This window comes from Nocardia sp. 2TAF39 (assembly GCF_052114905.1).
In the GTDB taxonomy this organism is placed as follows: domain Bacteria; phylum Actinomycetota; class Actinomycetes; order Mycobacteriales; family Mycobacteriaceae; genus Nocardia.
Map to the genome: position 1 here is coordinate 1 of NZ_JBFRFQ010000028.1, position 57,671 is coordinate 57,671.

At 67.9% G+C, this 57,671-nt stretch carries 47 protein-coding genes, 3 tRNA genes and 1 pseudogene; 16 read left to right on the forward strand and 35 right to left on the reverse strand.

Translation table 11 applies throughout. The annotated features are described in order from the left end of the window. Positions 1–142: 142 nt before the first annotated feature. From AB4Z47_RS18505 to AB4Z47_RS18515, 3 genes are read right to left on the reverse strand one after another with little or no spacing between them, the layout of a single operon-like run. Complete coding sequence (locus AB4Z47_RS18505) at positions 143–685, reverse strand: TerD family protein (protein ID WP_441952429.1); 543 nt, start codon at positions 683–685, stop codon at positions 143–145. A 27-nt stretch (positions 686–712) separates the two neighbouring features. After that, positions 713–2,002 (reverse strand): SLC13 family permease, encoded by a 1,290-nt coding sequence (locus AB4Z47_RS18510; protein ID WP_441952321.1) that lies wholly within the window; start codon positions 2,000–2,002, stop codon positions 713–715. A 28-nt stretch (positions 2,003–2,030) separates the two neighbouring features. Next, the gene (locus tag AB4Z47_RS18515; protein ID WP_441952323.1) at positions 2,031–2,483 is read right to left on the reverse strand and encodes a CBS domain-containing protein; all 453 of its coding nucleotides are present in this window, start codon (positions 2,481–2,483) and stop codon (positions 2,031–2,033) included. Between the two features lie 314 nt (positions 2,484–2,797). Here AB4Z47_RS18515 and AB4Z47_RS18520 point away from each other — a divergent pair. After that, a pseudogene (locus AB4Z47_RS18520) lies at positions 2,798–4,011 on the forward strand (FAD-dependent monooxygenase). A gap of 238 nt (positions 4,012–4,249) precedes the next feature. Here the strand turns inward: AB4Z47_RS18520 and AB4Z47_RS18525 are convergent. The 3 genes from AB4Z47_RS18525 to AB4Z47_RS18535 all read right to left on the reverse strand — a co-directional run bounded on the left by AB4Z47_RS18525 (position 4,250) and on the right by AB4Z47_RS18535 (position 7,665). After that, positions 4,250–5,332, reverse strand: a complete 1,083-nt coding sequence (locus AB4Z47_RS18525; protein ID WP_441952325.1) for a hypothetical protein — start codon at positions 5,330–5,332, stop codon at positions 4,250–4,252. 35 nt (positions 5,333–5,367) lie between these two features. Continuing rightward, a complete protein-coding gene (locus tag AB4Z47_RS18530; RefSeq protein ID WP_441952327.1) occupies positions 5,368–6,327 on the reverse strand; it encodes an RNA polymerase sigma-70 factor in 960 nt (319 codons plus the stop codon). A 147-nt stretch (positions 6,328–6,474) separates the two neighbouring features. Beyond that, positions 6,475–7,665 (reverse strand): NAD(P)/FAD-dependent oxidoreductase, encoded by a 1,191-nt coding sequence (locus AB4Z47_RS18535; protein WP_441952328.1) that lies wholly within the window; start codon positions 7,663–7,665, stop codon positions 6,475–6,477. A 268-nt stretch (positions 7,666–7,933) separates the two neighbouring features. On the opposite strand from AB4Z47_RS18535, the gene AB4Z47_RS18540 reads away from it, so the two are divergent. Then, positions 7,934–8,047: a hypothetical protein gene (locus AB4Z47_RS18540; protein WP_441952430.1), complete on the forward strand. Its 114-nt coding sequence runs from the start codon at positions 7,934–7,936 to the stop codon at positions 8,045–8,047. A gap of 34 nt (positions 8,048–8,081) precedes the next feature. Here AB4Z47_RS18540 and AB4Z47_RS18545 read toward each other — a convergent pair whose 3' ends face one another. From AB4Z47_RS18545 to AB4Z47_RS18575, 7 genes are all read right to left on the reverse strand, one after another. Next, positions 8,082–9,023, reverse strand: a complete 942-nt coding sequence (locus AB4Z47_RS18545; protein WP_441952330.1) for a sigma-70 family RNA polymerase sigma factor — start codon at positions 9,021–9,023, stop codon at positions 8,082–8,084. Between the two features lie 10 nt (positions 9,024–9,033). Further along, positions 9,034–10,224, reverse strand: a complete 1,191-nt coding sequence (locus AB4Z47_RS18550; RefSeq protein ID WP_441952331.1) for an NAD(P)/FAD-dependent oxidoreductase — start codon at positions 10,222–10,224, stop codon at positions 9,034–9,036. A 197-nt stretch (positions 10,225–10,421) separates the two neighbouring features. Further along, complete coding sequence (locus tag AB4Z47_RS18555; RefSeq protein WP_441952333.1) at positions 10,422–10,766, reverse strand: Tn3 family transposase; 345 nt, start codon at positions 10,764–10,766, stop codon at positions 10,422–10,424. Then, positions 10,754–11,449, reverse strand: coding sequence for a hypothetical protein (locus tag AB4Z47_RS18560; RefSeq protein ID WP_441952335.1), 696 nt, complete (start codon positions 11,447–11,449; stop codon positions 10,754–10,756). The genes AB4Z47_RS18555 and AB4Z47_RS18560 overlap by 13 nt, the downstream gene beginning before the upstream one ends. A 161-nt stretch (positions 11,450–11,610) precedes the next feature. Beyond that, positions 11,611–11,994, reverse strand: coding sequence for a RidA family protein (locus AB4Z47_RS18565; protein ID WP_441952336.1), 384 nt, complete (start codon positions 11,992–11,994; stop codon positions 11,611–11,613). A gap of 61 nt (positions 11,995–12,055) precedes the next feature. Continuing rightward, positions 12,056–13,549 (reverse strand): carboxylesterase/lipase family protein, encoded by a 1,494-nt coding sequence (locus tag AB4Z47_RS18570; RefSeq protein ID WP_441952338.1) that lies wholly within the window; start codon positions 13,547–13,549, stop codon positions 12,056–12,058. 22 nt (positions 13,550–13,571) lie between these two features. Further along, positions 13,572–14,486 carry an MBL fold metallo-hydrolase gene (locus tag AB4Z47_RS18575; protein ID WP_441952340.1) on the reverse strand — a complete coding sequence of 305 codons (915 nt, stop codon included), beginning with the start codon at positions 14,484–14,486 and terminating at the stop codon, positions 13,572–13,574. Positions 14,487–14,665: 179 nt separating this feature from the next. Here AB4Z47_RS18575 and AB4Z47_RS18580 point away from each other — a divergent pair, with 179 nt between their 5' ends. Continuing rightward, entirely contained in the window at positions 14,666–17,455 is a 2,790-nt protein-coding gene (locus AB4Z47_RS18580) for a helix-turn-helix transcriptional regulator (protein WP_441952342.1), read from the forward strand. A gap of 252 nt (positions 17,456–17,707) precedes the next feature. After that, a complete protein-coding gene (locus AB4Z47_RS18585) occupies positions 17,708–19,540 on the forward strand; it encodes an FUSC family protein (protein WP_441952344.1) in 1,833 nt (610 codons plus the stop codon). Here AB4Z47_RS18585 and AB4Z47_RS18590 read toward each other — a convergent pair. After that, a tRNA-Leu gene (locus AB4Z47_RS18590) sits at positions 19,522–19,603 on the reverse strand. The genes AB4Z47_RS18585 and AB4Z47_RS18590 overlap by 19 nt on opposite strands. A gap of 387 nt (positions 19,604–19,990) precedes the next feature. Between AB4Z47_RS18590 and AB4Z47_RS18595 the strand changes: the two genes are divergently transcribed. Further along, positions 19,991–29,311 carry a fatty acid synthase subunit beta domain-containing protein gene (locus AB4Z47_RS18595; RefSeq protein ID WP_441952346.1) on the forward strand — a complete coding sequence of 3,107 codons (9,321 nt, stop codon included), beginning with the start codon at positions 19,991–19,993 and terminating at the stop codon, positions 29,309–29,311. A 76-nt stretch (positions 29,312–29,387) separates the two neighbouring features. Continuing rightward, positions 29,388–29,810 (forward strand): holo-ACP synthase AcpS, encoded by a 423-nt coding sequence (gene acpS / locus AB4Z47_RS18600; protein ID WP_441952348.1) that lies wholly within the window; start codon positions 29,388–29,390, stop codon positions 29,808–29,810. Positions 29,811–29,862: 52 nt separating this feature from the next. Here acpS and AB4Z47_RS18605 read toward each other — a convergent pair whose 3' ends face one another. Next, positions 29,863–30,483 carry a TetR family transcriptional regulator gene (locus AB4Z47_RS18605; protein WP_441952431.1) on the reverse strand — a complete coding sequence of 207 codons (621 nt, stop codon included), beginning with the start codon at positions 30,481–30,483 and terminating at the stop codon, positions 29,863–29,865. 345 nt (positions 30,484–30,828) lie between these two features. Here AB4Z47_RS18605 and AB4Z47_RS18610 point away from each other — a divergent pair, with 345 nt between their 5' ends. Continuing rightward, positions 30,829–32,019, forward strand: coding sequence for a hypothetical protein (locus AB4Z47_RS18610; protein WP_441952349.1), 1,191 nt, complete (start codon positions 30,829–30,831; stop codon positions 32,017–32,019). A 66-nt stretch (positions 32,020–32,085) separates the two neighbouring features. Here the strand turns inward: AB4Z47_RS18610 and bcp are convergent, their stop codons facing one another. Beyond that, the gene (gene bcp / locus AB4Z47_RS18615) at positions 32,086–32,559 is read right to left on the reverse strand and encodes a thioredoxin-dependent thiol peroxidase (RefSeq protein WP_441952351.1); all 474 of its coding nucleotides are present in this window, start codon (positions 32,557–32,559) and stop codon (positions 32,086–32,088) included. A gap of 186 nt (positions 32,560–32,745) precedes the next feature. Here bcp and AB4Z47_RS18620 point away from each other — a divergent pair, with 186 nt between their 5' ends. Next, the gene (locus tag AB4Z47_RS18620) at positions 32,746–32,967 is read left to right on the forward strand and encodes a DUF3618 domain-containing protein (RefSeq protein ID WP_441952353.1); all 222 of its coding nucleotides are present in this window, start codon (positions 32,746–32,748) and stop codon (positions 32,965–32,967) included. Positions 32,968–33,031: 64 nt separating this feature from the next. On the opposite strand, the gene AB4Z47_RS18625 is transcribed toward AB4Z47_RS18620, so the two are convergent. Together AB4Z47_RS18625 and AB4Z47_RS18630 are read right to left on the reverse strand one after the other, a co-directional pair. Continuing rightward, positions 33,032–33,328 carry an excalibur calcium-binding domain-containing protein gene (locus AB4Z47_RS18625; RefSeq protein ID WP_357267831.1) on the reverse strand — a complete coding sequence of 99 codons (297 nt, stop codon included), beginning with the start codon at positions 33,326–33,328 and terminating at the stop codon, positions 33,032–33,034. A gap of 133 nt (positions 33,329–33,461) precedes the next feature. Then, positions 33,462–34,439, reverse strand: a complete 978-nt coding sequence (locus AB4Z47_RS18630; protein WP_441952355.1) for a pirin family protein — start codon at positions 34,437–34,439, stop codon at positions 33,462–33,464. 58 nt (positions 34,440–34,497) lie between these two features. On the opposite strand from AB4Z47_RS18630, the gene AB4Z47_RS18635 reads away from it, so the two are divergent. Beyond that, positions 34,498–34,962, forward strand: coding sequence for a MarR family winged helix-turn-helix transcriptional regulator (locus tag AB4Z47_RS18635; RefSeq protein WP_441952357.1), 465 nt, complete (start codon positions 34,498–34,500; stop codon positions 34,960–34,962). Between the two features lie 120 nt (positions 34,963–35,082). On the opposite strand, the gene AB4Z47_RS18640 is transcribed toward AB4Z47_RS18635, so the two are convergent. From AB4Z47_RS18640 to AB4Z47_RS18655, 4 genes are all read right to left on the reverse strand, one after another. Then, on the reverse strand, positions 35,083–35,607 hold the full coding sequence (locus AB4Z47_RS18640) for a J-domain-containing protein (protein ID WP_441952358.1): 525 nt from the start codon (positions 35,605–35,607) through the stop codon (positions 35,083–35,085). Positions 35,608–35,707: 100 nt separating this feature from the next. Then, entirely contained in the window at positions 35,708–36,022 is a 315-nt protein-coding gene (locus AB4Z47_RS18645; protein WP_441952433.1) for a hypothetical protein, read from the reverse strand. A 113-nt stretch (positions 36,023–36,135) separates the two neighbouring features. Further along, positions 36,136–36,762 carry a transglycosylase SLT domain-containing protein gene (locus AB4Z47_RS18650; protein WP_441952360.1) on the reverse strand — a complete coding sequence of 209 codons (627 nt, stop codon included), beginning with the start codon at positions 36,760–36,762 and terminating at the stop codon, positions 36,136–36,138. A 713-nt stretch (positions 36,763–37,475) separates the two neighbouring features. Beyond that, a tRNA-Lys gene (locus AB4Z47_RS18655) sits at positions 37,476–37,548 on the reverse strand. 302 nt (positions 37,549–37,850) lie between these two features. Here AB4Z47_RS18655 and AB4Z47_RS18660 point away from each other — a divergent pair. Then, entirely contained in the window at positions 37,851–39,083 is a 1,233-nt protein-coding gene (locus tag AB4Z47_RS18660) for a L,D-transpeptidase (RefSeq protein WP_441952362.1), read from the forward strand. Positions 39,084–39,102: 19 nt separating this feature from the next. On the opposite strand, the gene frdD is transcribed toward AB4Z47_RS18660, so the two are convergent. The 6 genes from frdD to AB4Z47_RS18690 all read right to left on the reverse strand — a co-directional run bounded on the left by frdD (position 39,103) and on the right by AB4Z47_RS18690 (position 43,621). Further along, positions 39,103–39,456 (reverse strand): fumarate reductase subunit FrdD, encoded by a 354-nt coding sequence (gene frdD, locus AB4Z47_RS18665; protein ID WP_441952364.1) that lies wholly within the window; start codon positions 39,454–39,456, stop codon positions 39,103–39,105. After that, complete coding sequence (locus AB4Z47_RS18670) at positions 39,453–39,845, reverse strand: fumarate reductase subunit C (RefSeq protein WP_441952365.1); 393 nt, start codon at positions 39,843–39,845, stop codon at positions 39,453–39,455. The genes frdD and AB4Z47_RS18670 overlap by 4 nt, the downstream gene beginning before the upstream one ends. Continuing rightward, positions 39,842–40,585, reverse strand: a complete 744-nt coding sequence (gene sdhB, locus AB4Z47_RS18675; RefSeq protein WP_441952366.1) for a succinate dehydrogenase iron-sulfur subunit — start codon at positions 40,583–40,585, stop codon at positions 39,842–39,844. The genes AB4Z47_RS18670 and sdhB overlap by 4 nt, the downstream gene beginning before the upstream one ends. A gap of 5 nt (positions 40,586–40,590) precedes the next feature. Then, positions 40,591–42,333, reverse strand: coding sequence for a fumarate reductase (quinol) flavoprotein subunit (frdA, locus tag AB4Z47_RS18680; protein ID WP_441952368.1), 1,743 nt, complete (start codon positions 42,331–42,333; stop codon positions 40,591–40,593). A gap of 24 nt (positions 42,334–42,357) precedes the next feature. Next, positions 42,358–42,591: a hypothetical protein gene (locus tag AB4Z47_RS18685; protein ID WP_441952369.1), complete on the reverse strand. Its 234-nt coding sequence runs from the start codon at positions 42,589–42,591 to the stop codon at positions 42,358–42,360. A gap of 421 nt (positions 42,592–43,012) precedes the next feature. Next, positions 43,013–43,621, reverse strand: coding sequence for a TetR/AcrR family transcriptional regulator (locus tag AB4Z47_RS18690; RefSeq protein WP_441952370.1), 609 nt, complete (start codon positions 43,619–43,621; stop codon positions 43,013–43,015). Between the two features lie 65 nt (positions 43,622–43,686). Between AB4Z47_RS18690 and AB4Z47_RS18695 the strand changes: the two genes are divergently transcribed. Continuing rightward, a complete protein-coding gene (locus tag AB4Z47_RS18695; protein ID WP_441952372.1) occupies positions 43,687–44,094 on the forward strand; it encodes a PaaI family thioesterase in 408 nt (135 codons plus the stop codon). 176 nt (positions 44,095–44,270) lie between these two features. Here the strand turns inward: AB4Z47_RS18695 and AB4Z47_RS18700 are convergent. Continuing rightward, positions 44,271–44,346 (reverse strand) — tRNA-His (locus AB4Z47_RS18700). Between the two features lie 55 nt (positions 44,347–44,401). Next, positions 44,402–45,046 carry an oligoribonuclease gene (orn, locus tag AB4Z47_RS18705; protein ID WP_441952373.1) on the reverse strand — a complete coding sequence of 215 codons (645 nt, stop codon included), beginning with the start codon at positions 45,044–45,046 and terminating at the stop codon, positions 44,402–44,404. 238 nt (positions 45,047–45,284) lie between these two features. Here orn and AB4Z47_RS18710 point away from each other — a divergent pair, with 238 nt between their 5' ends. Then, positions 45,285–47,045: a helicase HerA-like domain-containing protein gene (locus AB4Z47_RS18710; protein WP_441952375.1), complete on the forward strand. Its 1,761-nt coding sequence runs from the start codon at positions 45,285–45,287 to the stop codon at positions 47,043–47,045. Between the two features lie 47 nt (positions 47,046–47,092). On the opposite strand, the gene lysA is transcribed toward AB4Z47_RS18710, so the two are convergent. From lysA to AB4Z47_RS18730, 4 genes are all read right to left on the reverse strand, one after another. Then, positions 47,093–48,436: a diaminopimelate decarboxylase gene (gene lysA, locus AB4Z47_RS18715; protein WP_441952377.1), complete on the reverse strand. Its 1,344-nt coding sequence runs from the start codon at positions 48,434–48,436 to the stop codon at positions 47,093–47,095. A 152-nt stretch (positions 48,437–48,588) separates the two neighbouring features. Then, on the reverse strand, positions 48,589–49,392 hold the full coding sequence (gene cmrA / locus AB4Z47_RS18720) for a mycolate reductase (RefSeq protein ID WP_441952379.1): 804 nt from the start codon (positions 49,390–49,392) through the stop codon (positions 48,589–48,591). Between the two features lie 241 nt (positions 49,393–49,633). Then, positions 49,634–51,664, reverse strand: coding sequence for an FAD-dependent oxidoreductase (locus AB4Z47_RS18725; protein WP_441952381.1), 2,031 nt, complete (start codon positions 51,662–51,664; stop codon positions 49,634–49,636). Beyond that, on the reverse strand, positions 51,661–52,242 hold the full coding sequence (locus AB4Z47_RS18730; RefSeq protein ID WP_441952382.1) for a PadR family transcriptional regulator: 582 nt from the start codon (positions 52,240–52,242) through the stop codon (positions 51,661–51,663). The genes AB4Z47_RS18725 and AB4Z47_RS18730 overlap by 4 nt, the downstream gene beginning before the upstream one ends. 137 nt (positions 52,243–52,379) lie before the next feature. Between AB4Z47_RS18730 and AB4Z47_RS18735 the strand changes: the two genes are divergently transcribed. Then, positions 52,380–53,753, forward strand: a complete 1,374-nt coding sequence (locus AB4Z47_RS18735) for an MFS transporter (protein WP_441952384.1) — start codon at positions 52,380–52,382, stop codon at positions 53,751–53,753. A gap of 22 nt (positions 53,754–53,775) precedes the next feature. Here AB4Z47_RS18735 and AB4Z47_RS18740 read toward each other — a convergent pair whose 3' ends face one another. Further along, entirely contained in the window at positions 53,776–54,396 is a 621-nt protein-coding gene (locus AB4Z47_RS18740; protein WP_441952385.1) for a TetR family transcriptional regulator, read from the reverse strand. A 171-nt stretch (positions 54,397–54,567) separates the two neighbouring features. On the opposite strand from AB4Z47_RS18740, the gene AB4Z47_RS18745 reads away from it, so the two are divergent. Genes AB4Z47_RS18745 through AB4Z47_RS18755 form a run of 3 tightly spaced genes read left to right on the forward strand, consistent with a single transcriptional unit; the run spans position 54,568 to position 57,171 of the window. Continuing rightward, on the forward strand, positions 54,568–55,689 hold the full coding sequence (locus AB4Z47_RS18745; protein WP_441952387.1) for a ferredoxin reductase: 1,122 nt from the start codon (positions 54,568–54,570) through the stop codon (positions 55,687–55,689). Between the two features lie 18 nt (positions 55,690–55,707). After that, the gene (locus AB4Z47_RS18750; protein ID WP_441952388.1) at positions 55,708–56,856 is read left to right on the forward strand and encodes a fatty acid desaturase family protein; all 1,149 of its coding nucleotides are present in this window, start codon (positions 55,708–55,710) and stop codon (positions 56,854–56,856) included. Continuing rightward, entirely contained in the window at positions 56,857–57,171 is a 315-nt protein-coding gene (locus AB4Z47_RS18755) for a hypothetical protein (protein ID WP_441952390.1), read from the forward strand. Positions 57,172–57,671: the final 500 nt, after the last annotated feature.

The window sequence follows — 57,671 nt, forward strand, 5'->3', positions numbered from 1 at the left end:
CCAACCGCGACGACTCCGCCCGCGACCATGCGACAAGCTGGTCCCGCTCGTCACCGGCCAGTACGAACTCGACATCACTACGCCCGAAACCCGCCACCCCAACACCATAGATAATTAGAGCTGCAATTTCGGGACCGACACACTAGATCAAGAACACCCGCAGTTGGGGGATGGCCTCGACGGGATGTTGTGCGCGGATGCCTTCGCCGATCGCGTCGAACCGCCATACCCCGTCCGTGCGGAACAGTCTGCCCATGACCAGTCCGGTGTGGGCTCCACCGCCGGTCAGGTCGTAGCGGGCGATTTCGGTGTTGGACACGCCATCGACCAGGCGGCAGAACGCGTTCTCGATCTGGTCGAAGGTCTGGCCGGAGTAGGAGGTGACGATGAAGACGACGGTGGTGACCTCCGGGGGTAGTCGGGTCAGGTCGACGGTGATTATTTCGTTGTCGCCCTTGCCTTCTCCGGTCGTGCTGTCGCCGAGGTGTCGTACCGACCCGTCGCGGGAGCTGAGTTGTTCGTGGTAGACGACATCGACGATTTGGTCGGCGGCGAACAGCAGCGCCGCCGCGTTCAGGTCGACGTCGACGGACCGCGAGCGCAACCAGCGACGGGCGCGGACCGGATCCCAACCCAGCGCCATGGTGACATGGGCGAGCGCCGCTCCGCTCTCGTCGCGCAACATGGCGAACAATGGTTTCTCCCTTTGTTGTCAGGCGAATACGAAGTAGCGCAACCACAGATACGGTGCGGCGACCGCGACAGTGATGGCGGTCACGACCGCGCCCTTGCGGGTGAATTCCCAGAACGAGATCGGTGCCCCGGCGCGGGCGGCGATGCCGAGCATCACGACGTTCGCGCTGGCGCCGACCGCGGTCAGGTTGCCGCCGAAGTCCGAGCCCAGGGTCAGTGACCACCACAGGGCGTCGGTATGGCCCGGGTTGTCGATTCCGGCCGCGAGGTCGGCGACCAGTGGGCTCATCGTCGCCACGTACGGGATGTTGTCGATGATCCCGGACAGCAGCGCCGACACCACGAGAATCAACATGACCGCCACCAGCGCGTCACCGCCGGTGGCGTCGGTGGCCCAGCCTGCCATCGTCTCCACCACACCGGTCTTGACCAGTGCGCCGACCATCACGAATAGTCCGGCGAAGAACAGCAACGTTTCCCATTCGACTCCGGACAGGTAGTCGGTGGGTTCGGTGCCGGAGATCAGGACCAGCACCCCGGCGCCGAGCAGCGCGACCACCGAGGGATCGACGTGTAGCAGTGAGTGACCCACGAATCCGGTGAATACCGCGAGCAGCACGATGCCGCATTCGATCAGGAGTCGGCGGTCGCGGATGGCTTCGCGTTCGTCGAGAGCCATCACATCGGCGATCCGATCGGGCTCGGCATCGAACGAGCCACGGAACAGCCTCGGCAGGATCAGGGTGAACACCGCAAGTTCGAGTACCACGATTGGTGTCATGTGCATCAGGAAAGCGTTGAACGACAATCCGCTTCGGCTGGCGATGATGATGTTGGGTGGGTCGCCGATCAAGGTGGCGGCGCCGCCGATGTTGGAGGCGAATACTTCGGCGATCAGGAATGGTGCGGCGCGGATGCCGAGTCGGTCGCACACCAGCAGGGTGACCGGGGCGATCAACAGCACGGTCGTGACATTGTCCAGGAACGCCGAAGCGACGGCGGTGATCAGAGTGAGCAGGATCATCACCCGCACTGGGGATCCCTTGGCGCGCTTGGCCGCCCAGATCGCGGTGTATTCGAAGACGCCGGTCTGACGCAGCACCCCGACGATGATCATCATCCCGAACAGCAGCAGGATGACATCCCAGTCGACCCCGGTGTCGTGGGAGAAGAACGCCTCCCCGGAATCGAGCACCCCCAGCGCGAGAATCACCGCGGCGCCACCGAGCGCGGCTTTGGTTTTGTGGATGCGTTCGGTGGCTATCAGCAGATACGCCACTACGAACGTCGCGATCGCGATCGCGGTCACCGGTGATCACCCGCGTGCGGGCAGCCGTTCATGTGGCCGCGAGCGCCACCTGCAGTAACCGAGATGCGGTGATCACGCCGATCATCCGTTTTCCGTCGACCACCGCGATCAACGGGCATCGGCAGCGGGCCATCAGCGCGGCGACTTCGATCACGGTGTCGTCGGCGTGGGCCACCGGTAGGACGGGTTTGGGTTTCGATTCCGGGAGCAGTTCGCCAACGGTCTTGCCTCGCAACGCTTCCGCGACCCGATCGGCCACCGATTCCGACAGCACCCCGGCCAGCGACGGATCGTCCTGGACATATCCCGGCACCAGGAACCGCACCACCTGCGACGCCGGTAGCACCGCTTGGGGCACCTGGTCGCCGTCGGTGACCACGATGCCCGGCAGCCGATGCTCGGCCAGTAGCTGCGCCGCGGCCGACGCGTCGGAATCCTTGGTCACCGACGGGTAGTCCTCGGCCATTTGACTTGCGTGCACACCAGCACGATACGACCGCCCGAGCCCCCACCGACACATATCCGCCGTCGCCACGATCAAGGGCAGCGGTAGCGCCTGCCCGCGCGAGCCTCATGAGTCACCCCACCGCCGGACCGCCCGACCCGCCGACCGGGTCGGGTTGCCGACCAGACTTCCCGGCGCACCACCCGTAAAGATGCCGTAAAAACGCCAGTTGAGCAAACCAGGGGCGCGGAGGGTGGTCCTCGATTCGGTCCGAGACCAGTGGGGGAAGGGCAGGATCGAATCTGGGCCGCCACTGCGGGGCCGATGAGTTCGATGACCGAGGTGCACCGATGCGCATTCTGATTTCCGGAGCCAGCGTCGCCGGACCCGCGCTCGCCTACTGGCTCAACCGGTACGGATTCGACGTCACCGTTGTCGAACGCGCGCCGGCGCCGCGCAAGACCGGCGGCCACGCTGTGGATCTGTTCCGACCGGCCATGCAGATCGTGGAGCGGATGGGGGTAGCTGAGGAGATCCGAGCGAAGGCCACCGGGACGGATACGCTCGTAATCCATCGGCCTGCCGCGCGTCCGGTAACGCTTGATCTGCGCAAGATGTTCACTGCCGTCTCCGACAACCACGTCGAGATCATGCGCGACGATCTCAGCGAAATCCTCTACAACGCAACATGTTCCGATGTCGACTACATCTTCGCCGACTCGATCTCCGCGATCAGCGACGACGGCGAAGTCGGTTTCGAGCGCAGCCCGGCGCAGCGCTTCGACGTGATCATCGGGGCCGATGGGCTGCACTCGAATGTGCGGGCACTGGTCTTCGGCCCGGAGTCTCGATTTTCCACCTGGCTCGGCGCCTATCTGGCGATCTTCTCCGTTCCCAACTACTTGAATCTGGACGGTGTGATGGAGATGACCATCGATGTCGGCCGGGTCGCGGGCATCTACGGCGCCGCCCACATCGAGGACGGGCGCGCGGGGTTCTTTCTGCGCCCGCCGCAACCGCTGGACTACCACTATCGAGACATCGATCGGCAGAAACAGTTGCTGCGCGAGCACTTCGGCGATATGGGCTGGCAGGTGCCCCGGCTGCTGGCCGAACTGGAGAACACCCCTTCCTTCTACTTCGACTCCATCAAGCAACTGCGATTGGACACCTGGTCGCGTGGCCGGGTCGGCCTGGTCGGCGACGCCGCGTACTGCCGGGCCCGGCAGTCGGCGGCAGCACCAGCATGGCCGTGGTCGGTGCCTATGTGCTCGCCGGTGAACTCGCCACCCACTCCGGCGACTACACCGCCGCGTTCGCCGAATATGAACGCGAGCTCGGCGACTATGTCCGCCGCAGCCGTCGATTCGCCGTTGCCGCAGCCAAGACCATCGTCCCCGGCGGACGCTTCGAGCTGTGGGCGATGGTCCAGGCAGTGCGGCTGATCAACGTCTTGCCCGCACCGGTCGCCCGTGCCGCCGCCAAGCTCAACGCCAAGGGCGTGCGCCTGCACGACTCGATCACCGTCAACGAATACGCGGGATTCGACAACACGCGCGGGTAGTTTGCGCATGGCAGCACCTACCTGTCCACGTGCATTCACCGCGGCCGGTAGCCGGCTCACCACGGCCCACAGCAGTTACCCATACCTGCTGTAAAACAAGCGGATAGAGGGTGCCGAGGGATGAGCGCGGTATGCGGACGGTGGACGTGCCATTCGGGAAGTGGCGCTGCCGAATGGGTTGCCGCTGACGTTCGGGCATGCCACCGCGTTCCTGCCTCCGTTGGCTTCAGTGGGCAGGTCAGCCGTCCGTAGCGGCACGTAGTCGGGCGGCGAGGGGTGCCGATGTTTCTTCGGCCGGTGATGTGCGCGTCGTCCGAAGTCCTGCGGCGGCCTTGGCGGCCCGGCGTGCACGCAGGCCGCCGACCAGGCACAGCACAGCACCGAGCGCGATCCAGGCAACCAGGACGGTGACGGCGTGGGTGGCGCCGCGGCCGTCGAAGAAGGCGGTCGATCGCAGCAACCGGCCACCGGCCCCGGGAGGCAGAAGCCGGCCGAGCGTGCCGGACCAGCCGGGCAGCATCTCGGGTGCGGTCGCCGTGCCCGAGAGTGGGTTGCCGATGAGCATCATGACGACGGCGCCGATCCCGATTCCGGCGTATCCGAGCAGGGATTCCAGCCCGAGGACCGTGAGGGAGGTGGCCGCGATGGTCAGGGCGATGGCACCGGTGTTGGCTGGGTAGGACCCGCTCAGTGAGCCGAGCCAGAATTGCAGGATCGCTGCCGTGGTCAGGCCGCCGGTTGCCGCGAAGGTGAGTGCTCCGGTGACCCTGCGGACGGTGCCGTGGACGAGCCTGGTCAGCAGTACTGCGGCCAGCAGACCGCCCATGACCAGTGGCAGGGCGCCTGCGGCCAGGCCGGTACCGCGTGGGTCGTCGGTGGGCAGGGCGGCGAGGTCGCGGACAACGACCGGTGTGCCGGGTTTGTCTGCCTGGCCGAGGCCGGTCGCCATGGTCTGCAAGGTTTGGGCGACGGCGGTGCTGGCGGCGGAGGCGATGATGACTTGCGGGGTGTCGGAGCTGAGGTCGATCGCCCCGTACACCTGCCGGTCGCGGATGAGTTGTTCAGCGGCGGCGGTGTCGGTGACTTCGGTGATCTCGAACCCGCCCGGTAGACGCTGCTCCAGTGCGGTGCGGATCTGAGCGACTGCAGGCGCCGGCCCTGCGAGGGCGATCGGCACATCGTGCACCGACGACCGCACCGACGGCCAGGCGAAGGCGATGAGCAGCACGCTGATGATCGCCGTGAGCAGGACGACTGCTGTGGCCACTGTCGGCCATCGTGACGGAAGCGCATCGGTGACGAGCGGCGCCGGGGTGGTCATGTCTACTCCTCGAACAGTTGGGCCGTGCTCGGTGTTCATCGCAGGGTGAGTGGGGTTTCGGAGTCGATGTGTGTCAGCTTCTGCGGGTTGCGGACGTAGTAGAGGCCGGTGATGTGGGCGTCCTCGACGCGTATCGTGATGACGCCGTCGAGTTCCCCGTCGACGTGCAGAGCCAGCGCGGGGCTGCCGTTGACCGTGGTCGGCTCGACGGTCAGCACGAGGGCATTCTTGGTGAGGCCGCCGACGATGAAACGGGCCACCTTGTCGGCGCCGATGATCGGACGTGGTGTCGCCTGCTTGATGCCGCCGCCGTCGCTGATCGCCACGACGTCGGGGGCGAGCACGTCGAGCAGGCCCTGCAGGTCCCGGATCTCGAGCGCACGCTGGAAGGCTTCGAGAGCGGCCTCGGCCTGCCGTGCGGTGACGGCGCGGCGCGGGCGGCGGGCCTCGACGTGGCGGCGGGCGCGGTGGGCGATCTGGTGCACCGCGGCCGGGGTCTTGTCGACCGCGACCGCGATCTCGTCGTAGCCGAACCCGAATGCTTCGTGCAGCACGAACACCGCCCGTTCGGTCGGGGTCAATGTCTCGAGGACGAGCATCAGCGCCATCGACACGCTTTCGGAGAGTTCGACGTCGGCGGCCACATCCGCAGTGGTGAGGAGTGGCTCCGGCAGCCACGAGCCCACGTACGACTCTCTGCGGCGTTTCATCGAGCGCAGCCGGTTGAGTGCTTGGCGCGTGGTGATCCGAACCAGGTAGGCACGTGGATCGCTCACCTGCCCCACGTCGACCCTCACCCATCGCAGCCAGGCTTCTTGCAGGACGTCTTCGGCATCGGCCGCCGATCCGAGCATCTCGTAGGCGACGGTGAACAGCAGGTTACGGTGTACGACGAACGTCTCCGTCGCGTTGACGGTGGCGTGGTCGTCGCTGTCGAGGCCCGCTGCCTCGCTGTCGGCCCGCCGCTGGCCACGGGATTCACCTGTTGTGTCCATGAAGTCCTCTTCTATCGGTAGCCGTCGGGTCCGACATAGGGTCGCCGATGACGCACGATGGGCGGCGGTGTACGTGATTCGGGCGCTGCCGCACATCGTGCAGTCGAAATCACCGGCGGCCGACGCGGCGACGGCGAATTCGGTGTCCTACGCGACCGGTGCCGCCGCGTCGCCGCGCTGGGTCTGCAACAGCTGTGGCCTGTGCTTGCCGTCCTTCGGCCAGTGGTGCGAGCCGGGCTTGTGCGCTTCGGTCATCAGGTGCTTGACGCTGGCTTCGCAGGAGAACTCCTTGAGCGCCTTGCCCGCGAACCCGCTGAAATAGAGCCGCATCGCGGTGTCGTCCTTGTGGCCGAACTGGAAGATTCCGGTGCGGCGGCCGAAGCTGACACACATGGCGGGGAACGACAGGTCGATCGGCGCAGGCTGCTCATCCGCGATCCGGTTCAGCACGGTGTCGGCGGCATGGGCGCCCAGGCAACCCGCGGCGTATGCGCTCATCCGGAACGGCAGATCCGACGGCGCCGCCGCATCGCCCGCCGCGACGATGCGCTCGTCGTCAATGCTGGTCAGAGTTTCGTCGGTGAGCAACCGCCCGGCGTCGTCGGTGCGCAACCCGCTGTGATCGGCCAGATCGGGGACACCGAAGCCTGCGGTCCAGATGGTGACCTGACTGGCCAACGTGCGTCCGTCACGGAGTTCCAAGGCTTCCCGTGTCACCACCGTGACCGACGCATCCGGGCCTTCCAGCACGCTGACCCCCAAGTTGGCGAGGTACTTGCGGGCCGTGCGCCGAGCCCTCGGGTGCAGGTACGGACCGAGGTCACCGCCACAGACCAGCGTGACCGAACGCCCCTGCTCCGCCAGCTCTGCCGCGGTCTCGATGCCCGTCGGACCGCCCCCGACGACCGTCACCGCAGCCGTTACGGGCGTGTCCCACAGCATCGACCGCACCCGTTGCGCCGCCTCCAACGTGGCTATCGGGTAGGCGAATTCCGCCGCACCCTGCACCTGCGGGCCGGCGCTGCCGCTGCCCACCGCGTAGATCAGGTAGTCGTAGCCGATCGTTTCGCCCTCGGCCAGCGCCACACTGCGCCCGGTCACGTCGATCCGCGTCGCGCTGTCGACGACCAGCCGCACTCCCTCGGCCAGGACTTCGGTGTAGTCGACGACCGCATCGTGGGTCCCGCCCACCAGTTGGTGCAACCGCAGCCGCGGGACGAAGACCGAGCGCGGATTGATCACGGTCACCGTCACATCGTGGCGCTGGGTCAAGCGGTTGGCCGCCATCACTCCGGCGTATCCGCCGCCGATCACGACCACATCGGTGTTCTTGCTCATTGTGTGTCTCCTTCGATCCGAGGGGGCTCGGAGCACAAGACACCGCATCACCGAAAATCCTGACATCATGTGACACGGATCACTTGTCGCCGGTAGTCGCCGCCAGTCAGGAACTGTTCGGCGGTGTCGGCGGGACCGAATCGGTTGCGGCGGACATGCCTGCGGCACCGGCGACCATCCCGCCATCAGCGCCGCTTGCACGGCACTGCACAGCGCGGCAGGGCACAGAGCATCGACAGCCGCACAGCCCTGACCGCACCGGGAGGCGATCGGTCACCTCCGTGAACTGGCGCGCAAGCACCACGTCACCCTGCGCACCGCCGCCCACGACGTCGACCACGGCCAAGCCGCGGTGCTCGCCGAATGGTTCGACGGGAATTGACGGACGAACGTGAGATCGAGTGTCGGACGGCCGGTTACCACGATTCGATCAGCGGGACATCATGCTCCTGCCGCTGCCATTCCTCGGTGAGGCGACCGAGCCGGTCCGGGGCGGCAATGCCGCGCACACCTGCGATCTTGTCGCCACGGATCTCCAGGATCACGACCCCCACGACCCGGTCGTCGAGCGCGGCGAGCATGGCCGGGCAACCGTTGACCACGACAGCATGGATCGAGGGCGAGCCACCGGCGAGCCTCCGCTTAGCCGGAGACGGTGTGAAGCCGGCCCGCACCGCGCTGGCGATCCGCTCCGGGGTCGAGTACCGGATCAGCTTCTCGGCCAGCCCCAGCCCGGCGCCGTCGGAGAGGCCGGTCGCGTCGTCGGTCAGCAGCGCCACCAGCCGTTCGGTCCGGCCCGAGGAGGCGGCAGCGACGAACGCCTCGACGATTCGACGCGCGGAGGCATGGTCGATATCGGTGCCGTTGCCGGCGGCGGCGATTCGACGCCGGGCTCGGTGGGTGTGTTGCTGACTCCCGGACTCGGTGATGCCGAGAATCTCGGCTATCTCGGCGTGGCTGTACGCAAAGGCCTCGCGCAGCACGTACGCGGCCCGTTCGACCGGTGACAGACGCTCCATGAGGGTCAGCACCGCCAGGGTCACCGATTCGCGCTGCTCGACGGTGTCGGCCGGGCCCAGCATCGGGTCGCCGTCGAGGAGCGGTTCGGGCATCCAGGCGCCGACCGCGCGTTCGCGCCGGACCTTCGCCGAACGGAGCCGGTCGAGCGCCAGGTTGGTGACGATCTTGGTCAGCCATGCCTCGGGCACCTCGACGTACTCCCGGTCGGCGGCCTGCCACCGCAGGAACGCGTCCTGCACCGTGTCCTCGGCGTCGGCGGCCGAGCCGAGCAGACGGTAGGCGAGCGAGGCCAGCCGATTCCGGCTGGCCTCGAAACGCGCCACGGTGGCAGTGTCCATGAGCACGACCCTATGCGCCAACCACGTCGGGCGAGTGCTCTCGTGTTGTAGCCAAGCGGTACTTGTGACTCGGCTTTCCGAAGGTCGGGTGGCTGATGGCCCAGCCGCTGGTGGCCACGATTGCCGACTTGACTCGCGCCGCAGACCGGCCGCACAGGGCCCCGGACTTCGAGCGAGCGTCACCGTCGACTAGTTGGAAAATCCCGTCCTTGCGGCCGAGGCTGATGTGGTTGCCGAAATATGTCAGTGCGGTCGCCTTGATCTTGCGCCCGGTCCGGTCCCCGATGATCGCGGCCGTCGCCTGCATGCCGGTGTATCCCGCGGAAGCACACGACATCGGCAACGGCCGACCGTTGTCGCCGACGACGAAGGCGCTGTCACCGGCAACGTAGACATCCGGGTGCGAGATCGACCGCATCTGACGGTCGACCGTGATCTGGCCGTTGGGTACCACCTCGAGGCCGCTGGCGGCGGCGATCGGGTGGACGGCGAAGCCGGCGGCCCACACGGTCGCGTCGGAAGCGAAAACGGTGCCGTCGACGGTGATTGCCGCCGCCTCCTCGACGCGCGCGATGGTGGTGTGCTCGTGGACAGTGATGCCGAGCCGGTCGAAGGCGCGCAGCAGGTGACGGCGGGCCTTGGGGCCCAGCCAGCCGCCCAGTTCGCCGCGGGTGGCGAGGCTGACCCGAAGTCCTGGACGGGATTCGGCGATCTCGGTGGCGGCCTCGATCGCGGTCAGGTTGCCGCCGACTACCAGCACCCGCCCGGCCTCGCCCAGCTCATCCAGGCGTGCGCGCAGGCGCAGCGCGGCCGGCCGCGCTGCCACGTGGAAGGCGTGCTCGTCGACGCCCGCAACGCCGTGGTCGGCGGCGGTGCTGCCGAGCGCGTAGAGGAGGGTGTCGTATTCGAGCCGGTCGATACCCTCGCCGTCGGCGACCGTGACAGTCCGGTGCTCGGCGTCGACGTTGGTTGCCCGCGCCAGTCGGAGCCGGATGCTGGTGCCGGCGAACACCTCTGCCAGCGGCCGGTGGCGGAGATCGTGCCCGGCGGCGAGCTGATGGTTGCGCAGCCGCTCGACGAAATCGGGTTCGGCGTTGACGACGGTGATCTCGAAGTCGTCGGAGTGGAGTTGGCGGGCCAGGTATCCGGCGGAGAAGGCTCCGGCGTATCCGGCCCCGAGGACGACGATGCGGTGCTTCATGGTTCGCTCCTGTCTGGTTCGCGTGCTCCCTGAACGAGACAGCCCCCGAATTCCTGACAGCATCAACCGGTGATGTGGATCACCCCCGAGGCTCACTCAGCGGACGAACTCCACTCGCGCAGTCCAGAACCGTGGGAAGCGCCCGTCTACGACCACTAACCGCGCAACAACCAGAAGAGCGCGATCCAGTTCGTTGACTACGTGCTCTCGCAGCCGCCCTTCTCGGTCGAGATCAACCAGTCGGATAACGGGGCGGGGTGCCAGACGTCCGGCGGTGCGGGCCAGGACCCGGTCATTCTTCGTCGGTGGCGTCCGGGGCGCGCAGCGGACGCAGGCCGCCTGGCAGGAAGCTGGAAGGAGTACCGGCCCAGCAGGTTGATGTGATGCCTGACGAACGGCGAGAGACGGGCCACGTCCTCGTCACGGACGTCGAAGCCGTCCGCGCGCAGCTGCTTCACCGCAGCGTCCATGTACCGCGTTGGAACGCACGTCTGCGGTGCGGCATGGGTCCGGCGCAGGCCGAGGTGGCTCACAGCCCGCATCTGCCGGCGGTGAGTGCGGTGATTGCACACTCGGCGGCATGCCGTGCCGCGAGTGCGGAGGGCAAGGGCGCACAGCTGTGAGAGGCACGGTCGACCGGTCCGCTGGTGATCTGCCACTGCCAGACGGCACGTGCGGCGGGCGGTGACGGGGGGTCCCAGACGAGTGCCGCAGCCGGGGGAGCGTTCTGCGCCGTCTGGACCAGCACGTCGTACATGACCCCGTCGCCCACTGCGGTGGTGACATACCTCCCGCCGTTGTCGTGAACGGTCCAGTCCAGGGGTGTCGGGGTCGACTCCGACACTTCCAGGAGGGCGTCGGCGAGGTCGGCCAGAATCCGGTACAGCGCGGCGCGTACCGCCTCGGTGTGGTCTCGGCCCCACTGGCACGGAGACCGTTCGGCGACCTCCTCCGCGAGGGTGTGCGCGGCGAGTTCGTCCAGCAGGTCTCCGGCGCCGGGATCTCCTCCCGCCAGGACCGCGGCAGCGCCCCAGGAGAGATCGTCCCGGGTCACGGCCGAGAAGCGTGCCAGTTCCCACAGGTCGGCCGGTCCCAGGTCGTCGACCGTGCGCCGGATGCAGAGGGCGGCCGTGTCCGAGGGGGCCGGGATCTCGGCGTTCAAGAGGCCCGCGCGCACGTCCGTGGCCGCGCACACATCGCCCGGCTCGAGCGCGCCCGGCGGCACCGACCCCACTGTCTGGAGGACCTGCTCGTGGATGCGGCGTACGGGATGAGGCCCGCGGGGAGGTGCCGGTCGTCCGATCAGTGCGCACAGGGCCTCGAGCAGGTACGCCGGCGGAACCCTCAGACTGGTGCACGCTCCTGCCAGACGACCGGCCATCCTGATCAGTCGCCCAGCACTGCCAGGGCGTCGATCTCCACGAGCAGTCCCGGCGGGAGCTGCATGTAGACGGTGGTACGGGCGGGGAAGGGCTCGCCGACGGCTGCCGAGTACGCCTCGTTCATCTCGGCCAGGTGGGCGGGGTCGGTGAGGTACACGCGCAGCATGACGACGTCCTCCAGGCCCGCCCCGCCCGCCTCGAGTACGGCGTTCACGTTGCGCAGGACCTGTGCGGTCTGCTCGGCGACGGTGGTACCGACGACCTCGCCGGTGTCCGGGTCGAAGGGGAGCTGTCCGGAGACCTGCAGGAGGGGGCCCTTGCGGATGCCCTGGGACAGCGGGGCGGGCAGAGAGGGTGCGTTGTCTGTAGTGATGACGGTTCTGGTCATGGTGTTCCTTGAAGCGGTGGTGGTCCTTGGAGGGGATGAGCAGGCGAGACCGGTACGGGCGTCAGCTCCAGACCTGTCGTTCCTGGCTGCGGGGGTCGTCGATCTGGGTCCACTCGACGTCGATGTGCATCGTGGCCCTGCGCTCGGTGTCGTAGGGGTCCCAGCCGGGGTCGCCGGTGGTGGCGAACCGGATCCAGGTCTCGTGCATGCGGTCCGCGAGATCCGCCGGGGGCTTGTCGGGGCCGAGCAGGGCGGCGGGGCCGTTCAGCTCGGGCCGGTCCGCGAGGTCGAAGACGAAGGGCAGCTCGACGGCGTGGGTGGCGCCGAGCTCTCCGTCCAGGGCCTGGGAGCGCCAGGCGAACTCGTACGCGTAGGTGGCGGACTTCGGGTGGGCGGCATGGGCGCCGACCAGAGCGCGGCTGCCCGCGCCGAACAGCGCGTCGGCCATGATGGCGGAGCGCAGCTCCGCGAAGGACGCCTCGGGGCGGGACTTGCGGTAGGTCTCGACGAGCTGCACCGGATTCGGGTGCGAGCGGGCCGCCGCCTTGTCGACGTCGGCGGCGGTCGAGGTGGCGTACTTGCCCACCGGGACCAGGTAGAGGTTTCCCTCTTCGGTGTTGGTGCCGACGAGCAGGTCGACGTCGGAGCTGTGTCCGGTGGCGACGGCTTCGGCGGGTTGGGTGTCCAGGACCAGGCTGAAGGGGCTGAGCCCGATCAGCGGGTCATGGTGGGTGGCGGTCTGCAGATCGATGCCCGCGAGCTTGGAAGCGGCCTCCACCAGACGCTCGTCGGAGATCCCCGCGAAGGCGTCCACGTGTGGCTCGACGCCCAGGACGTCGGCGGCCGCGGAGGTGACGCGGGCGGCCTGCTCGGTGCTGAACGCCCCCAGGCCGCTGCCACTCTGCACGATCGCCCTGTGGAACAGGCCCGCGGCCTGTGGGGCGGCCAGGACGCCGCCGACGACGGTGGCCCCTGCAGACTGGCCGAAGAGCGTGACGTTGTCCGGGTCACCGCCGAAGCCGGCGATGTTTTCCCGCACCCAGCGCAGCGCGGCGACGACGTCGAGCAGGCCGCGGTTGGCGGGCGCGCCGGGCAGATCGAGGAACCCGGCGATGCCGAGCCGGTAGTTGAGGGTGACGAGGACGACGCCGTCGCGGGCAAAGGCGGACCCGTCGTACATCGCGGACCGTGTCGAACCGGCGACGAATCCGCCGCCGTGCACGAACACCATGACCGGCAGGTCGCTCTGCGCGACGGCGAGCGTCCAGACGTTGACGGTGAGGTAGTCCTCGCCCCGGCTCCAGCCGGTGCCGAAGTAGGGGGCCATGTCGATGCTGCCGAGCTTGCGCTCGGACTGCGGCGCGTTGGGGCCGGGCACGGTGGCGTCCCGTACGCCGTCCCACGGCTCGTGCGGCTCGGGCGGCGCGAAGCGGCCGGCGCCCAGGGGCGGGGCGGCGTAGGGGATGTTCAGGAAGGCGGCGGTGCCGTCGTCCTGGCGCAGACCGCGGACGGCTCCCTGCGTGGTGGTCACGACGGGTTCGGCGTGGTGGTTCATCTCTGGTGCCTTTCCGCGGGCTTCAGCCCTGCTCGGTGTACGGGGTGAAGGGCGCCCAGCCCTTGACGGCGAAGGTGCTTCCCTCGCGTACGACTTCGGTGGCGCCATGCCCGCCCAGGTGCGCCGGGATCACGAGCGCGTTGTTGTCGGCCGCCCAGCCCAGCACCTTGCGGCGGGTGGCGCGGGCTTCGGCGGGGTTCTCGCAGAAGCAGCTGTTGGCGTCCGGCTCCAGTATCTGCACCGGGCTGTGCAGCATGTCGCCGACGAACACCGCACGGTCCGTGCCGGAGGTGAGAGTCAGCACGGAGGAACCGGGGGTGTGCCCGGGAGCCCTGTCCAGGCGCAGGTTCGCGTCGATCTGGTGGCTGTTCTCCCACAGCTGCGTCAGGCTGGCCTGGTGCACCGGGGCGACGCTGTCCTCGAAGACGTTCTGGTTGCCGCGGCCGAGCAGCGGCTGGTGTCCGTTCTCTGGGTTCCAGAAGTCGAAGTCGTCTTTCGGCATCAGGTAGGTGGCGTTGGGGAAGGTGGGCACCCACTGCCGCCCGTCCAGGTAGGTGTTCCAGCCGACGTGGTCGATGTGGAGATGCGTGTTGATCACGATGTCCACGTCCTCCGGCTGGACACCGGCCCGGGCGAGGTTGGCCAGGAAGTCCGTTTCGAGGTGGCTCCAGACCGGGGCGTAGGGACGCTCCTTGTGGTTGCCCACGCCGGTGTCGACCAGGATCGTCCTGCCCTCGCTGCGCAGCAGCCAAGTCTGGATCGCCGAATTCACGATGTTGGTCTCGGAATCCAGGAAATGCGGGGCTAGCCAGTCGGTACCGGTCTCCCAGACTTCCTTCGAGCTTTCCGGGAAGAAGGTGTCGGGCGTCATTTCGACGGAACCGAAATACTCCCATACCCGTGTGATGGTGACGTTGCCGAGCGTGATTTGTTCCATGGGGCGTCCTTGGGAATGTGGAGGTTTTCCTGAAACCGTACGAGCGGCCTCGGCGCGCGAGGTATCCGTAACGTGACTGCACCTGCGCGCATGGCCTGGGCACTGGGCCCGGCCGCTTGTAGCCTGGGCGGGCCAGGGCAAGGCGACTCCGATCGAAAGCCGCAATTCCGGGAGACTCCATGGACGAGCACACAGGCGACCGCGGTGCGGTCATGGGACCGGAGCCGGATCCGGGGGAGCTGATCGTCGGTCGGGACGCGGAATTGGCACGCCTCTTTCGTGCGGTGGACTCGGTGTCGGCCGACCCGGTGCTGATGCTGGTCGGTGACATGGGCACGGGGAAGAGCGTGCTGCTGGAGCACGCGGTGCACCGGGCTGAAGCCGGCGGCGCTCGCGTACTGCGGGCCCAGGGGAGCGAGTCGGAGTCGACCCTGGCGTTCTCCGCACTGCATCAGTTGCTGCGGCCGGTGCCGGCCGAGGTGGACGCACTGCCAGGGAGGCAGCGCGCGGCGCTGCAGGACGCCTTCGGCGAGGGGTCGGCCACGCCGGGACCCGATCTCATGCTGGTCGGGGTCGCCGTCCTGAGCCTGTTGTCAGGCCTGGGCGACCACCATCCCGTGCTCGTGGTGCTGGACGATGCGCAGTGGTTCGATCGTGCTTCCCTGGATGCGCTGTCCTTCGTTGCCAGACGGTTGGAAGGTGAACCGGTCACCATGCTGATCGGTGCCCGTGGCGGCGATCACCTTCCGGGATTCGACCGTCATGTGCCGATGCTCACCCTGGGATCGCTCGACAAAGCTGCGGCCAATCAGCTGCTGGACCTGCAGCCGAAGAGCCCCACCGGGCACACCAGGTCGCGGATCCTCGACCAGGCAGGCGGCAACCCGCTGGCGCTGTTGGAACTGACGAGGACAGCCTCAGCACAGGACACGGCTGCGGGGCTGCCGTCTGCAGGTCCGCTTCCGCTCACCGATCACCTGGAGCGGATCTTCGCCGCTCGCCTGAACAGTCTCCCCGCCTCCACCATGCGGGCTCTGCTGCTCCTGGCCGCCATGGACAGCGCCGACTCCGCGATCGCCGTCTCGGCGGGGCTGCCGCGCGCCGAGGACGCGGCCTGGCTGCCAGCCGGGCAGGCCGGGCTGGTCCGGCGGACCGGCCGGGACGTCCGGTTCCGCCACCCACTGGTCCGGTCCGCCGTGTATCACGCCGCGTCCTTGGGCGCCCAGCGCGAGGCTCACCTCGCGCTCGCCGAGATGCTGCGGGACGAACCGGACCGGCGTGCCTGGCATCTTGCCGCCGCCTGCCCGCACCCGGACGCGGCCGCGTCGGCGGAGCTGGAGCGGACCGCCGGCCGGGCCCGCCGCCGCGGCGGCCATGCGGCGGCGGCCCAGGCCCTGCAGCGCGCCGCGGAACTCGCACCGCAACGCGAGGACAGTGCCCGGCTGCTGGTCGAAGCCGCCGCGGCGGCCGTGTTCACCGGAGACATCGCCTGGGTCGAGGAACTGGTCGCCGCAGCACGCGCGCGCACGGATGACGCAACCCTGCTGGCCTCCGCCGCCGTGCAGGCCGGACGGCTGGCGGTCCTGACCGTGCGCCACACCGTGGTCTTCTCCCGACTGGCCGACGACGCCGAGCAGTTGGCGGCCTCCCAGCCCGCCGCCGGGCTGGACCTCGTGGCCGGCGCCGCCGTGGTCCGCTTCTACTCCGGAGAGGAGACCCAGCGCCACCGCATCCAGGACGTCCTGCGGCGCCTTCCCGAGAACGCCTCATACGCAGGTTTGCGCACCTGGGTGAGGGCTGTGTCGGATCCCTTCGACGACCGGGCCCAACTCGTCTGCCTGCTCCCGCAGTTGGCCGCCGAGGCGCAAGCCCGGCCGGAGCGGCTCACCGCCGTCGGGATCATGGCGTGGCTCCTGGACGAGACCCCCCAGGCCGTCCGCGCCTTCGACGAGGCCTTCGACCGCTGGGAGCTGCAGGGAGCGCTGCCCGAGGGTCTGGGCGGCGCGGTCGCCTGGGCCTACCTGGAGCGAGGAAGGTGGGAACAGGCCCGTGAGGCCTGCGCCCGCACCACCGCAGTCGGCCGGGCGGCCGGCCTCGACCACGCCGTGGCCTGTGCGGCCACCGTGGATGCCACCGTGCTGGCCTTCCAGGGCGATGCGTCCTCGGCCCGTGCCCGGGCCGAGGACGCGCTCGTCCTGATCGATCCGCTGGAAAGCCGCTCGGTCTCCGTTTATGCCCGTCGTGCGCTCGGTGCCGCGGCAGCCGCAGAAGGCGCCTACGAGACCGCGTACGGCCAACTCCGCATGGTCTTCACGGTAGACGGCGCGCCCGTGCACTACCACGCCTCCTACCCGGCCCTCGCGGATCTGGCCGCCGCCGCTGTGCATTGCGGCCGCCATGAGGAGGCTGTCGCGATCGTCGAGCGCTCGGCATCTGCGCTGGCGGGCAACGCTTCACCTCGTCTGCGTGCGCTGATCAGCCGAGCCCGTGGCCTGCTGGCGGACCCCGACGACGCCGAACCGCACTTCCGGGCGGCTCTGGCGGATCCGGTACTGGAGTACTGGCCCTTCGAACGCGCACAGACCCTGCTCGACCTCGCCGAGTGGCTGCGGCGCCGTCGGCGCATCGCAGAGGCGCGTGGGCCGCTGACCGAGGCCCTGGAGACCTTCCGGCGCCTGGGCGCACGCCCGTGGATCGAGCGCGCCCGGGCCGAATCGCGCGCCGCCGGCCTCGACGTCACAGATGCGGCCCCCGACGCGCTCGCCGAACTCTCCCCGCAACAGCAGCAGATTATCCGGCTCGCCGCCCGCGGGCTGACCAACCGAGAGATCGGCGAAAAGCTCTTCCTCTCCCCGCGCACGGTCAGCTCGCACCTCTACCGCAGCTTCCCCAAGCTGGGCATCACCGCCCGATCCCAGCTGCGCGACCTCATCGAGGGCACCCTCGCGACGGCCGGCCACCAGGAATAAGGGCACCCCTGGCCGTGGAAGCAGTCACCTGACGCATACCGCCCGCCTTCCCGCCGGACCAGACTGGCCACACGAGCGAGGAAGCAGTAACCGGCCAGGCGACCCCTTCGCCCTGGTACCCCGAGGCCCCCACTTGTCCCCAAGGCGTTGCGAAAACGCGGGCCCCAGGCCAGTGATCCCGGGCTGCACACGGCCCCGCTCGTCGGGGCCGGACGGGAGCGGCCGACCACGACGAAGGAACGGAAATCCACGGTGGCTGCGAAAACAGCGTCGCTACGGGACCGGGTTGCCGCAGCCGACCCGGGGCTGCTGCGTCTGACCGCCGGGCTGCGTGCCGTCCTCGGCCTCACTCTCACCCTGGCCGCGCTGACGGTACGGGATCAGCCCCCGGTCGTACTTCTGGCCGGCGGCTTCACAGCGGTGGTCACCTCGTTGGCGAGCAGCGACCTGCACCCCCGCAACCAGTTCCTCACTCTGCTCGCCGGGGCTCCCGTGACCCTAGCCGCCTTGACGGCCGGGGGCCTGCTGGCGCCTTTCCCCTTCGCGTCCCACCTGGCCTTCCTACTGCTGATCTTCACCGCGGTATATGCGCGCCGCTTCGGACGACGGGGCCTGGACCTCGGGATCTTCGCCTTCATGGCCTACTTCCTGTCCCAGTTCGCCAGGATTCAGCCCCACCAACTCCCGCAATTGACTGGGGCGTTGGCCGTCGCCTTCGCGGCAGCCGCAGTCACTCGCTTCTGTCTGGTGCCCACGACATCCTACGGAATCGTGAGGCGCCTGAGGGCGGCATTCAACCGACGGCTTCGTGATGCACAGCAGGCCACGTCAGATCTACTCGCAGACGGCGGAGCTGGTGTCCGCAGAGTCGAACGACGTCTCGACCGGCTGCACACCTCCGCGCTGCTGCTTCAGGAATTCCTGTACGAGGCTCCCGTCGGGCTGCTCCGAGACACGGCGGCGGAGCTGGAGCGGACGGCACGTGCGGACGCGACCGCACAACGCCTCGGCGTACTCGCGATCCGCGCAGCGGAGGATTCGACCGGGTCCTCCGCCAGCACGATGAGGGAGGCGGAGACGGCGGACTTGACCGACCGGACAGAGCGCGACCGTGTGGCGCTGCGTCCAGGGGCAGCACAGCCTTCAGGCCCGTGGCGGCATACGACGCGGCAGGCGTTCCAGGTGACCGCCGCGGCCGCGCTCGCCGTACTCGGCGGACATCTTCTCTCCCCGCACCTGTGGTACTGGGCCGTGGCCACGGCATGGGTCGTCTTCATCAATGCCGAGCACACCGGGGACGTCCTGCTGCAGAGCGGCCGGCGGCTGATCGGCACCGTCGCCGGGGTGCCGTTCGGATACGGCCTCGCCGCCCTGGCCGACAGGCACACCACCTTGGCCCTGGCCTTTCTCCTCGCCTGCATCTTCGGGATGTTCTACACCCCCTCCGGCAGCTACTGGGCGGTGACCTTCTTCATCACCGGCTCGCTCAGCATGGTGCTCGCAGTCCTGCATACGCTCTCCCCGCAGCTGCTCGCACTTCGCGTCCAGGAGACCGTTCTGGGGGCCGGGTGCGGGATTCTGGCAGCCGCGCTGGTCGTCCCCATCGCTGTCCGCACGGTCGCCGAAATGCGTCTGAGGGAGCTACTTTTCCTTCTCGACCACCTCGTGGGCTGCGCGCCGCAGGCCAGCGTCCCGAAGCCCGCACTCGATGCACGTGATCTTGATCAAGCGCTGGAGGCCTTCCGCACGGCTTGCCGTCCCCTGGTGCATCCACTCAATTCCCGCCGCGCCGAGCGCGCCCGGGTCCGCCGTGTTCTCGAACGCGTGGAAGCCACCTCCTTCCACGCGCGAAGCCTCGCCACCGGGACGGGACGCGCACGAGACGCAGCAGCGTGGCCCGCCCCGATCGTTTCCCGTGTCCGGCCGGGCAGGGTCATCGATGGTCGATCCTGGCGGATCTGTCAGAAGTTGTCGCAGGTGGGTGCGCATTTTCCCTGGTCACCTCCGTGTGTTCGAGTGCGCTCGAACACACGGCACGCAAATCCGGCAAATCTGCCGGGAATCTGTGCGCGAGAGGGGACTTGAACCCCTACGTCCGTGGACACCAGAACCTAAATCTGGCGCGTCTGCCAATTTCGCCACTCGCGCTTGATGGTACGACCGTCCAAACTCTACCGGGCCTGACCGTCATCGCGAAGCACCGGGCGGGCGTGGCGTACTCGCCAGTAACCCTACCTGGGATTATAACAATTTGATAACTATCAACATGAGGAGCGCTCATGTTTCGTACGCACCGGTAACGCTGTCGACCAGCGGCTTCAAACATGAGGACGAGTCATGTTTCTGATTGTTCTGGTACGTGCGTACGCGAATACTCGACAGTAGGCGAGACGCCGGCGAGCAAACGTGAGGATTTCCTCATGATTTTGTGTCATCCTCGCTGATATCAGGCCGATCCTCTGCGATCACCCGCGTACCGGTAGGGAGCGGCGTGTCGCCAAGGGCATGTCGCACGGAAAAGGAAGTCGAAGCGTCTTGACGATCAACGAGAGCACCAAGACCGGGACCGGACGGAGCGCCAAGGTGGTCGGCGCCGCCGGGAAGGCCGCGGCAGGGAGCGCGCGGTCGCCGCTGCTGGATCGTCTGCTCGGCGGCGTACCGTACGCGCTCGCCTTCGGCGGACAGGGCGCGCAGTGGCTGCGCGAGCTGGAGGAGATCGGGCGCGACAGCGCGCTGGAGCCGGAGCTGACTGCGCTGGTCAACGAGGCGGCTACGCTGCTGGAACCAGTCGCGGCGCAGCTGCTCGTGGTGCGACCGGTCGGCTTCGACCCGATCGGCTGGATGCTGGAGAACGAGCTGGCGGACACCGACGAGGGCGAGACCTCCGCGGCGCCGTCCGAGCAGGTGCTGCGCTCGGCCGCGGTGTCGATGCCCGGTGTGCTGCTGACTCAGGTGGCGGCTGTGCGGGCGCTGCGGTTGCACGGACTGGATACGACCGAACACGCGCCCGCCGCGATCGTCGGCCACTCACAGGGTCTGCTCGCGGCGGCCGCGGTCGAGGCGGGCGGTCGGCGCGATGCCGAGCTGCTTGCGATCGCTCAAATGATCGGCGCGGCAGCGGGTCTGGTGGCGCGGCGACGCGGAGTGATGCCGGTGGGCGATCGCTCTCCGATGGTCGCGGTGTCGAACGTCGATCCCGAGCGGCTGCGCGCCGTCGTCGCCGAGGTGTGCGCGGGTGTGGACCCCGCCGCGGCGGTGGTGGTGTCGATCCGCAACGGCCGTCGGCGTGCGGTGCTGTCCGGCGCACCGGCACAGCTGGAGCGGGTGCGTCAGCGGTGCGCGCAGCTCCACGACGAGCAGGCGCGCGAGCGTGACGCGAAGGTACGTGGCGGCTCGGTGTTCGCACCGGTCTTCGAGGACGTGTCCGTCGATGTGGCGTTCCACCACCCGGCACTGGCCGACACCGTGGACCTGGTGACCAGCTGGGCCACCCAGTGCGCTGTGGACGCCGACCTGGCGGGCAAGCTGGCACAGCAGATCCTGGTGGATCCGGTCGACTGGGTCGGCGTCGTCGACGACATGATTTCCACCGGCGCGCAATGGATTCTGGACCTCGGTCCCGGTGATCTGCTGTCCCGGATCACCTCCGGCTCGCTGAAGGGCACCGGCGTCGGCATGATCGCCGCGGCAACCCGCGCGGGGCAGCGCAGCCTGCTCACGCCAGGGGCTGCGCCGGAGCCGGCGGCCCCATGGTCGGCGTTCGCGCCGCGGCCGATCCGGCTGCCGAACGGCCGCATCGTGGTCGAGACCGCCTTCACCAGGTTGACCGGGCGCTCGCCGATCCTGCTCGCGGGCATGACCCCGACCACCGTCGACGCGCAGATCGTCGCGGCCGCGGCGAACGCGGGCCACTGGGCGGAACTGGCCGGTGGCGGCCAGGTGACCGAGCAGATCTTCGCCGACCGGGTGGCCGAGCTGAAGAAGCTGCTGCACCCGGGTCGCGCGGTGCAGTTCAACTCACTGTTCCTCGACCCCTACCTGTGGAAGCTGCAGTTGGGCGGCAAGCGTCTGGTGCAGCGGGCCCGCACCGCGGGCGCGCCGTTCGACGGCGTCATCGTGACCGCGGGCATTCCCGAACTCGAGGAAGCCGTCGCGCTGATCGAGGAACTCACCGAGGTCGGCATCTCGCACGTCGCGTTCAAGCCGGGCACCGTCGCCCAGATCCGGGCGGTGCTCCGGATCGCCGACGAAGTCCCGGACTACCCGGTGATCGTCCACATCGAGGGCGGCAAGGCAGGTGGCCACCACTCCTGGGAGGACCTGGACGACCTGCTGCTGGACACCTACGCCGAGCTGCGCAACCGCGCCAACGTGGTGGTGTGTGTCGGCGGCGGCATCGGCACCCCCGAGCGTGCGACGCAGTACCTCGCCGGCGAATGGGCGGTTCCGCACGGCTACCCCGTGATGCCGCTGGACGGTGTGTTGGTCGGCACCGCGGCCATGGCGACGCTGGAAGCGACGACCGCGCCGGAGGTCAAGCAGCTGCTCGTGGACACTCCCGGCACCCCCGACTGGGTCGGTGCGGGCACCGCGTCCGGCGGAATGGCCTCGGGTCGTAGCCAATTGGGCGCCGACATCCACGAGATCGACAACGCGGCCTCGCGCACCGGCCGGCTGCTCGACGAGGTCGCGGGCGACGCCGACGCGGTCGCCGGGCGCAGGGACGAGATCATCGCGGCGCTGAACGCCACCGCCAAGCCGTATTTCGGCGACGTGGCGACCATGACCTACCAGGACTGGCTGGAGCGCTATGTCGAGCTCGCGGTGGGCCTGGATCACCGCAAGGACTTCGACTGCGGCAGCGACATCGGCGACGCCATCGCCGAGGCCACCCGATCGGTCTGGCTGGACATCACCTGGCGCGACCGGTTCGCGGAGATGATGCGCCGCACCGAATCCCGGCTGCATCCGGCGGACCGCGGCGAAATCCCCACCCTGTTCGCGAGCGACGACGACTTCGAGGACCCGGTTGCCGCGCTGTGCACGCTGAAGCAGCAGTATCCGGCCATGGCGCAGACGCTGCTGCACCCCGCCGACGTTCCGTTCTTCGTGGCGCTGTGCAAGACACCGGGTAAGCCGGTGAACTTCGTCCCGGTCGTCGACGGTGATGTGCGCCGCTGGTGGCGGTCGGATTCGCTGTGGCAGGCGCACGACCCGCGCTACTCGGCCGACCAGGTGTGTGTCATTCCCGGCACCGTCTCGGTCGCGGGCATCACCCGGGTCGACGAGCCGGTCGGCGAGCTGCTGGACCGCTTCGAACAGGACACCGCGTACTCGCTCGTGCGTGCGGGCGTGGTCCCCGCGGCAGTCGACGCGCGCCGCACCGCGGACGTGACCAGCGGTCCGATCGACGCCGTGCTCGCCGCGCCGGATGTGCAGTGGGCCGGACGCACCGCCATCAGCCCGGTGCACCGGCTCGGAGATCTGACCGAATGGGTCGTCGACGGCAAGGGTGCGGTGCATCCGACCAGTGGCGCGACGCTCGTCGAGACCACAGGACCCGAGCCGGAGCACTCCTACGTCGAGCTGAATGTTCCGCTGCTGGCGGGCAACGCCGTCCGCATCCGCATCACGGTTCCGGTATCCATCTACAACGGCGGCGCCCCGGTCGTCACGGAGGCCGACGCGGACGAGGCGATGGCCGCGCTGCTCGCCGTCGCCGCCGGACAGGCATTGCCGGAGGTGAAGGGCAGGGTCGCGCACGTGAACCTGGCCTGGACGCCGGATCTCATCGCCGACCACGCGGGTGTCACCGGCTCGGGCCTGCCTGCGTCGCTGAGCACGCTCGGTCGCACCGCCCCCGATGTGCTGGTCGGCGCCTGCTGGCCCGCCGTGTTCGCGGTGCTGGGCGCCGCGCGCACCGCCAACGGCGAAAGCGTCATCGAGGGCATGCTCGACCTGGTCCACCTGGACCACCAGATCCACCTCGCCGCCGACCTGCCCACCGAGACCAGCGTGCTCGCGGTCCGCGCGGAGGCGGGCGAGACCCTCGACACCGACCTCGGCCGGGTCGTCGAGGTGCACGTGCGGATCACCGCCATGTTGGACAAGCCCGAGACCGGGATGTCCATGCCGGTGCTGGCCACCCTGACCGAGCGCTTCGCGATCCGCGGACGCAACGGCACGGGCGAGCTGACCGATCCGCCGCGCGCGGCGGGCACGGTGTCCGACACGGCCACCGACACTCCGCGCAGGCGTCGCCGGGACGTCACCATGGTGGCCCCGCGCGCCATGCATGCGTTCGCCACCGTCTCCGGCGATCACAACCCGATCCACACCAGCGATTCCGCCGCGAAGCTGGCCGGCCTCGGCAGCCCGATCGTGCACGGCATGTGGCTGTCGGCCGCCGCGCAGCACGCGGTGTCCGCGGTCGATCCGGCCAGTTCGGCTCCCGCGCGGACGCTGACCGCGTGGACCACCCGCTTCCTCGGCATGGTTCGCCCCGGCGCGGAGATCGATGTGCGGGTGGAGCGCGTCGCGGTCGACGCGGGCAGCGAGATCATCGAGGTCTCTTGCCGGGCCGGCGGCGAACTGGTGATGACCGCGACCGGCCGCACCGCGGCGCCGAAGACCGTTTACGCCTTCCCGGGCCAGGGCATCCAGCGCAAGGGCATGGGCCTCGACGCCCGCTCCCGCTCGAAGGCGGCCAAGGAGATCTGGGAGCGCGCCGACAAGCACACCCGCGCGGCGCTCGGCTTCTCCATCCTGGCCGTGGTGCGGGACAACCCGACCTACCTGAAGGCGCGCGGCGTCGAGCACCGGCACCCGGACGGCGTGCTGCACCTGACCCAGTTCACTCAGGTCGCCATGGCGACCCTCGGTGTCGCCCAGGTGGCGGAACTGCGCGAGGCCGGTGCGTTCGTCGAGGGCGCGATGCTCGCGGGCCACTCGGTCGGTGAGTACAACGCGCTCGCGGCCGTCGCCGGAGTGCTTCCGCTGGAAGCGGTGCTGGAGGTGGTGTTCCAGCGTGGCTCGGCCATGCACGAGTTGGTGCCGCGGGACGCCAAGGGCCGCAGTGACTACCGGATGGCCGCCATCCGTCCCTCGCAGATCGGACTGCCCGATGACCAGGTGATCGACTTCGTCAACGGTGTCGGCGAGCGGGTCGGCGAGTTCCTCGAGGTGGTCAACCTGAACCTGCGCGGCTCGCAGTACGCGATCGCGGGCACGGTGGCGGGCCTGGCGGCGCTGGAGGAGGAGATCGACCGGCGCCGTGCGGAATTCGGCGGTAGGCGTGCGTTCATCCTGGTGCCCGGTATCGACGTGCCGTTCCACTCCACTGTGCTGCGCAAGGGTGTTCCGGAGTTCCGGCAGAAGCTCGAGCAGCTGCTGCCCGCGGACCTGCACCCGGAGACTCTGGTCGGCCGTTATATCCCGAATCTGGTGCCCAAGCCGTTCTCACTGGAGCGCGCGTTCGTCCAGGAGATCGCGGATCTGGTTCCCTCCGAGCCGTTGGCCGCGGTGCTCGCCGACTTCGACGCCTGGGCGGCCCGGCCGACCGACCTGTGCCGCGTGGTGCTGGTCGAGCTGCTCGCGTGGCAGTTCGCCAGCCCGGTGCGCTGGATCGAGACGCAGGACCTGCTGTTCACCGATGTCGCGCACGGCGGCCTCGGCGTCGAGCGGTTCGTCGAAATCGGTCTCGGCGTGACACCGACAGTGGCCAACTTGGCAAGCCAGACGCTGAAGCTGCCGGCGTTCGACGCCGCCACAGTCGAGGTGCTCAACATCGAGCGCGAGGCCGCCCTCGTGTACTCGACCGACACCGACCCGGCGCCGGTCGACGAGCCGGTCGAGGAGCCCGCGACCACCGCTGCCGCGGCCCCCGTCGCGGCGGCCGTTCCGGTCGCGGCGCCCGCTCCGAGCTCGGGTGGCGCGCGTCCCGACGACATCCCGTTCACCGCCGCCGACGCCACCCGCGTGCTGATCGCGCTGTGGACCAAGCTGCGGCTGGACCAGATCGGTCCGGTGGACACCATCGAGGGCCTGTGCGACGGCGTCTCGTCGCGGCGCAACCAGCTGCTGGTCGACCTCGGCTCCGAGCTCTCACTCGGTGCGATCGACGGCGCGGCCGATGCCGACATGGGTGCGCTCTCTGTGACGGTGGAGCGCCTGGCGCGCACCTACAAACCGTTCGGTTCGGTGCTGAACGACGCCATCGGCGACCACCTGCGCAAGGTGTTCGGTCCGTCCGGCAAGCGCCCGGCCGCGATCGCCGAGCGCGTGAAGAAGGTCTGGGAGCTCGGCGACGGGTGGGCCAGCCACGTGACCACCGAGGTGTCGCTCGGCACCCGTGAGGGCACCAGCGTGCGCGGTGGCGACCTGGGTGGGCTGGTCTCGGGCACGCTCGGTGACGCCGCATCGGTCGATGCGGCTATCGATGCCGCCGTGCAGGCCGTCGCGGCCCGTCGCGGTGTCGCGGTGTCGCTGCCTTCGGCGGGCGGTGGCGGTGGCGCGACCGTCGACGCGGCCGCGCTGGGCGAGTTCACCGAACAGATCACCGGACGTGACGGCGTGCTCGCCACGGCCGCCCGGGTGGTGCTCGAACAGCTCGGTCTCTCCGAGCGGGTGTCCGCGCCGGAGGCGACCGACGACTCGCTGGTCGACCTGGTCTCGGCCGAACTGGGTTCGGACTGGCCGCGTCAGGTCGCGCCCGCGTTCGACGCGCGCAAGGCGGTGCTGCTGGATGACCGGTGGGCCACCGCGCGTGAGGATCTGGCCCGGCTCTGGCTGCTCGACGACGCCGACTCCGCCGAAGCTCCGGTGACCGGATTCCTCGGTGCGGGTGAAGCCGTTGCGACGCAAGCCGACTGGTGGCGTCAGCGCGCCATGCACGAGGCACGTTCGGTGCTGGCCCGGAGGTACGAGCGGATCGCCGAAGCGGCGCGCAGCACCGAAGAGCCCGGGCTCTGGTCTTCAGATGTCGCGGTGATCACCGGCGCGAGCAAGGGGTCGATCGCCGCGGCGGTCACCGGGCGTCTGCTCGGCGGTGGCGCCACTGTCGTGGTGACCACCTCGAGCCTGAACGACGAGCGCCTCGGCTTCTATCGGAAGCTGTACCGGGAGAACGCCCGCCACGGTGCCGCGCTCTGGGTCTTGCCCGCGAATATGGCGTCCTACCAGGACATCGACCAGCTGATCGACTGGGTCGGCACCGAGCAGGTCGACAACGCGGGCGGCGCGAAGATCAAGATCAAGGACGCGATGACTCCGACCCTGCTGCTGCCGTTCGCGGCGCCGCGGGTGGCCGGTGACCTTGCGGACGCGGGTGGCCGCGCAGAGCTGGAGATGCGGGTGCTGCTCTGGTCGGTCGAGCGCCTGATCGGCGGACTGTCCAAGCTGGGCGCCGACCATGACGTGGACGCGAAACTGCATGTGGTGCTGCCGGGTTCGCCCAACCGGGGCTTGTTCGGCGGCGACGGAGCCTACGGCGAGTCGAAGGCGGCGCTGGACGCGGTGATCGGCAAGTGGCGGGCGGAGAAGTCGTGGTCCGCCCGGGTCACTCTGGTACACGCGCTGATCGGCTGGGTGCGCGGCACCGGCTTGATGGGCCACAACGACCCGATGGTCGCGGCGGTCGAGAAGGCGGGCGTGCACACCTGGTCCACCACCGAGACGGCCGACGAGCTGCTCAAGTGGTGCACCTCGCGGGCCCGCCAGGTGACCGCGACAGGCCCACAGCAGATCGACCTGACCGGCGGCCTGGCCAGAGCCAAGCTGGATTTGCCAGCGCTGGCCAAGCAGGCCGCAGAGCAGGCCGAGGCCGAGGTCACGGAAGCCGATGCGGCGAGGACGATCGCGGCGCTGCCCACACCGCCGACCATGACCTCGGCACTGCCGGTGCCCGAGTTCGACGGCGTCACCGCCGATCTTGCCGACATGGTGGTCATCGTCGGTGCCGGTGAGCTCGGTCCGTACGGCTCGGCGCGCACCCGGTTCGAAATGGAGGTCTCCGACGAGCTGTCGGCCGCGGGTGTGTTGGAACTCGCCTGGACCACCGGCCTGGTCACCTGGGAGAACGACCCGAAGCCGGGCTGGTACGACGCCGAGTCCGGTGACTACGTACCGGAACACGAGGTGGCCGAGCGGTACCACGACACGGTGGTCGCCCGCTGCGGCGTGCGCCGCTACGAGGACGACGGCGCCATGACCGACAACTCCGCTCCGCTGATGACCTCGGTCTTCCTCGACCAGGATCTGTCGTTCACGGTGGGCGGCGAGGCCGAGGCCCGCGCCTTCCACGTCTCCGACCCGGAGCACACGGTGATCACGCCGGTCGCAGACTCCGGCGACTGGACCGTGACGCGCAAGGCAGGCACCGAGATCCGGGTGCCGCGGCGGGCCAAGCTGTCGCGCACCGTCGGCGGCCAGATCCCGACCGGCTGGGATCCGACCATCTGGGGCATCTCGCCCGACATGGCCGCCTCGGTGGACCGGGTCGCGCTGTGGAACATCGTGTGCACGGTGGACGCGTTCATCAGCTCCGGGTTCAGCCCGGCCGAGCTGATGAGCTGGGTGCATCCCTCGCTGGTGGCCAACACCCAGGGCACCGGTATGGGCGGCATGTCCTCGATGCGCTCGCTCTACATCGACAACCTGCTCGGTGAGTCGCGTCCGAACGACATCCTGCAGGAGGCGCTGCCGAACGTGGCGCTGGCGCACGTGGTGCAGTCCTACGTCGGCAGCTATGGCGCGATGGTGCACCCGGTGGCGGCCTGCGCCACCGCCGCGGTGTCGGTCGAGGAGGGCGTCGACAAGATCCGGCTCGGCAAAGCGGAGCTGGTGGTCGCAGGCGGCTACGACGACCTCGGTATCGAGGGCATCGTCGGCTTCGGCGATATGTCCGCGACCGCGGACTCCGCGACCATGAGCGCCAAGGGCATCAGCGACCGGTACTTCTCCCGCGCCAACGACCGCCGTCGCGGCGGGTTCGTGGAGTCGCAGGGCGGTGGCACCGTGCTGCTGGCGCGCGGTGACATCGCTATGGAGCTCGGTTTGCCGGTGCTCGGCGTGGTGGCGTTCGCGCAGTCGTTCGCCGATGGCGTGCACACGTCGATTCCGGCACCGGGCCTCGGTGCGCTAGGCGCGGGCCGTGGCGGGCGCGAGTCGCGGTTCGCCGCCGAGCTACGCAAGCTCGGCGTGCAGCCCGACGACATCGCGGTGATCTCCAAGCACGACACCTCGACCGCCGCCAACGACCCGAACGAGTCCGAGCTGCACGAGCGGCTCGCCGCCGCGATCGGGCGGTCGGATGGCGCCCCGCTGTTCGTCGTCTCGCAGAAGAGCCTGACCGGGCACGCCAAGGGCGGCGCGGCGGCATTCCAGCTGATCGGCCTGTGCCAGGTGCTGGAAAACGGTGTGGTGCCGCCGAACCGGAGCCTGGACTGCGTCGACGACAAGATGCGGGAGTACCCGCACCTGGTCTGGGCACGCGAGCCGCTGCGCTTCGGCGACCGGTTCCCGCTCAAGGCGGGTCTGCTGACCTCGCTCGGCTTCGGGCACGTGTCCGGCCTGCTCGCTGTGGTGCATCCGGAGGCGTTCATCCAGGCCATCGAGCCGGGCCGGCGTGCGGAGTACCAGAGCAGGGCGCAGGAGCGTCAGCTGGCGGGGCGGCAGCGGTTCTCCGAAGCGATGTGTGGTGGCGCTCCGCTGTACGAGCGTCCCGCGGATCGCCGTCTCGGGGGTGATGGCACGCCCGCGAAGCGGAGTCGGCAGTTGGAAGCCGACGTGCTGCTCTCGCCGGAAGCGCGCCTCGCGCGGGACGGCGCGTACCGGGCGGACGGGTTCGGATGCGCCTGATCGCAAGCGCGGCGGGGAAACCCGCCGCGCGGGGTACCCGCACGGGCTCGTCGGCGAGGTCGTAGGCTGCGCGGCTATGACGATCCTCGGTATCGGCTTGGACTTGGTGACTATCTCCGAGTTCGCCGAACAGCTCGAACGCGCCGGAACCACTATGCTCCGGGAAAGTTTCACCGCAGGCGAGCGGCGATACTGCCAGAGTAAAGGGACCGACCCGGCGCGCAGCTACGCGACGCGGTGGGCGGCGAAGGAGGCTGTGATCAAAGCCTGGGCCTCGTCCCGGTTCGCCCGTCGCCCGCAGATCGGGGACAACCCTTATCCCCTGATCGAGGTGGTCAACGACGCGTGGGGCAGGCCGAGCATCAAGCTGCACGGCCTCGCCGCCGAATTTCTGCCACGGGTAAGGGTCCATTTGTCGCTGACGCACGACGGCGACACAGCGGCCGCGATGGTCGTGCTGGAAGACCCGGGCGAGCTGGCCGATCTCGTCGAAGGCTGAGCGGAAACCAGGTAAACGCGGAAATGATCCCGGCTCGCGCCGGGATCACCCGCTACCGCTCGCTTGCGGTGCGTGATTCCTTCTCCGCCACGAGCAGGTAGGCGACCATCAGTCGCTTGAGCTCGGAGACCGCCTCCGCGTTGCTCTGGTCGTCCTGGACCGAGAAGTTCAGCATCGAATAGACCACATGCACCAGCACTTCGGCCATCATGGTGCGGCGCGCCCGCGGCGTGCGCGGGGTGAGTGGCCGCAACATCTGCGATACGACCTCGGCGAATTCCTTCTCGTGGATCGCGCCGGTGGCCCGGGTGGACGGGGTGGACTGCATGGCAAGCCACACCTCGCGCCGGGACGGGTCGGTCATCCAGAGGTTGGCCAGGTGATCGACGAACTGGTTCATGTGCCGCAACCAGTCCAGTGACGGGATCTCCCCGTGGAAATCGGCCAGCTCCTGGGAAACAGCAACCAAGTCTTGCCGATTCAGCTCACAGACGATGACGTACTTGTTGGCGAAGAACTGATACAGCGTGCCGATCGGTACTTCGGCACGCGCCGCGACCTCTTCACAGGTGAACGACTCGAACCCGACCTCGACGAGCAGTTCCCGAGACGCCTGTAGCAGGGCGTCGAACTTGCGTTTGCTGCGTTCCTGCGTCGGTCGGCGCCGCGGCATGAGCTCCTGTGGGTCGTCCTGCAGCTCCAACGCAGGGTCCAGACGTTGTTTCGACCTGGCCTCCGCGCGTACTTCCACGCATCCAGGCTAACGGTAGGGCACGGGCGCGACACGCGCATGTGCTGTGTTTGTTCAGGTCCGTTGATTTTCCGCACCCATCCGCGACGGATATGGCCTCGAACACATACCGAGCGCGCGTGCATCGTGACGTGTGTTCCGAGCAGGAATCCATGGGGCTCATGGCTTTCGGCAAACTTGTTGTCCCAGTCAATGTGCACAGGGAAGGGGTGGTCTGTGGTAGCTCGATCAGCGATAACTCTTGGCGTTTCCACCGAACGTGGCGCCGTGCACGCGGTAGCGCTCGCCGATGGCGGGACGCTGTCCGAGCGCGTTCTGCTGCACCGGTCGGAACAGACGCACGGTGACACCAAGGCGGACGTGGCAGCGGCGGTAGCGACGGTGCTGGACGAACTCGCCGCCGAACTCGGGCCGGACCGGGAAGTCGGCGGCGCGGCGGTCGCCTACCGGGATGCCGCCGAGCGGCGTGCCATCGTGTCCGCGCTGGCGGCCGGTCCGTGGCACACCGCCTCGATGGTTTCGGCCAAATCCGCCCACCTGAGTGTGGCGAGCTTGATGACCTGGCTCGATGAATTCGATAACCTGCTGGTCGGCGAGGTCGTACCCGGGTACCAGGCGTTCACCCTGGTCGACCGAGGTCGCCGCCGGGTGCTCGCCGCGGTCGGTCAAGCGGGCAGGGCGACATCCGAGTCGCTCGGTGTGGCTGTTACGGCGGCGTGGGATCAGCTGGAGGCGGCCGCGACCAGGCCGGACGCGGTGGTGCTTATCGGGTCGGCGGGCGCGGAGTCGTCGGTGCTCGCCGCGGCGGAGGGCTTCGGCGCGCCGGTGATCCCGTGCAGGATGGCCGCTTTCGCGTCCGCGGTGGGTGCGGCGTCGAGCGCGCGGGTGGCTGTGGACGGGTTCGACGAGCCGGTCGAGGAGGTGGTGGTGCCTCGGGTGCGCGGCGGAGCGGCGATGTTCGCGGCGGCCAGCGTGCTGGTGGGCGGGTTGCTCGTCGGCGGTGTCTACGCGATGAACGGTTTCGTGCGGCCGACGTCCACCGCCATTGCGGCCGACGCGCAAATGACGGCGGATGGCCGCGTCGTCGCCTCGGTCGGTACGGCGCCCGGCGCCAACGGATCGGGACGGCCTGCCGAGGCGGGCGGATTGTTCGCCGAGCCGACGGCGGGGAGCGGAGGTCACGCCGCCCGCCTGCCGCTCTCGGCGCAGCCCTGGGGCGCTCCGGTGCCGCTGGTGCCCGCCGAACTCGGGTACGAGGCGGAGACGAGCGCCGCGGCGTCGCTCGTACCCGGTTCGGGGATCCCGACGACTGCCGAGGTCGGCACGCCCGACGGCGCGCTGCTCTTTCCCGGCGAGGCTCCGCCGCCCTCCGTGTTCTCCCCGGAGGCCGCGGATTGGTGGGACAAGCACTTGCGCATGATGACGCAGTGGGGGACCCGGCAGGTGCTGCCGGCGTAGCGTGCACCGACAGCGATGCGAATCGGGCCCGGCGCCCTTGCGGCGCCGGGCTTTTCGCTGTCCGGACTACACCGACAGGTCGCGGCGCAGCTTGGCGACGTGTCCGGTGGCGCGGACGTTGTACTGTGCCACCGCGATCCTGCCCTCCTCGTTCACCAGGAAGGTGGAGCGGATGACGCCGACGACTGTCTTGCCGTACATGGTCTTCTCGCCGTACGCGCCCCACGCGGTGAGCACGCTGCGGTCGGGGTCCGACAACAGCGGGAAGGTCAGCTGTTCGGTATCGCGGAACTTGGCCAGCTTGGCGGGCTTGTCCGGCGAGATGCCGATGACGTCGATGCCTGCGCCGTCCAGGTCGGCCAAGTTGTCGCGGAAGTCGCAGGCTTCCTTGGTGCAGCCTGGTGTGCTTGCGGCGGGATAGAAGTAGACGATCACCTTGCGGCCGCGGTAGTCGGCGAGCGAGACGTTCTTGCCGTCGGCGTCGGGCAGCGTGAACTCGGGCGCGGTGTCGCCGGGGGAGAGTCGTTGGTTGGTGGTCACCTCCAGCACGGTAACCGAACGCCCGGACCTCACGCGGAAGGGAGATGTCGCGCTGCCTGATAGCGCACTGTGCGGACGGATAGTGGCGGATAGACTCGTCCGCGAGCGCTGGGTGCTCCGCGAACGGCCGACAATGCGGCGTGATTCGTGCCCCGGGCGCGGCAATCGACTACAGGAGGGTTGAACGTGGCAAGGGATACCGAGCGGATCGAGCGGGACATCGAGGCCGCCCGCACTCGGCTGGCGAGCACACTCGACGAGCTCGCGGAACGGGCGGATCCGCATCGGATCGCGGACGACACCAAGCAGATCGTGGTCGCGAAGCTGAACGAGCCGAAGGTGAAGTACAGCCTGATCGGAGCCGCCGCCGTGATCGTCGGTCTGGTTCTGCTCAAGATCTTCCGCTGACCTGATAAACGACGACACCCGGTATGGCTGTGCCATACCGGGTGTCGTCGTTTTCGAGGTCGGTTCAGACCGTCGGGCAGGCGAAGCCGTCGCCGTCGGGATCCAGGTGCGGGCCGTAGCCCGGTTCTCCGCGGAACAGCGGGGCGTGTCCAGCGGCGCGGGCATCGTCGCAGTTGGCGTAGGCGCCTCCGGCCGAGCCGGTCTGCGAGTAACCGGCCGAGCCGGTCGCGGCGGAGCCGGTATCGACAGCCGACGAACCGGTCCCGGCGGAGCCGGACGGAGGGGCGGCTTGGGCGGCGGGCGCCGCAAGCAGGGCTAACCCTGCGGCGGCAGCGCTGACGGTGAGCCGACGAACGTTCATGTATTCCTCTGTCTGGTTGCTGCGGTGGATGGGCGCCCAACCGGACGCCGCATCCACTGTTGTGACGGCTCGCTCTCTTGTCAACTGCGGGCGAACTGAACTAGGGCATCAGGGGTTGCGGCCACGGCGCCGGTCAGCTGGTGGGCCGGCCACCGCTGACGTGCTCGGCGGGGATGTTTCCCATGCGTCCGGCCTGGTAGTCGGCCATCGCCTCGATGATCTCGGCACGGGTGTTCATCACGAACGGCCCATATTGCACCACCGGTTCCTTGATCGGCTGTCCGCCGAGTAGCAACACTTCGAGTTCGCCGGTCCGATTGTCTTGGCGCGCATCGGCTGTCACGGTGATCGCGTCCCCTCGGCCGAATATCGCCAGCTGGCCGTCGCGTAGCGGCCTGCGTTCCGCGCCTACCGTGCCGTTGCCGGACAGTGCATACGCCATCGCCGTAAACTGTTGCGGCCAAGGGATTTCCAGCTGCCCGCCGGGTGCGATCGAGGCGTGCGCGTACGCGATCGGCGTGTAGGTGGAACCGGGACCGGTGAATCCACCGACTTCACCGGCGATGAGCCGCACCAGCGCGCCGCCGTCGTGCGAACTCACCAGCGTCAGTTCGCCGCCGCGCAGGTCCTGGTAGCGCGGCGCCGTGAACTTCAGTGCGCGCGGTAGGTTCACCCAGAGCTGGACGCCGTGGAACCGGCCTCCGGCGATGACCATCTCCTCCGGGGGGACCTCGTCGTGCAGGATGCCGGAGCCCGCGGTCATCCACTGTGTGTCGCCTTCGCTGATGACACCGCCTCCGCCGTGGGAATCGTGGTGCACCATCGTGCCGTCGAGCATGTAGGTCACCGTCTCGAACCCGCGGTGCGGATGCCAGGGCGCGCCCTTGGCTTCGTGCGGTTCGTAGGCCACCGGGCCCATCTGGTCGAGCAGGATGAACGGGTCGGCGGTGCGCAGATCCATACTGGGGAAGGGCCTGCGCACCTCGAATCCCGCGCCTTCGCGCTGGGTATGCGCGGTGACTACGCTGCGGACCGGCCGCTCGCGCAGGGTTGCGTCGGGGCGGGGAAGGCGCGGCAGGACCATGATGTCGGGGACGGTGATGGCGGGCATCGGAGCCTCCTGGAGAGTTGGTGTCCATGTCAACCAAAGGTGATTACACTTCATTCCCATGGTCCGGTGGTTGAGTGACGACGAGCAGGCGACGTGGCAGGCCTATGTGCGGCTGCGCCAGCGTTTGGACGGAGCGATTTCGGCCGGGCTGGCCGAGGATCATCTGTCCCTCGCGGACTACGAGCTGATGGTGGCCCTGTCCGCGGCGCCGAACGGCTGTCTGCGCGCCAAGGAGCTGGCTGCCGAGGTGTGCTGGGAGAAGAGCCGGTTGTCCAAGCACCTGGCCAGGATGGACGCTCGCGGGCTGGTCGAACGGCGACCGGCGGAGGAGGACGCCCGCGGCATTATCGTGCAGCTCACGCCGGAGGGGCGCGCCGCCTTGGAGCGGGCCGCGCCGAATCATGTAGATCTGGTGCGCAGGGTATTCGTCGAGCCGATGACGGCCGGGGAGGCGCGGATGTTGCGGGCATTGGCGGACAAGGTCGTCGCCGAGGTCGAGCAGATCGCCGGGCTCGGCGCCTGACCAGCGGGCCGCCAGGCTCGGACCGTCTGCAGGCTCCGCGGCTCGATCTGGACCTCGCTGCTTCGACGATCACGCCGTGGGGGCCGGACTCGGCTGGGGCAAGTGCTCCCGGCTCCGCGGCTACCCGGTGGTCCGGCCGCGGCCGACCAATCGGCGCCACCAGCGGCGATCGCCCGTGACCTGACCGGCACGCGCTGGTGACGGCCGCCCGGTCGGTGCCGGTGGCCGGCTCGTTCTCGCCGTCTCGCGCTCGGTCCGCCAGTGCGCGACGACCTCGTTCGCGTTCACGGGCGCGACCGGTACGCACGGCCCGTGCGGCATGCGCAGCCAGTCGACGATGCGCCGGTTGAGTTCGGCCACCGCCTCCCGGACCCGCCGCTCGGAGTTCAGTTCCCGCACGGTCTCGGGCAGGCGCTCGACATCGCGTCGCAGCAGCAGCGAGAGCGGCAGCATGGCATCGCCGCCGACTCCTTCGCGTCGCAGATATCCCTTCAGCCACCAGTTGTCGTCGGGCCTGGTGCCCACGCCGGGAATCGGCTCGCCCGTGCCGGGAAGATTGTCGAATTCGCCGCGCTCGGCCGCTTCGCGGATCTGTTTATCGACCCACGATTCGAAGTTCAGCTTCGGCGGCTTGCGCTCGGTCATCGTCACGACGGTGTCGACGGCTGCATACCGCTAGTCTACGGAAGTTGGTAGTTAGACATGGAAGTATCTGTGCGAGAAGGGTTTCCGGCGTCCGGAGAGCTCACAACCAAGGGGTGATCGGCGGCTTCACCCAGAGCAGTTTCTCGTCGGTGTGCTCGCGCAGGGCCGCCGGGTGCTCCGGATGCCGGGCCGCCCAGCTGTCCTTCTCGTCCAACAGTTGTGCCACTGTCACCCAAGTCTCGTCGGTGCTCGGCGGGTTGGTCTCGGCAGCCCTTGCCAGCTTGCGTCGCGCGGACGCGGGCAGCGCGAGCAACTCGGTCGCGGTGATGCCGCGCTGCCAGACGTAGCTCGCCAACCGCCGCGCCTTCTCGGCGCGGCTCTTTGCCGCGGCGTCGCTGTGTGCGTAATCGGTCATGGTGTGCTTGTCCACGGGGTCGGGGTGCATCGACCCTAGCGGACCAGGCGAAGAGGCAGAACGCGGCGAGGCCTCCCTGTCCGTGAACGGGAAGGCCTCGCCTCGCCGGTGGGTCAGTACGCGCTGCTGACGTTGTCCATCGAGCCGTAGCGGTGCGCCGCGTAGTTGCAGGCGGCGACGATGTTCGCGACGGGATCCCAGATGTCCCAGGAGGTGCCCTCGACGTGGTACATGGCGAAGGTCGGGTCGATTACCTGCAACAGGCCCTTGGACGGGATGCCCGCGGCGGCATTGGAGTCCCAGAGGTTGATCGCCTGTGGGTTGCCGGTGGATTCGCGCATGATGTTGCGGTAGAGGCCGTTGTAGCTGCCCGGAATGTTGTGCGCACTCATGATGTCGAGTGCCTGGCTGATCCAGCCGTCCAGGTTGTTCGCGTAGGCGGGCGGGGCGGGGGCCGGGGCCGGCATCGGCGCCGGGATCGGTGCGGGTGCGGGGGCGGGCATGGGCGCGGGGATCGCTTCCCTGGCGGCCACCTCGGCGACGGGCGCGGCGGGCGCGGCGGCCGGGTCACCGGCCGGCTGCTGCTCAGCCACCATGGCGATGCGAGACGGGACGCTGTCGTCGGCTACGGACACCGCGGAGGAGGCGGCTACGGCCACGACACCTGCGGCGGCGACGGCGATGGTGATGCTTTCGCGGAGCGATGGGCAACGGAAGGAAGAAAAGCGTCTGTCAGGCATTGCGAATCGGTTCCTTGGTTGGGGACTTGTCTCGATCCGGCCGCGTTCGGGCAGCAGGGATCCTGCGGCGTGCGCTCATGGGCGCTCGCCGTTTCGGCCATGTGCTGTTTTGTGGTTTTGTTGTGGGGGACGATCAGGTCCCCTGGAGCGCGACGTGCTCATGCGTGCGATGCCGGCTCGCCTTCGGCGGGACTCGGCCGCGGTGTCGCGCCGGACTCCGCATCGTCGATGCGAAGAGTCGGGCGGAAGAATGGGGATCGCCGGTTCGTTGCCGGATCCGCTCCGCCGACCGCGTGCTGGCCGCTGCCAGCCGGTGCGGTGGTTTACCGAATCGGTGTGAACAACTCTTCGGGATAACCAAACTTCAGGTCGCTTTGTGACCTGATTGCAGAATGGTCACGCTTAGTTAACGGAGAGTGAACGAATCGCCAATGGGCAGTGCTCGTGATCTTGGAAGGCCCGGGCCAAGGTTGCCGAATCGTTATCTACGCAGGGAGTTTGTCAATAAACATGATGTGACATACATCACAGAAGTTTTTGCCTGGTGGACTGGATTCCGGCGGCCGCGTGGGCATATCCGGGTCCGGATTGTGACCTGTGGTGCGTATGGGAAAACCAAGGTCTCGCGATTGTCACGGAGGATTTCGACGACGTCGGGCCAAAAAGGCCATGTTCTTGCCATCGGATTGCTGGCAAGAACATGGCCTGTGTTGTGCGCCATCAGGGACTCGAACCCCGAACCCGCTGATTAAGAGTCAGCTGCTCTGCCAATTGAGCTAATGGCGCGCGCCCCGTGTTCCGGTGCGGCACAAACCTTAACAGGCTCAGGCCGAAGAAGTGAAATCGTGTCCTGACCGGCGCGGATGTGATGGTCTCCCGCGGTGTTAACACGTAGGTACGCGGACCTGATCTATCCGTTGTAACGCTGTTGTGTCGACCTGGCTTTCGCTTTGGCCCGGTCGTGACGTGCTGGCAGAATGTCCGATTGTGGTCTCGACCGCCTGCGGCGCGCGGGGTGACGGCGTAGGCGGTTGGTATCCGAAGCCATCGGTGTGTTCTGGGACACCGAGACTTGAAACGGGGTTGAAATGAACGATGGTCAGGGTCGGCACGGATCGGCCGTACGTCGGTCGATACGGAGGATCGCGGGGCCAGTTGTTGTGTTGGCCGTGGCCGTGCTGGCCTTGACGGCGTGTTCGTCATCGGGCGGCACGGGGACCGCGCAGGTCGCCATCGACCGCAACCCGATCACCGAGTTGATCAAGCCGAAGCTGTTGTCTCCGGTCAAGGATGGCGCGGTGGGCGTCTCGCCGGGCATGCCGATGGCATTCAAGGTCGAAGACGGCAAGTTCACCAACGTGACCTTGGTCAATGCGCAGAACAAGTCGGTGGGCGGCAAGCTGGCCGCCGATGGACGGTCCTGGGAGACCACCGAGGTGCTCGGCTACGGCAAGACCTACCGGCTGAAGGCCGACGCGATCGGCCTCGGCGGCGCGAACTCCACGATGCTGAGCTTCACCACGAGCTCGCCGGACAGCCAGACCAAGCCCTACCTGATCCCGGCCGAGGGTGAGGTGGTCGGCATCGGCCAGCCGGTAGCCATCCAGTTCGACGAGAACATCCCCGACCGCAGGGCAGCACAGTCCGCGATAAAAATCGCCACGGAACCGCCCATGGATGGGGCGTTCTACTGGGTGAACAACCGTGAGGTGCGCTGGCGGCCGGAGCATTTCTGGGCGCCGGGGACCAAGGTAACCATCGACGTGAACGTCTATGGGCGTGATCTGGGCGACGGTCTGTACGGCCAGGACAACATCCACTCGTTCTTCACCGTCGGCGACGCCGTGATCTTCACCGCGGACGACAACACCAAGCAGGTGACCGTGGAGCAGAACGGCCAGGTGATCCGCACCATGCCGACCTCGATGGGCAAGAACAACACGCCCACCGACAACGGCATCTACATCATCGCCGACCGGCATGAGCGGATCATCATGGATTCCTCGACCTATGGCGTAGCGGTCGGCTCACCGGACGGGTACAAGACGCCGGTGGATTACGCGACGCGCCTGTCCTACAGCGGAATCTTCTTCCATTCGGCGCCGTGGTCGGTCGGACAGCAGGGCTACAGCAACACCAGCCACGGCTGCCTGAACCTCAGCCCGGCGAACGCGCAGTGGGTCTACCAAAACGCGAAGCGCGGTGACATCACGATTGTGAAGAACACCGTCGGCGGTACCTTGTCCGGCGTGGACGGCCTCGGCGACTGGAACATTCCGTGGCCGACCTGGAAGGCGGGCAACGCGGACGACAACCGCTGAAGCCGCAACGTCCCGCCGGCTAGACGCGAAGCAGGAAGTAAGCGGCCGTGCCCGAGCCGATGACGGCGCCGCCGTAGCAGGCCAGGATGATCAACGCACTGAACCGCTCTAGCCGCAAGCCGTCGTACAGCATGTACCGGAAGCGGTGGGCCCAATGGAACAGAGCCAGCGCGCAGAGTCCGAAAAGGACCAGCCGGGTGACGGGATGACGCAACACCGAGAGCAGGTGTGCGTGGTCCGGCGCGGGAAGCCAGTCCAGCGGGAAGGCGAGGCCGAACAGGAACAGCAGCACAGGCATCAGCATCGCAGCGGCCATCCCGCCGACGCTGAACAGCAGCCACACCAACGGTTCCAGGGACTTCCTGTTCGTCATCGCAGCACCACCAACAGCGTGATCGCCGTCAGCAGACCCCACAGCAGGTAGTGCAGCCCGAGGATCACGACCGGCGCGACGCGCCGGCTCCGCACACGCACCACCATCGCCTTGGGTGCCAGGTTGAACCAGGTGACCGTGTGCATGACCACAAACAGCAGGGCGATCATGTTCAGTACAAGCACCCAAGGGCCGGCGCTCCAGCTCAGAAACCGCTGGTACTCCTCGCTTCCTGAGCTGACCGCGTTGACCAGAAGCAGGAGATACACCACGAACCAGGCGATGAATACGCTGCTGAGCTCGCGCAGGACGAAGATCAGGTATGAGCGGCGTCGCACCCACCAGAATGTGGAGATCGGCTTTCGGTACAACCGGGGTGTCGTGGTCATCGTGCCCGCCAAGGCATGAGGAAGTCTCGGAGCGATTGCGTGGCCGCGGTGAGCTTGTAGCGTTGGATCGCGCCGGCCGGGTCGACCCCCTTGGGGCAGGCGGTGGTGCACTCGCCGACAAAGGTGCAGGACCATACGCCCTCGGCCGACGCGAGAACGTCCCGCCGATCTCCAGCTCCCTCATCGCGCGAGTCGAGGTTGTAGCGCTGGGCCAGGGCGATCGCCGCCGGACCGAGGAACTCGGGATCAAGTGCGTAGACGGGACAGGCCGAGTAACAGAGCATGCAGTTGATGCACATGCTGTACTTCTTGTAGTCGTCCATTTCGGACGGCGTTTGCAGGTATTCGCCGCTTTCGAGGGGCTGGTGTTCCGCCCTGATCAGCCATGGCTCGACCTCGGTCAGCTTGTGCATGAAGTCGCTGATCTCTATGACGAGATCCCGGATCACCGGGAAGTTGCGCAATGGCTCGACCCGCACCGGCCCCGGCGCGTAGTCGGTCAGGAAGGTGGCGCAGCTCAGTTGTGGCTCGCCGTTGACGGTCATACCGCAGCTACCGCAGATGCCCATCCGGCAGGACCACCGGTACGACACCGTTCCGTCGAGGTAGTCCTTGATGTAGTTGAGGCCGTCGAGCACCGTCCATTCCTCGCGCAGCGGAACCTCGTAGGACTGCCATACCGGTTCGGCCTCTCGATCCGGTCGGTAACGCGCGACCTGCAGTGTTATCCGGTCTACCATCGCCATCACCTGCCGTATACGCGTTCGCCGGGAGGCCAACGAGTGATCGTTACCGGGAGATACGAGACCCGGCCCGAGCCGTCCGGCTCCCGATGGATCACTGAATGGGCCAAGAATCGCTGGTCATTCCTGGCGGGGAAATCGGTCCGTTGGTGCGCGCCCCGGGATTCCTGCCGCGCCAGCGCGCAGGCGATGATGCATTCGGCCACATCGAGCATGCACGACAGCTCCAGCGCCGCTACCAGTTCGGTGTTGAACGCCCGGCTGTGGTCATCGAGGCAAGCGCTGCCGAATCGATCGCGAAGCTCGCGTAACTTGTCGGCCGCCTCGGCGAGGGAGTCGCCGTCCCGGTAGATCCCGGCACTGGTCTCCATCGTCTCCTGCATCTCGGCGCGGATGTGCGCGATGCGTTCGGACCCCTCTGTGTGTCGCGTGAGGTTCCGTTCCAGCCGGTCCTGTTCGGCGCGGCCTTGCGCCAGAACCGCCGAGTTCGGGTGGGCCGTGGCCGAGCTCGCGTACTCGGCTGCGGCACGGCCGGCTCGCGCGCCGAAGACCAGCAACTCGGGAAGGGAGTTCGAACCGAGGCGGTTGGCGCCGTTGATACTGACGCAGGCGACCTCTCCGGCGGCGTATAGACCCCCCAGTGGTGTCGCGCCATGGATGTCGGTACGGATGCCGCCCATCATGTAGTGGACGACGGGGCGTACCGGGATAAGCTCCCGGACCGGGTCGATGTTCTGGTACTTCGAGCACAGCTCGCGCACGAACGGTAGCTTCGTGTCGATGAGATCCGCGCCGAGGTGGCGTATGTCGAGGTGGACTACGTGCCCGTATGGGGTGCCGATGGTCCGGCCCCGGTCGAGTTCGTGCACGAAGGCCTGCGACAGCCGGTCGCGTGGTCCCAGTTCCATGCTTCGCGGCACCGGCACCGGTGATGGCGTCCCGAGGTCGTAATCCTGCAGGTAGCGGTAACCGTCCTTGTTGAGCAGCCAGCCGCCTTCCGCGCGTGTTGCCTCGGTGATCAAGATGCCGGTGAACGGAAGGCCGGTCGGGTGGTATTGGACGAACTCCATGTCCTCGAGCGGCGCGCCGGCCCGGTAGGCCAACGCCATACCGTCGCCGGTCTTGATATTGGCGTTGGTGGTGAACGGGTACACCCGGCCGCAGCCGCCGGTGCAGACGATGACAGCGCTGGCGAGAATGGTTTCGACGCGTCCGGTGGCCAGTTCTGTCGCCACGATGCCGCGCACCTTGCCGTCGTCGACGAGCAATGTTGTGGCGAACCACTCGTCGTACCTGACGATGTCCTGATAGGACAGTGTGGTCTGGAACAGGGTGTGTAGCAGGTGAAAACCGGTCTTGTCGGCTGCGAACCAGGTGCGGTTGTTCGTCATGCCGCCGAACGCCCGCACCGCGATGTGCCCGTCGGGCCGGCGGCTCCATGGGCAACCCCAATGCTCCAGCTGCAGCAGCTCCCGCGGTGCTTCCTCGACGAAGGCCTCGACGGCATCTTGGTCACAGAGCCAATCGCTTCCGGAGACCGTGTCGTATGCGTGTTCTTCGAAGCTGTCGTCGCGGCCGGCGACTGCGGCGGCGCCACCCTCGGCGGAGACGGTGTGGCTGCGCATGGGATAGACCTTGGAAACGATCGCGACACTCAACCGCGGGTTGTGTTCCGCGATGGCGATGGCCGCACGCAAGCCGGCACCGCCCCCGCCAACGATCACAACGTGGTGAAAAGCGCTCATGGTGGCACCACCCGGGCGTGTCCGTCAGACCTCGTGGTCGGCGCTGTGCTCGTCCCTCAGGACCTTGCCGTCATGGCGGACGATTCTGATCCGAACGCTGCCGTCGTGGAATTCGTGCCGAATCCGGCGGCAGCCACAGTCGTACAGCAGATCATCGATGACCAAGCCCGCTTCGTCGTCTTCGCGGTGGCGAGCCCCGCGCCTCAGTTTCCCGCACGGGGCGCGTTCTCTGCTGAACTGTTCGGTGGTGCTGAGCATCTCCACCTCCCGGCGAACCGGTGGCACACCTCACTGAAAGTGCCCAAGATGAGCGTACGCGCATTGCGCCGAGGCCGCAGGAGGCGTTCTGGTCTGCCGGACGTAGCACCTCGGAGCGGGTGGAAGGTGGCGCATGACGGTGTCTGGGGCGGCGTGGCGGGCGCGCCGATCGTCTCGGCCACGAGCGCGCGGAAGACGATCGGATCGACAACGGGCAGTGCCGAGGTCGGATATGCCAGAGCCTCCGGACGATCAGGATCGGTTCTCGCCGCCACCTCGGCCACTGGGGCGAACTACCCGTGCTGAACTGTGTGTACATCGCCGCCGCGCTCCGCGACCTCATGCGGCGCTGACACTGTCCGAGACGTTGCAGTCGAGCATCGGTTCGCCGCCGCGGCCGTTGGTTGGCTCCGGTGCTCGATCAAACGGCGGCTCTGTCCGCTTCGGCTGGCAAGCTGTTCAGCAGGGTGCGCACCATGGTTGGTACCTGGACGTCGAGTTCTGTGGGTATCGGCCGGTCGGCTGTGAGATATCGCCGCACCGCGGCGTAGGGCAGGTCGACAACGGTGAGAACGATCGTTGCCGTGGACAATCCGGTTTCGGTGCGTAACGAGTGGACGAGTTCGCGGATGGCCGCATCCCACCGGGCTGCTTCGCTGGCGCGCTCCTCACGCGCGGTGGCGGGCCAGCTCTGGGGAGCGAAGTGGTGGAGACCCGCGAGCAGGACCTGCGCATCGAGCGGGCTGCTCCGGCACCATCGCACGATGTGGCCTGTGATCGCGGTGGCGGCCTCGACCGGATCGTCCACGTCGAACAGGACGTAGGCGTCCCGATGCAGGTGCCCGGCGGCCCTGTTCCACAGGGCAGCCAGCAATGCGGGCCGGTCGGCGAAGCGATGGTAGACCGACCCGCTCGGCGCACCGGATTCCCGGATCACACCGGACATCGTGACGCCAGCCGGACCCCGCGTAGCCAGCAGCCGCGCAGCAGCGTCGAGGATCGCCGCGGTGTCGTGTACGAATCTCACCACGCTGTAGAGATTACTCTCCAGTCATCGTTGTAGAGTGAAGTCTCTACAGAGATGAGAGGCCGACCATGACCATCACCACCGAAGACGTCTACCGACTTGCTCCGTTCGTCCGCACCCTCGGAGTGGAGTTCACCGAACTCACACCCGCCGCAGTCACGGCCCGCCTGACCCACACCGTCGAGCTGTCGACAACGGGGGGTGGCCTGCACGGCGGTGCCCTGATGGGGTTGGCCGATGCGGCTGCCGCGGTCTGCGCGGTCCTCAATTCCGCCCCGGGGGCGCTTCCCGCCACGGCCGATTCGACGACGCATTTCCTGCGTCCGGTCCGCGGAGCGGCACACGCGGGCGCTGAGCCGATGCGTATCAGCCGCACTGCGGTGGTGGTGGGTGTGCAAATCACCGACGAATCCGGCGAGCTGTGCGTCCATGTGATCCAAACAGTGCAGACACGCGTTCCGCGCGCAGCCGCCTGAGGCCGAAAGATCGGCGATCCGAGCCACGGCTCAGGAGCAGGGCGTGGATCATGGCTACCGGCTCGCCAAACGGACCGGTCCCGGTCTTCCGAATTCCGGTGATCGTCGACAGTGAAGAATCTGCTGGTCATAGTGCGCGAACCGGCCCAAAGGGGCGGTTCGCGCACCGCGACGTTTGGGGTGAGCGACGGGACTCGAACCCGCGACAGCCAGGATCACAACCTGGTGCTCTACCAACTGAACTACGCTCACCATCGCCGGTGAACAACCGGCGCGCTAGATACTAGCGCGTTACCCCTTCGACTCCCTAATCGGTTTCCGGCGAGGCGTTGACCTGGGTCGATTCCATCTCGTTTTCGGCGATCTGGGCGGCGACCGCGGCGATCTCGGTGGTCGAGGGGCCGGGTGGGGCGACGAACGCGGTGCGCCGGTAGTACTCCAGCTCCCGGATGGACTCCTTGATGTCGGCCAGCGCGCGATGGGTCAGGCCCTTCTCCGGCTGGCCGAAATAGATCCGCGGGTACCAACGGCGGCACAGCTCCTTGATCGAACTCACGTCGATCATCCGGTAGTGCAGGTGGGTGTCCAGCAGCGGCATGTCCCTGGCGATGAATCCGCGGTCGGTGGCGATCGAATTACCGGCCAGCGGCACGGTGCGGGGGGCGGGGACGTACTGGCGGATGTAGTCGAGCACCCGCTGTTCGGCCTCGGCCATGGTGACGGTGGAGCGGCGGACCTCGTCGGTCAGGCCGGAACGCGCGTGCATCTCTGCGACCACCGCGGGCATCGCGGCAAGGGCCTGGTCGTCGGCGTGGATGACGATATCCACGCCCTCGCCGAGGATGTTGAGATCGCTGTCGGTCACGAGCGCGGCCACCTCGATCAGCTTGTCGCTGTCCAGGCGCAGGCCGGTCATCTCGCAATCCATCCACACCACATATTTGTCGGACACTCGAGCAACATTAGCCGGGTCGGACCGCAGTGCCTTCGGTACGGGGCGTTCGCCCGCTGCCTCGGCGGCGTGAACGGTCGGCGTTCGCCGCCGATCGGGCGCGGCAAACGATGATCGGCTACGCGCCCCCGAATCTGACCGGCGGGGATACAGTTTCTCGCAGATCGGAAGAGGCGTTTTCGGTGCGACAGCAAACACTGGGTAACAGTTGGAGTCAGACCGAGACGGAGGACGTGCGATGACCACTCCCCAGGAGAAGGCGGCGGCGGCGCGTCAGGCGGCGCGGGAGGCCGCGCAGGCCGCGGCCGAGGCGGAGGCTGCCGCGGCGGCCGCGGAGCGTGAACTGGCCGAGCAGGAAGCGGCCGCTGCGGGAGCGAGCGGTGCGGACGCGGTGACGGCGCCGGAAAACACCCCGGCGAAGGCGGAGCGGACCACGCAGCAACAGAAAGCCGATGCCGAGCCGAAGGAAGCCCCCGCCCCGTCAGGTCCGGCCGAGGAGATCGCCGCGGGATACGCATTCGAGAGCGCGGCACTGGAGCTGGGCACGGTTGTGGTCGACGGGACCGTGGATCCCGCCGCGCACGTCAGGATTCCGATGCGGACGATGAACCGGCACGGCCTGGTCGCGGGCGCGACCGGCACCGGAAAGACGAAGACACTGCAGACCATCGCCGAACAGCTCTCGCGCGCCGGGGTTCCCGTGGTGCTCGCTGACATCAAGGGTGACCTGTCGGGACTGAGCCGGCCAGGGCAGACCAACGACAAAATCAGCGCACGCGCCGCGGAGACCGGTGCCGAGGAGTGGGCGCCGACCGGGTTCCCGACCGAGTTCGTCTCGCTGGGGACCACCGGAATCGGCGTGCCCATCCGCGCGACCATCACCTCGTTCGGGCCGGTACTGCTCAGCAAGGTGCTCGAGCTCAACGAGACGCAGGAGTCGACCCTCGGCCTGATCTTCCACTGGGCCGACAAGAACGGCCTCGCGCTGCTGGACCTGAAGGATCTACGCGCCGTGATCACCCATCTCACCAGCCCCGACGGAAAGGAGGACCTGAAGGGCATCGGCGGCGTTTCCGCGGCCACCGCTGGCGTGATCCTGCGCGCCCTGGTGAACCTGGAGGCCGACGGCGGCGACACATTCTTCGGTGAGCCGGAACTGGATCCGTCGGACCTGGTGCGGATCGCGGGCGGGCAGGGCGTTATCACGCTGTTCGAGTTGGGCGCGCAGGCGGCGCGGCCGGTGCTGTTCTCCACCTTCCTCATGTGGGTGCTCGCCGACCTGTTCCAGACGCTGCCCGAGGCCGGTGACGTGGACAAGCCCAAGCTGGTCTTCCTCTTCGACGAGGCTCACGTCCTTTTCTCAGACGCCTCGAAGGCGTTCCTGGATCAGGTGGAGCAGACCGTCAAGCTGATCCGGTCAAAGGGTGTCGGAGTGTTCTTCTGCACCCAGCTGCCCACCGACATCCCGAATCAGGTGCTGTCCCAACTGGGTGCGCGCATCCAGCACGCCCTGCGCGCGTTCACCCCGGACGACCAGAAGGCGCTGTCGAAGACGGTACGCACCTACCCCAGGACCAGCAGCTACGACCTGGAGGACGCGCTCACCTCGCTGGGCACCGGCGAGGCGATCGTGACGGTGCTCTCGGAGCAAGGGGCGCCGACTCCGGTGGCCTGGACCAGGATCCAGCCACCGCGTTCGCTGATGGACACCATCGGAACGGACGCGATCAAGTCGCACGCGCTGACCAGCGCGCTCGCCGCGAAGTACGGGCAGACCGTCGACCGGGAGTCGGCCTACGAGCTGCTCGCCGCGAAAGTCGCTGCGGCGGCGCAGGCTCCGGAGGCGGCCCCAGCTCCGGGCCGCGCCGCGCGGCGCGAGGAGGAGTCGACCGCCGAGCGCATCATGAAGAATCCAGCGGTGAAGGGATTCCTGCGGTCGGCGGCCGCCGCGGCGGGTCGTGAAATCAGCCGCAGCCTCTTCGGTACCCGCCGCCGCTGAGCACCGCGGACGGCCACACCCGATCCCGGGCGCGGGGCCTGCCCGGCTCAGTGCCCGACGTCGCGGGCGAGCAGATCCGCCGTGGTCTCGCGGCGCACCAGCTCGCGGGCGCGGCCGTGGCGCACCGCGATGATCGGCGGCCGCCCGACACTGTTGTAGGACGAGGCCAGGCTGTGGTGATAGGCGCCGGTGCACGGCACCGCGAGCACCTCGCCTGGGCGCAGGTCGGCGGGCAGCCGCACGTCGGCGGCGAGGATGTCGCCCGCCTCGCAGTGGCGACCGGCGACCGTCGCGGTCATGTGCGGACCGCACGGATGGCGGCTGGCCACCACCACCTCGTACCGGGCGCCGTACAGCGCGACGCGCGGGTTGTCGCTCATGCCACCGTCCACCGTGACGTAAGTGCGCCCCCCGTCGATGTGCTTGACCGAGAGCACTCGGTACAGCGTCACGCCAGCCCTCGCCACGATGGCCCGGCCCGGTTCCAGCGCGATGACGGGGCGCGGGAAGTGGTGGCGCGCGCAGGCGGCGTCGAGGGCGTCCTCGATGATGTCGGCGAGTTCGGTCGGATTCATCTCGGCGTCGCCGCTGCGATAGGCGACTGCGTGCCCGCCGCCGAGGTCGAGTTCGGTGAGGATGATGCCGTGGTCCTGCCGGACCCGCGCCATCTCGGCGACCATCCGCCGCGCGGCCTCACCGTAGTGATCCGGGTCGTGGATCTGCGAGCCCAGATGGCAGTGGAAGCCGACCAGCGTCAGGTTGGGCTGGCGGATGATCCGGTCGATCGCCTCCGCGGCCATGTCGCTACCGATCGGAAAGCCGAACTTCTGGTCGAACACACCGGTGCGCACGGCGGGATGTCCGTGCACATCTATGCCGGGCGACAGGCGCAGCAGCACCCGCTGTGGTGTGGTCGCGAGCGCCGAGAGCAGAGTGATTTCGGTGAGTGAGTCGACCACGATCCGGCCGACTCCTGCGCGCACCGCCATCTCCAGCTCGTCGAAGGACTTTCCGTTGCCGTGCAACATGATTCGATCCGGATGTACCCCGGCGGCGAGCGCGACGGCAAGCTCGCCCGCCGAGCACACGTCGACCGAAAGCCCCTCCTGGGTAACCCATTCCGCTACCGCGCGAATCATCAACGCCTTGCCCGCGTAGATGATCTCGGCCTCGGGGAAGGCTTTGCGGTAGGCCCGGCAGCGGGACCTGACCTCCTCCTCGTCGAGGACGTAGGTGGCGGTGCCGTACTGATCGGCGATATCGGCGAGGGCCACCCCGCCGAGGGTGATCCTGCCGTCGCCGTCATAGTGCGTGTCCCGCGGCCACACCGCGGAATCGAGGCGCGAAGGCATTCCGGACCGCAAAGACGGGAATATATCGAGCAGCGTCACGGTGTTCTCCTGGTTTGCCCGCTTTCTCTCAGTGCGGGGTCGATGCCAGGACTACGCCGGGTTACAGGGCTGTGGGCTGGTCTTTTGCGTATCTTTGACCACCGGCGGGTGGTTCTTGACAGGTTGCTGACGCGGTCGGTGACGGAGGTCTCTCAGCCGCCGAGCTTCCGGTAGAACGCGCCAGCGATGGGTGCGGTGAACGCGCGGGGACCGTATTGGCCTGCGACACTCATCCCCTTGCTGATGAGGCCGGGAACCACCCGCATCTTGTTGCGGGCGAGTGCGTCGATGGACACCTTGGCGGTGTATTCCGAAGAGACCCACATGAAGTCGGGCACGATACGGTCCACGATCGAGGCGTCCGCGGGATCGGGGGTCTCGGTGCGGACCGGGCCGGGGGCGAGCAAGGTGACGTGCACCCCGGAGTCCTTCAACTCGCCGCGCAGTGACTCGGAGAAGGTGTTGGCGAACGCCTTGCTCGCGGCATAGGTGGCGTTGTTCGGGATCGGCATGTTGCCCGCCGCGGAGCCGCTGATCAGGATCCCGCCGCCACCGCGGGCGATCATGCCCGGCAGCACGGCAAGCGTCAGATCGTGCACCGCGACGGCATTGAGCTCCATCTGGGCGCGCTCGTAGGCCGGATCCAGTTCGGCGACCGCACCGAAGGTCGCGATGCCCGCGTTGTTGCACAGCACCGCGATGTCGCGGGCGGCCAACTCCTCGACCAGCTCGTCGCGCTGGGTGCGATCGGCCAAGTCGACCGCGCGCACCTCGGCGGCGATGCCGTGCGCCAGCGTCAGCCGCTGCGCGAGTTCGGTGAGCAGCTCACCGCGTCGGGCGACCAGGATCAGCGAGTAGCCGCGGGCGGCGAGTTCGGCGGCCAACGCGGTGCCGATGCCGGAGGAGGCGCCGGTGACGACCGCGCGGTTCTCGGAGGTGGGAGAGGGCAGGCTCACCCGGTGCAGCATAGAGGGCGCAGCCGGACGAAGTCCGTCCGCAGCGCGCGCGGGCCGAGGGAAGGCTCGGGACAGCCTGGCCAGACCTTGCTCCGGTGCTGGCTCTCTCCGACCGGCGGTGATTCGGCTACCTGCGCTGAACCACGGATGACGCACTGCGTGAAACGAACATGCCGTGCCGTTGTGTGAACCTGACAGCGGCCGGGCGTCGATGATGTCGACCGGCTGCCGGAGGTGCCGGTCAGAGGCGTGCGGCCAGGCGGGTGCCCTGGTCGATAGCTCGTTTGGCGTCGAGTTCGGTGGCGAGGTCCGCGCCGCCGATGAGATGCGGGTTGACGCCCGCGGCGCGCAGCGGGGCCGCCAGATCGCGGACGGACTCCTGGCCCGCGCAGACGATGACATTGTCAACCGGAATCAACTGCGGACGTTCGTGTTTCGCGCCGAAGCTGACGTGCAGGCCGTGGTCGTCGATGCGCTCGTAGTTCACACCGCCGATCTGCTCGACGCCCTTGGCTTTCAGCGCAGCACGGTGCACCCAGCCGGAGGTCTTGCCGAGGTCTTTGCCGAACGGCGTCGTCTTGCGTTGCAGCAGAACGACTTCGCAAGCGGCGGGAGCGGGCTTGGGCGTGGTCAGCTGGCCGGGGGCCTGCTCGTCATCGGAGGTGACGCCCCACTCTTCCTTCCATTCGTCCAGTTTCAGCGCGGGATGTCCTTCGACGGTGAGGAATTCGCTGACGTCGTAGCCGATGCCGCCCGCCCCGATCACGGCGACGCGCTTGCCGACCGGCTTCTCCTCGCGCACCAGCTCGGCGTAGGTGAGCACCATGGGGTGGTCGATACCGGGGATGTTCGGAATGCGCGGTTGCACGCCGGTGGCGAGCACCACGTCGTCGTAGCGGCCCTCGATGAGTTCGTCGGCGCCGACGCGCTTGTTCAGATGCACAGTGACGCCGGTGATCTCGAGCATCCGGTTGTAGTACCGGATCGACTCGTCGAACTCCTCCTTGCCCGGGATTCGGCGGGCGATGTCGAACTGTCCGCCCACCTTGTCGTCGGCCTCGAACAGATCGACGCGGTGGCCGCGCTCGGCGAGGTTCACCGCCGCGGAAAGACCGGCCGGGCCCGCGCCGACCACCGCGATCCGCTTGGTGCGGCGAGTGGGCAGCAACGTCAGCTCGGTCTCGTGCCCGGCACGGGGATTGAGCAGGCAGGACACGGTCTTGTGCTGGAAGGCGTGGTCAAGGCAGGCCTGGTTGCAGGCGATGCAGGTGTTGATCTCGTCGACCCGGTCCTGCGCGGCCTTGTTCGCCCACTCGGGGTCGGTGAGGAACGGGCGGGCCAGCGAAATGAGTTGGGCGTCGCCGCGAGTCAGGATCTCCTCGGCCACCTCGGGCATATTGATCCGATTGGACGCGCAGACCGGAATGCTCACCTGCGCGGTGACCTTCGCGGTGAACTCCACGAACGCCGCGCGGGGCACCGAAGTCACGATGGTGGGTACCCGCGCCTCGTGCCAGCCGATGTCGGTGTTGAGGACGTTCACCCCGGCTGATTCGAGTTCCTGGGCCAGCGCGATGATCTCCTCGAAGGTCTGCCCCTTCTCCACCAGGTCGGCCATGGACAACCGGAACACGATGAGAAAGTTCGGGCCGACCGCGGCGCGGGTGCGGCGCACGATCTCCACCGCGATCCGGCGCCGGTTCTGCGCCGAGCCGCCCCACTTGTCGGTGCGCTTGTTGGTGCGTGATGCGAGGAACTGGTTGATGAAATAGCCTTCACCGCCCATGATTTCGCAGCCGTCGTAGCCGGCGAACTGGGCGAGCTTCGCGCAGCGGGCGTAGTCGTCGATGGTCTGCTCGATGCCCTTGGTCGAGAGCTTGCGCGGCCGGAACGGATTGATCGGGGCCTTGATCGAGGAGGCCGACACGCTGCCGGGCAGATAGGAGTAGCGGCCCGCGTGCAGGATCTGGATGGCGATCTTGCCGCCCTCCGCATGTACCGCCTTGGTGATCGCACGATGCCGGTACGCCTCGGTCTTATTGGTCAGTTTCGCGCCGAACGGTAGGAGCCAGCCGGTGCGGTTGGGCGCGTAGCCGCCGGTGATGATCAGGCCGACGCCGCCGCGTGCGCGTTCGGCGAAGTAGGCGGCCAGCTTGTTCGTGTCCCAGGCGCGATCCTCCAGGCCGGTGTGCATCGACCCCATCACCACGCGGTTGCGCAGGGTGGTGAAGCCGAGGTCGAGCGGCTCGAACAGATGGGGGAAGGAGCTCATGGGTGCGTCTCGCCTTTCTCCGTCGCTCCGCGCGCGGGGCTGACGCGCGGGTGCAGTGCGTGCAGAACTTCGTCGCACCATTCGACGAAACCCGACTCCACGCGGATGCCCGCGCGCAGGACGAGGTACTGGTGCAGGGCTGTCCCGGAGAGCTGGCCGGGGACGGGGAAGTCGCGTTTCTCGATGACCAGATACAAGTCGAGCCGCTGCGCATGCTGGTCACGGTGGCGGGAGACCTCGGTGCGCAGCGCGTCGATGTCGCCGTAGGCGGCGGCGCGGATCTTCACCGCGAGCTCGTTGCGGGGGGTGCCGGAGTCGGACGGTTCGGCAATCCAGCGGGCGAGCTCGGCGCGCCCCGCGTCGCTCACCGAGTAGACCTTCTTGTCGGGTCTACCCTCCTGGGTGACCGACTCGCTATCGAGCCAGCCGGACTCCGCCATGCGCTTGAGTACCCGGTAGATCTGCTGGTGGGTGGCACTCCAGAAGTAGCCGATGGATTTGTCGAAGCGGCGCGCCAGCTCATATCCCGAGCCGGCGCGCTCGGTCAGCGATACCAGCAACGCATGCTCGATGGCCATGCGGTCAGCGTAGACGGCACATTCGGCGCTATGCAACTGAGTGCATATTGATTGCGCAGTGCTTTCCGGGCCGGGTCGCCAGGACGGGCGTGCGCGAGTGGCCCCGTGCACGGGTGTCGGCGGATAGGCTGCGCGGCATGACCGAGGTGAACGCGCGGGCGACGGTTGGGCAAGCCGCCGGGCGCGGGCAAGTGGTGGCGTGGGGCTTCTGGGACTGGGGGTCTTCGGCGTTCAACGCTGTCATCCTCACCTTCGTGTTCTCGGTGTATCTCACCGACAAGGTCGGTGACGATCTGCCCGGCAAGGTCTCCGCCAGCGCGTGGTTGGGCTGGACGCTCGGGATCGCCGGACTCATCGTCGCGCTGACCGCGCCGGTCAGCGGCCAGCGCTTCGACGCGTCGGCGAAACGCAAACGTTCCCTGGGCATGTTGACCGCACTGACGGTCGCCGCGATGACGCTGATGTTCTTCGTGCACGACGACTACCACGACCTGTGGCTCGGACTCCTGCTGCTCGCCTTGGGCTCGGCCTGCTTCGAGTTGGCCAGCGTGCCTTACAACGCGATGCTGCGGCAGGTGTCCACCCCGGCCACGGTCGGCCGGGTTTCCGGATTCGGCTGGGCGATGGGCTATTTCGGCGGCATCATCCTCCTGCTGATCTGCTACTTCGGATTCATCTCCGGCGAGGGCGACAATCGCGGACTGCTCGGGATACCCACCGACGAAGGGTTGAACATCCGCCTCGTCGCTGTGCTGGCAGCCGTGTGGTTTGCCACCTTCGCGCTCCCGGTCCTGTTCGCGGTGCCCGAAATGCCGCGCACGGACGCCGATCCAGGGGCGGCGAGCGCCGGGTTCCTCGGGTCGTATCGAGTACTCTGGCGCGACCTGCGTGAGCTGTGGCGTGTCGATCGCCGCACGGTGGGTTTTCTGGTCGCCAGCGCCGTGTTCCGCGACGGGCTCGCCGGGGTGTTCACCTTCGGAGCAGTGCTCGCCGTCCGGGTCTACGGGATCGCCGATTCGGATGTGCTGCTGTTCGGCATCGCCGCCAATGTCGTTGCGGCGCTGGGCGCGATCGTCGCGGGCCGGTTCGACGATCGAGGTGGGCCGAAGATCGTCATCGTGGTGTCCCTGGCTGCCATGCTGGTATGCGGGCTCGGGTTGCTCGTGGTGTCCGGCCCGCTGATGTTCTGGATCTTCGGGCTGCTGCTCACCGTCTTCGTCGGCCCGGCGCAGGCGGCGGCGCGATCCTTCCTCACCCGCCTGGCTCCGCCTGGACGCGAGGGTCAGCTCTTCGGCCTGTACACGACGACGGGACGCGCCGTGTCCTTCCTCGCCCCAAGCCTTTTCGGCCTGTTCGCCTGGTTGTTCGACGCCGATCGCGCGGGCATCGCCGGTCTGCTTGTCGTGCTCGCGATCGGACTCGCGGCGCTGCTTCCGGTGCGGTCGCCGGACCCGCTCGCAGCGCAAGAGGGGATCGACCCGGCGCTCGGCGAGCCCGGGCTCGGCGGCTGACGTTTCCTGGGCACGTGCCGACTCACTGTTGCTTCGGCGGCCGCCACGCGCCCATGCCGAGCGCGATCAGCCGCATCTGCTGCACGGTGCGGTCGATGATCACACTCTCCTCGCGCGGTGCGGCCGACACGTAGGCGGCGATCCCCTCGGTGACCGTCGCAACCATGAGGTCGGCGGCGATCTCCAGATCGTGGGGGGTCCAGGAATCCAAGGCGCTGATCCGGGAGAGGTCGGCGACGAGTTCCCGCACGATCAGCCGCAGCTCCAGCGCGATCGCCTTGCGCAGCGCCGCGGAGCCACCGTGCCGCTCCCTGGTGAGGAAGCCGAACAGTTCACGCTTGGGGCCGACCTGCTCGAACACGAAGCGCACCGTGTCCGACAGGCTCGCGTCCGAGTTGCGGCGAACTTCGCGCAGCGCGAGACGCAGCGCGGTGACACCGCCGTCGACCAGTGTCGCGCCCAAGTCGTCCAGCGACGCGAAGTGCCGGTAGAAGGCGGTGGGCACGATGCCTGCCGAGCGGGCGATCTCCCGCAGGCTGAGCGCGGCGAAACCGCGGTCGGCGGCCAATGCCAGGGTGCCGTCCAGGAGTGCCTGCCTGGTCCGTTCCTTGCGTTCGCCTCGGGTCGCTGCCTGCTCGCTCATCACGGTGAGCATACATCCGTTCACCATTTGAATTATCCCGAGCTGTCGTTCGGGTCACATGTTTTGCCGGTTGACACCTGCCCCCTGTCATCGGTCACACTAGTTGAGTGTACATACGTGCACTGAAATCTGGGTCGCACGTCGTCAGCAGACAAGAGGCATGGAGAACGAATGGTGGATCTCATCAACCTGGTGCAGACCCTGACCTCGCCGCACCCGCTGGACCGGTACCTGGAACTGGTACGCCCTACGCTGACCGTCCGGGACATGCGGGCCGAAATCACCCACGCGGACCGCTCGGTGCCGAGGTCGGTGACGCTCACGCTGCGCCCGACCCGGCAGTGGAAAGGCCATACCGCCGGACAGTACGTCCAGATCGGCGTGGTGATCGACGGCGTACGGCATGTTCGGTGCTATTCGCCGGTCAATCCGGAGAACGGCCGGGATCGACACATCCAGCTCACCGTCAAGGCGCATCCCGGCGGTCTGGTGTCGCAGTTCCTCTACCGCAACGCCACACCTGGCATGGTGGTCGATCTGACGCCCGCCAACGGCGTTTTCCGGCTCCCCGAGCCGCGCCCGGAGCGCGTGCTGCTGATCAGCGGCGGCAGCGGCATCACGCCGGTGCTGTCCATGCTGTGCACGTTGGCCGACGAGGGTCACGGGGGCGAGGTCGTGTTCCTGCACTACGCGAAATCGGCGGAGTTGGTCCCGCACCGCACCGAGCTCGACGCCATCGCGCGTCGGCACCAGAACTTCCACATCGAGCTGCGTCATCCGTGGCGATCGGAGCGGGCCGCGAGGCCGGTCGGCCCTGGGGCGCCGTGGGTGGACCTCGCGCCCGCGCAGGGCAGCGGGTACTTCGACTACGACGAACTGGAGCGTGTGGCGCCCTGGTTCGCCGACGCGCAGACCTATGTGTGCGGTCCGCAGCCTCTGATGGATGCGGTGCGCAAGGTCTACGAGGCCGAGCAGCTGGGCGACCGGCTGCACACCGAGGAGTTCACTCTCTCCGTCGCGCCGACCGACGCGACGGAAACCTGTGGCACGGTGAACTTCTCGGGCAGCGGGGTCAGCGCGGACAACACTGGCGCGACCTTGTTGGAGCAGGCCGAATCCGCCGGTCTCACGCCCGAGTACGGCTGCCGCATGGGGATCTGCTTCTCCTGCACCGCGGTCCGCCGTACCGGCTGCACGCGCAATGTGCGCACCGGCGAGAGCGACAGCGATCCCGATCAGCCGATCCAGCTGTGTATCAGCGCGCCGGTCGGCGACGTCGAGATCGACATCTGACAACGAAGGGCAGTAATCATGACCATCCTCGCCGAAACCGAAGACGGACCGTTGGTCCTGAGCCCGGAGCAGATCGAGGAACTCGGCCGCGAACTCGATGAGCTGCGCGCCGCGATCGTCGCCGATCTCGGCGAGCGCGACCGGGAGTACCTGTACTCCATCATCAAGGCGCAGCGAGGGTTCGAGATCGCCGGGCGCGGGCTCATGTACCTCGGCTTCCTTCCGCCGTTCTGGCTGGCCGCGGTGGCCGCACTGAGCGTGTCGAAGATCCTGGACAACATGGAAATCGGCCACAACGTGATGCACGGCCAGTACGACTGGATGCGTGAGCCGGGCCTGAATTCCCGTGTCTTCGAGTGGGACACGGTCTGCCCGGCGGACCAGTGGAAGCACTCGCACAACTATCTGCACCACACCTACACCAACATTCACAACAAGGACCGTGACATCGGCTACTCCATCCTGCGGATGGACGAGGGCCAGAGCTGGAATGTGCTGCGTCTCGGGCAGCCGCTGTACGCCTTCGTGCTCATGGTGCTGTTCGAGTGGGGCGTGATGGGTCACGACCTCGAAATCGAGAACATCCTGAGCGGCAAGAAGAAGTGGCCGGAGGTCAAGCAGTTGATCCTCGGCCAGTGGCGCAAGGCGAGCAGGCAGGTACTCAAGGACTACCTGGTGTTTCCCGCGCTGACCGGGCCGCTGTTCTTCCACACGCTGGCGGGCAACATCACCGCCAACCTGGTGCGCAACGTGTGGGCCTTCGCGATCATCTTCTGCGGCCACTTCCCGACCGGCGTACAGACGTTCACCGAGGAGGAGACCGCGGACGAGACCCGCGGCGAGTGGTACATCCGTCAGATGCTCGGCTCGGCGAACATCACCGGAAGCAAGCTGTTCCACATCATGTCGGGCAATTTGTCGCACCAGATCGAACACCACCTGTTCCCCGACCTGCCCGCGAGCCGCTATCCCGAGATCGCGCCCACCGTGCGCGCATTGTGTGAAAAATACGGGCTGCCGTACAACACCGGTTCGCTCGGCAAGCAGATCGGCTCGGTGTGGAAGAAAATTTTCAAACTCGCGCTGCCACCTCGCATGGTCGGGAGCGAACCATCTCCCGGTGTTATCGTGATGCGTCAGCGAAAGGCAAGCGAAGTGGGCGTGTGAATGATAGGGAAATTCGAAAGCAACAAGGACCTCATTCAGGAATTGACATCCTCGGGCGCCAAGCATGTGGGCAATATCGCCAACATCATCACCGGCACCGTCGCGGAAGTGACCAGGGAGATCGGTGAGTGGATCACCGATGCGATCGAGATGAACGAGGCGGCCGCCACGGCCAGGAAGGACGCGGCGGCGCAGCAGGATCTCGATCTCGACTGGGCCGACGACGTCACGGGCCCCGTCGCCGAGCCGTCGCCGACCGAGCCGGCGTTCGTCGACGCCGAGGTCGTCGAGCCCGAGGTCGACAAGCCGCGCTGATCTCCACACAGGCGGTCTGCGCCTGCGTTCTGCGTTCGCCTCGATTCGGGTCGTCGAGTCGGCGGAACGCGCGAAGCAACGCGGCGGGCGATGGCAGCCCCTCGGCTCCGAAACGGAGTTCAGCGTATTCGGCTGGCATGGGAGCGATGATTCGAATCCTGGATACGCCAGGGCCGAGGGGGATTTCGATGGGGCACCCCTCGGCTCCGGCGCAGTCCCGTATCCGGACGTCACCCCACGGTTCACCGGCACGGCGAAGAAACCGGGAAATCCGCGACGATGCGAGGAGCGAGACGGCCCGAGAAATCGGGACACTTTCAGGAAAGCGCGGTCGCCGAATTCGCGCAATAGCATGGTGTGAAAATCCGAAATCTGGCAGGTAATTGTTATGTTCCGTTACAGATCGGTCACTGAGAATCCCCTGCGGTTCGGTTCCCCGACGGCTCGGGCGCATGAGCAGCAATCGGTTCGGCGCAGCGGCTGCGCGGTGTGGTCCGATC

Coding starts and splice junctions, on each gene's coding strand:
- AB4Z47_RS18505 (WP_441952429.1), bottom strand. CDS start 685: ATGTTGCGCGACGAGAGCGGAGCGGCGCTCGCCCATGTCACCATGGCG.
- AB4Z47_RS18525 (WP_441952325.1), bottom strand. CDS start 5,332: ATGACCACCCCGGCGCCGCTCGTCACCGATGCGCTTCCGTCACGATGG.
- AB4Z47_RS18530 (WP_441952327.1), bottom strand. CDS start 6,327: ATGGACACAACAGGTGAATCCCGTGGCCAGCGGCGGGCCGACAGCGAG.
- AB4Z47_RS18535 (WP_441952328.1), bottom strand. CDS start 7,665: ATGAGCAAGAACACCGATGTGGTCGTGATCGGCGGCGGATACGCCGGA.
- AB4Z47_RS18545 (WP_441952330.1), bottom strand. CDS start 9,023: ATGGACACTGCCACCGTGGCGCGTTTCGAGGCCAGCCGGAATCGGCTG.
- AB4Z47_RS18550 (WP_441952331.1), bottom strand. CDS start 10,224: ATGAAGCACCGCATCGTCGTCCTCGGGGCCGGATACGCCGGAGCCTTC.
- AB4Z47_RS18555 (WP_441952333.1), bottom strand. CDS start 10,766: ATGCGGGCTGTGAGCCACCTCGGCCTGCGCCGGACCCATGCCGCACCG.
- AB4Z47_RS18565 (WP_441952336.1), bottom strand. CDS start 11,994: ATGACCAGAACCGTCATCACTACAGACAACGCACCCTCTCTGCCCGCC.
- AB4Z47_RS18570 (WP_441952338.1), bottom strand. CDS start 13,549: ATGAACCACCACGCCGAACCCGTCGTGACCACCACGCAGGGAGCCGTC.
- AB4Z47_RS18575 (WP_441952340.1), bottom strand. CDS start 14,486: ATGGAACAAATCACGCTCGGCAACGTCACCATCACACGGGTATGGGAG.
- AB4Z47_RS18580 (WP_441952342.1), top strand. CDS start 14,666: ATGGACGAGCACACAGGCGACCGCGGTGCGGTCATGGGACCGGAGCCG.
- acpS (WP_441952348.1), top strand. CDS start 29,388: ATGACGATCCTCGGTATCGGCTTGGACTTGGTGACTATCTCCGAGTTC.
- AB4Z47_RS18605 (WP_441952431.1), bottom strand. CDS start 30,483: ATGCCGCGGCGCCGACCGACGCAGGAACGCAGCAAACGCAAGTTCGAC.
- AB4Z47_RS18625 (WP_357267831.1), bottom strand. CDS start 33,328: ATGAACGTTCGTCGGCTCACCGTCAGCGCTGCCGCCGCAGGGTTAGCC.
- AB4Z47_RS18630 (WP_441952355.1), bottom strand. CDS start 34,439: ATGCCCGCCATCACCGTCCCCGACATCATGGTCCTGCCGCGCCTTCCC.
- AB4Z47_RS18635 (WP_441952357.1), top strand. CDS start 34,498: ATGGTCCGGTGGTTGAGTGACGACGAGCAGGCGACGTGGCAGGCCTAT.
- AB4Z47_RS18640 (WP_441952358.1), bottom strand. CDS start 35,607: ATGACCGAGCGCAAGCCGCCGAAGCTGAACTTCGAATCGTGGGTCGAT.
- AB4Z47_RS18645 (WP_441952433.1), bottom strand. CDS start 36,022: ATGACCGATTACGCACACAGCGACGCCGCGGCAAAGAGCCGCGCCGAG.
- AB4Z47_RS18650 (WP_441952360.1), bottom strand. CDS start 36,762: ATGCCTGACAGACGCTTTTCTTCCTTCCGTTGCCCATCGCTCCGCGAA.
- AB4Z47_RS18660 (WP_441952362.1), top strand. CDS start 37,851: ATGAACGATGGTCAGGGTCGGCACGGATCGGCCGTACGTCGGTCGATA.
- frdD (WP_441952364.1), bottom strand. CDS start 39,456: ATGACGAACAGGAAGTCCCTGGAACCGTTGGTGTGGCTGCTGTTCAGC.
- AB4Z47_RS18670 (WP_441952365.1), bottom strand. CDS start 39,845: ATGACCACGACACCCCGGTTGTACCGAAAGCCGATCTCCACATTCTGG.
- sdhB (WP_441952366.1), bottom strand. CDS start 40,585: ATGGTAGACCGGATAACACTGCAGGTCGCGCGTTACCGACCGGATCGA.
- frdA (WP_441952368.1), bottom strand. CDS start 42,333: ATGAGCGCTTTTCACCACGTTGTGATCGTTGGCGGGGGCGGTGCCGGC.
- AB4Z47_RS18685 (WP_441952369.1), bottom strand. CDS start 42,591: ATGCTCAGCACCACCGAACAGTTCAGCAGAGAACGCGCCCCGTGCGGG.
- AB4Z47_RS18695 (WP_441952372.1), top strand. CDS start 43,687: ATGACCATCACCACCGAAGACGTCTACCGACTTGCTCCGTTCGTCCGC.
- AB4Z47_RS18710 (WP_441952375.1), top strand. CDS start 45,285: ATGACCACTCCCCAGGAGAAGGCGGCGGCGGCGCGTCAGGCGGCGCGG.
- AB4Z47_RS18725 (WP_441952381.1), bottom strand. CDS start 51,664: ATGAGCTCCTTCCCCCATCTGTTCGAGCCGCTCGACCTCGGCTTCACC.
- AB4Z47_RS18730 (WP_441952382.1), bottom strand. CDS start 52,242: ATGGCCATCGAGCATGCGTTGCTGGTATCGCTGACCGAGCGCGCCGGC.
- AB4Z47_RS18735 (WP_441952384.1), top strand. CDS start 52,380: ATGACCGAGGTGAACGCGCGGGCGACGGTTGGGCAAGCCGCCGGGCGC.
- AB4Z47_RS18740 (WP_441952385.1), bottom strand. CDS start 54,396: ATGAGCGAGCAGGCAGCGACCCGAGGCGAACGCAAGGAACGGACCAGG.
- AB4Z47_RS18745 (WP_441952387.1), top strand. CDS start 54,568: ATGGTGGATCTCATCAACCTGGTGCAGACCCTGACCTCGCCGCACCCG.
- AB4Z47_RS18750 (WP_441952388.1), top strand. CDS start 55,708: ATGACCATCCTCGCCGAAACCGAAGACGGACCGTTGGTCCTGAGCCCG.
- AB4Z47_RS18755 (WP_441952390.1), top strand. CDS start 56,857: ATGATAGGGAAATTCGAAAGCAACAAGGACCTCATTCAGGAATTGACA.